Consider the following 57,671-nt stretch of genomic DNA (forward strand, 5'->3'; position numbering starts at 1 on the left):
ACTTCTTGCCCGACATGGGCAGAATGACCCAGTGATTGCCCTTGGAAGATCCAACTACCTCTTCGTGGGCTCGGACGCTGGAGGCGAGCGGGCCGCGGCGATCTACAGTCTGGTGGAGTCGGCCAAGCTGAACGGGCTCGATCCTCAGGCATACCTGCGCGACGTGCTCGCACGCATTGCCGACCATCCGATCAACCGCATCGACGAGTTGCTGCCATGGAACATGGGCGGGCAACACGTTGAGCAACGACTGGCGGCCTGAACCACGCAAGCAGGCTGCGACGAAGGAAGAGGCAGTGAACTCGCAAGGCACCGACCAGCGGATGATGGAAGCCCTCGAGGGTGCGAGCAGCCTGCAGCTCTACCAACTCAAGGCATTGATCGAGGGCATGCTGGCCGACCCGCGTCGGGGCATTGCCGCACGTGCGAACCTCCATCTTGGCCAGCCTGTGCAGTTCGTCGACTTCCGCGACGGCCAGATGCGTCGCGGCAAGATCATCGCCATGAGGGATACGCAGGCGACGGTGCTGGAAGAAGGCACCAAGCGAACTTGGAAGATCCCATGCCTGGCGATGCAGGGCTATCACGGTGCAGAACGTCGCGACGAGCAAGCTCCCTATGAGCCACCGCCGGAACCTGCCAGCGCGACAACACACGCCCGCGAGTTCCAACGTGGAGACACCGTCACGTTCAACGACCGTGATGGTCGCAACATCACCGGCGTGATCGTGCGCATCAACCAGCGCACGGCTACCCTCGGCACCGGCGATGGCGGCACCTGGCGCGTCCCGTTCCATGCGCTGCGCCAAGTGCTCGACGTCTGACATCGTCGACTTCGTCAACCAGTCGACGTCAAGAGGGCCTTGAGGCCGCGCTTACCGTACTCCCATACCGCGCATGCTTCATTTGTCGACATACTGTCCAGATTTATCGGATCGCCACCGCGAGCCCCGACCAGGCCCAGTGCCCGAACTGACGAAGCGAAGGTTGCCCCAAACCTCGCCCGCTCCCTGGCCACCCGGGCGGCCATCGCGCGAAGGTGCGGCCGACATACGAGGCCTACCGTACACAACGGTTTGTTTACCGCCGCAGCGCCCCGTGCGACGGACCCATATTCGTAGGCGACGGCGCCGATCAACCCATCGTTCGGGCCTCAACGTTCAGGCGGTGAAAGGTTGTTCATTTGATCCACGTCAAAGCCATCACGTACGTGCCGCCGCAACATCGTGACGCTCACAATCATCACAGCCATGAAATCGCTGAAGACCCTAACGCTTCATTTCTGCAGTCCAGGCGGGTGCCCTGAACGCGCCATGAAGGAATTTGCATGCAGGTAATCCAATGTGCGCAGGCCGCCGGTGTCAGCCCTGACACAGTGCGCCACTACGCGCGCCTCGGTCTGATCAAGGCTGAACGCAGGACAGAAAGCGGATACCAGCAGTTCTCGCCAAGCACCGTGGCGCGCGTTCGCTTCATCCGCAGCGCAGTTGGCTTGGGGTTCAGGTTGAGCGACATTGCCGAGCTACTCGGCATGAGCGAGCAAGGGCAATTGCCTTGCCCCAAGGCACGCACAATCCTCGCCGATCGGCTGAATGAGAAGCAGCATCAGGTCGAGCACGAGATGGCGCTGTTCCGTCGCATGAAGCAGGCTCTGAAGGCCTGGGCGGCGATGCCGGATGGCGTCCCGGAAGGTCACCACGTTTGCGGCCTCATAGAGGGCTTGCCTTGGAACGCCGATCACGAGGCCGACGGCAAGCGCCGTCGATCGTTGAAATGATGACAGATGCCTCTGGGGGCCAAGCGCGCGGCCGCGCCGCAATAGACGGCCCTCCTTTTCCAACTTGATGTACAGGAGCCTTACCGTGAACGCCCCTATCCTTCTCTCGCTCCATACGTCATCACCTTCGTGCGCGTTGGCCTGCGCCTGGTCTTCTAGAACGGGACGCCAACCAAGGGAACATGATGCAGCGATGGACCCATTCTCCGGGCACACCGCGGACTCGGGCTTGCTTGCCTTCGGCCTCTTGTCGTGGACGCTGCCTCTTGTGCCGACCATCGATTCGCCAGGCTCAGACGCGCCTGCGCCGACGCTGGCCGCACGACCCATACGGCCGCGTGCATCGGCCGCGCCTAGACAAGGTGTACGCAACAGTGCAGCGGACGCTGAGTTTTAACGCTTACCTCAACGGAGTCCCACGATGAACACCATCGATCTCGAAGTCCAGGGCATGAGCTGCGGCTCGTGCGTCAACCATGTCACGCAGGCGCTGAAGCCGATCCCCGGCGTAACCGACGTCGCCGTCGATCTGCAGTCAGGCCATGTCCGCGTGAGCGGCTCGCTCGACGCCGGAGCGGAACGGCTGGTTTCGGCGCTCAGCGACGCGGGCTATCCGGCCAAGCTGTCGGGTGCGAGCGCGTTGACGCCCATAGGCAACGGACCGAGTACCCATCCGAAGGGCAGTCGGGGCGGCTGCTGCGGCAGCTGCAGCTGAGCTGCGCTCGATCATGAGCTCCGACGCCGCGTCCGGCCAAGCAACGCACGAAGTGGTGGCCCTCGGCAAGCCGTCCGATCGAGAACCCGCCCATGGACGCCGATGACAAAAGTTCGCGCGGCTGAACCTGCTGCGGCACCTGCTGGCACGTCTGCACTGTCCCGACAAGAACGTCGAGCGCAACATCGCCCTTGACTGACCGACCGGCGGCGAACAACTACCCGCTCTTGCGCGAACACGCAGTCCCACCCCAGTCGACCAGGAATATTGCCCTTGGAATACCCCGACCTGTCCGCTGCCACCTCGGTTACCGCCCCCCTCGAATCTTGGCCCCGCTATTGGGCCGACGCCCTCTGGCGATCGCTCGCGACCATGGACCTGCTGCGCCAACGCGGCGACAACATGCTCGATCATGAAGCCGCCGGCATGCCACCGCTGCTGCACTTCGATGCCGAGCCGGTGGCAAACGCGCGGGACTTCGCTTCACCCTGCAACTACCGCCTACTTCGAATCACTCGGTGCGGAACGGACCGGCTGGAACGTCATGTGCGTCGAGGCTCCGCGCCGGTGATCGTGGTCGATCCACGGGCGGGCCATGGCCCCGGCATAGGGGGTTTCCGGCGCGACTCCGAGGTCGGCATGGCCCTGCTGGAAGGGCACCCGGTCTATTTTGTCGTCTTCGACCCCGAGCCGGTCGAGGGCCAGACCTTGGGATCGGTCGTCGAGGCACTGGCGCGTTTCATCGATATCGTTGCCGAACGCCATCGCGCGCGCGCTCCGATCATCTATGGGAATTGCCAGGGCGGCTGGGCCGTCGCTCTGGCACTGTCGCACTGCAACCGCGAGGCGGGTCTGGCTGTATTGAACGGGTCGCCCCTGTCTTACTGGGCGGGTGAGGCCGACGTCAACCCGATGCGCCTGATGGGTGGTTTGGTTGGCGGTGTCTGGCCGGCACATCTGGCGGCGGATCTGGGCCACGGCCACTTCGATGGAGCGTGGCTGGTCCAGAACTTCGAGGCTCTGCGGCCCGAAGGGGTCTGGAAAAAGTACGACCAGGTGTTCGCGGAGCCGCAGCGCGAGAAGGTGCGCTTTCTGGAATTCGAACGCTGGTGGAACGGCTTCTACAAGCTGGGGCGCGAAGAGATCCTGAGCATCATTCGTGACCTGTTCATCGGCAACCGTGTCGAGCAAGGCGTCGTGGTGGTCGACGGCCACTGCCGTGCCGACTTGTCGCAGATTCGGACGCCGCTCGTCATCTTCTGTTCCTATGGCGACAACATCACGCCGCCGAGCCAAGCCCTCGCGTGGCTGAAGACGGTTTTCGGCTCGACCGAAGGCTTGGTCAGCGCCGGACAGCGCATCGTCTATCTTCTGCACGAGCATGTCGGCCATCTCGGCATCTTCGTGTCGGCCGACGTGGCACGCCGCGAGCACCGCGCCATCCTGCATCACGCTTCGGTCATCCAGGCATTGCCGCCGGGCCTCTACGAGATGAAGCTCGAGTCCGCCGCTCGGACCGAAGACGCCGACCGCGCGACCTTCGAGCCCCGACGCATCGAGGACTTGCCCTTCGAGCCCCGTCCGGCTGCGTTCGAACGCGTCGCCGAAGCGTCGCGCCAGCTGGACGCCCTTTACACCCAGTGGCTGTCACCCTTCGTGCAGCAGCTTGGCAGTCCCGCCACGGCACGCTGGCTGGAGGCTTGGCATCCGATGCGCACCAGCCGCCTGATGTGGTCCGAGCGCGTCGCACCGGGCGCTGCGTTGTTTCCCATCCTGGCATGGGCAGCTCAGACGCTGGGCCTCAGCGATGAAGAACGCGCCTTCAATCCCTGGTATCGGGCGGAACGCAGCGCGGCCGAAGGCGCCGGTAAATCCATCGAGTCCTGGCGTCACTTGCGTGATCGCATCGCAGAGATGGCATTCCAAAGCCTCTACGGGACGTGAGGGCCGCCGCCAGACGGCGCGCGGACCGCTGCCGACTCACGGTCAAAGTTCTGCACGACCAAGGCATCTCGCAGCCCCCATCCCGTCCTCTCTCCGGCTCGATGAACTCGATGGCACTGATCGACAGGCCACAAGCCCTTGTCGCTACAGGCTGCTTGGCATTTGTTTACCGTCCGGGTTGCAGGTCAGTCTCCCTGATGACGAAAGCTGACGATGCTCGGGCCGCATCCTCACCTGGCTGCGCCCGTCGAGATGAACCGAGGCCGAGCCCGGTGCCGGCATGCTCAGACCTTGATCCATATCAACCGCTCGGCAATGCTGTCGAATAAGCTGTGCTGAAGGATTCATGGTGAATCCTCCGAAACTCGGCGTGGGGACTGCAACATGGCGACATGGCGAAGCAAACTGGCAAGGAGCGCATGGACTGCGTTCCTGCTGCTGTTCGCTGTACGGGCCATCGCGGGCACGGCCCTGTGCGAGATCTATGGCGAGCACAGAGCGCCGCCCGTCTCGCCGGATGCGACCCAGGCTCGCGTCCATGCGCCGCAGGAGGCCCATGAGGCACACAAGCACGCCCTGCGAACCGAGCAGCCGTCGAACGACAGCAAAGCACATGTCTGCGAAGAGCTGGCTTCCCTGACCGGCGGGCCAGCTTTCCTCTCGGCCATCAAGTGGTCGCTGACGGTCGATGCGATCCCTTGGTCGCATGCACCGGCGCGGAACTGGGAGCCAGTCATCGCGATGGTGAGCGCTGCGCCGCCGCAGTTGGCGCACCCACCACCGTCGCGCGCCCCGCTGGACATTTCGCCTCGCCTGCGCATTTGACGAACCCCCGTGTCGGGAGTGGGCACAGTTTGATCGTGCGCGCGGATTTGACCTGCGCCCACGTCGCGTGCCCAGGATGGCCCGCACTTCCCACACCTGCGTCCAGCGAGAGTGCTAGCGCTTGACCTGTGTGCCGCACCCAGGTTGCACATTCAGCTTGGCCTCCCTCCGCACGAGCCACCGGGACAACCGAACCACGCGCAGCCACCACACGAGCAACTGCCCGAGCCAGGCCGATTCCTCCAAGAGGGCCCGGCCCAGACCGAACACCAAAGGCCGAATCATGGACAACCATTCTTTCCCTGCCGATCCGACCACCGGCCCCCGTTCGCAGCGCGGGGCCGCCCTGACCTGGGTTTTCTTCGGCTTCCTTGCGGTGGCCGGCTTCTTCCTTTTCATCGAGCACCGTGCACACCTGATGGGAGCCCTGCCGTTTCTCCTGCTGGCGCTGTGCCCGTTGATGCATTTCTTCCATGGCAGGCACGATGGCCACGGCGGCCATCCGGGGCACGGCCCGACGGGATCTGGCAGCGCCGATCCCGTTGACGAAACCGGCCTTCAAGGCAGCCCCGGTGCCACGCCCACCCCTCCGTCCGCCCCGCACCAGCCGCACCAGCACTGAGCCAACCGCAAAGGACTTTCCATGACGCAAGACAACGCACCGGCCTACGGACTGTGGTCCCTGGTGGTCATCAATTCCCTCGTCTTCATCATCTTCGCATTCAGCTTCGCCAAGCCGCAGTCCGGTCGCGACTGGCGCTCGTTCGGCGCCTTCTCCAGCTTCCTGGTGGCGCTGTTCGCCGAGATGTACGGCTACCCCCTGACCATCTACCTGCTGTCGGGATGGCTGGGAACGAAGTTTCCTGGCGTGGATTTCCTCTCGCACGACGCCGGCCACCTGCTGGAGGTGATGTTCGGCTGGCGCGCCAATCCGCACTTCGGACCGTTCCACGCGCTCAGCGCCGTCTTCATCGGCGGCGGCTTTTGGCTGCTCTCCGCCGCATGGTCCGTGCTGTATGCGAGCCAGCGTGCCGGCACGCTGGCGAAGACCGGTGCCTATGCCCGGGTTCGGCACCCGCAGTACGTGGCGTTCGTGCTCATCATGTTCGGCTTCCTGCTGCAGTGGCCGACCGTCCTGACCCTCGTGATGTTCCCGATCCTGTGCGCGATGTACGTCCGCTTGTCCTTCACGGAAGAGCGCGACTCAGCCAAGACCTTCGGAGCTGAATGGGAGCGCTATGCGAGTCAGACGCCGCGGTTCTTTCCCAAATTTGGCGCGCCAGGGGCGACGCAGCCTCATGCGTGACGATCGCGCCGACTCCCCCGCGAAACAGCAAGGACCATGACGTGACACCGGCTGACCCCGCATTCCGCTGCGCGTGGCTGCGATGGGCAGTGGCCTTCTTGCTGCCCTGGGCGTTGCCGTTCATGGCCCAGCCGGCCCTGCACCGCCCGATGTTGTGGGCTAGCAAGCTGATGGCACGCTTCGGCTTAACCGCACCGCTGTCCGTACCCAAGTACCGGAGCTCACCCGGCCTCTTCGAACTGGCTCGGCGTACGGGCTTCGATGTCGAAGGCTTCGTCTTCTGTTTAGCAATCGGCGTACCCGGGGTAGCCTGCTATCGCGCGCTGGTGCAGGTGCCTCTCCGGCGATCACCGCGCGCAGTCATCACCGCGGCATCGCCGGCAGCTGCTCCCGCTCGCGCGTCCGATCATCGCGTTGACCGGAATGGCGGTGTTGTCTTGGAAGTCGCCGGTATCCATGTAGCGAAAAGGAGTCAGCCGCCCCTGCTTGTCCACGACACCGGTCGAGAGCGTCAAACGCGGCAAGTACCACCCCAAGGACCAGACCATGAAGCTCGATTTCCTGGGTGCCGCCGGCACCGTCACCGGCTCGAAGACCCTCGTCACGCACGAAGGGAAGCAATTGCTTGTCGACTGCGGCCTGTTCCAGGGCTACAAGAACCTGCGCGCCATGAACTGGGAGCCGTTCCCGTTCGACCCGACGAAGCTCGATGCCGTCGTGTTGACGCACGCACACCTCGATCACGCCGGAGCACTGCCGCTGCTCGTCAAGCGGGGCTTTCGCGGGCCGGTCTTCGCGACACCGTCGACGATCGACGTGTGTCGGGTCCTGTTGCCCGACAGTGCGCGAATCCAGGAAGAGGATGCGGAGTACGCCAATCGCCACAAGCTCTCCAAGCACCAGCCGGCCCTGCCGTTGTACTCAGAGGAGGACGCGCAGCGCGCGTTGCGCCGTCTCGAGCCGCTGCCGCTCGAGCAGCGAGAGGAAGTGATGGGAGGCATGCAACTGCGCCTGCGGCAGGCTGGCCACATCCTCGGCGCAAGTTCGGTCGAGCTGACTGCGGGCGGCACGACAGTTCTGTTCTCGGGTGACCTGGGCCGCCCCGACGATCTCATCATGCGGGCCCCGCTGCCGATAGCGCGCGCCGATCATGTGGTGATCGAGTCGACCTACGGCGACCGGCTGCACGATACGCAGGACGTCGAGGCCGCCTTCGGCGAGGTGATCAAGCGTACGGCGGCACGCGGCGGCATCGTGGTGGTCCCGGCCTTTGCGGTGGGGCGAGCCCAGGCGCTGCTCTACGCGATCTACCGTCTGAAGACCCGTGCCGCCATCCCCGACCTTCCGGTCTTCCTGAACAGCCCGATGGCGATCGACATGACCGAGATCTATCACCGGCATCGCGCGGAGCACCGTCTGTCGGTGGAGGAATGCCGCGGCATGTGCCAGGTCGCGAAGATGACGCGCACGGTCGAGGAGTCGCGTGCGCTGAATACGCTGCGGTACCCGGCGGTCATCGTGTCGGCCAGTGGCATGGCCACCGGCGGCCGTGTGCTGCACCACCTGAAAGCCCTGGGTCCGGATCGCCGCAACACCATCGTGTTCGCCGGCTACCAGGCGGACGGCACGCGAGGCGCCCGCCTGCTTGCCGGCGAGCGCAGCATCCGCATCCACGGCGAAGATGTGACCATCAATGCCGAGGTGATGTCGCTGCCCGGCATGTCGGCGCACGCCGATGCAGAGCAGCTCGTGCAGTGGCTGGCGACCGCGCCTCAGCCGCCGCGCGGCATCTACCTCAACCACGGCGAGCCGGGTCCGGCCGACGCATTGCGGCAACGCATCGAGCGTGAGCTCGGCTGGCCCGCGACCGTGCCCCGGCTGGGCCAAAGCGTGGAGGTTGCATGATGAAAGCATCGGGCTTGCGCCTGCGGCTGCTGGGCATCGACACGCTGCAGGAGCATGTGATTTACATGCGACGCGACTGTCATGTCTGCAGGGCCGAAGGTTTCGAGGCCCAGACGCGTGTAGAGGTGGCCCTGCGAGAGCACCGCATCATCGCGACGCTCAACGTGGTCGACACCGAATTGCTGGCGCCGGGCGAGGCCAGCCTGTCGACCCGCGCATGGCAGGCTCTTGGCGCCGCGGCGAACGATACCGTCAAGGTGGCGCACGCGCCGACGCTCGACTCGCTGAGCGCGATGCGCTCGAAGATCTACGGCCACCGGCTCGACACCATGGCACTCGACGCCATCGTCGGTGACGTGGCTGCAGGCCGCTACTCCGACATGCACATCGCTGCGTTCCTGAGCGCCTGCGCCGGCGGGCGCATGGACTTGCAGGAAACCATCGACCTGACAAGCGCCATGGTCAAGGCCGGCGACCGTATCGACTGGGGGCGTACGCCGATCGCCGACAAACATTGTGTGGGCGGCCTGCCTGGCAACCGCACGACGCCGATTGTGGTCGCGATTGCGGCGGCGGCCGGGCTGACGATGCCCAAGACCTCGTCGCGCGCGATCACCTCGCCAGCGGGGACGGCCGACGTGATGGAGACGCTGACGCGCGTCGACCTCAGTCTGACCGCGATGCGACGTGTAGTGGATCGCGAGGGCGGCTGCTTTGTCTGGGGCGGGGCGCTGACCCTGAGCCCGGCCGACGACATCCTGATCCGCGTCGAGCGCCCGCTCGACCTTGACAGCGACGCCCAGCTCGTCGCCTCCGTGCTGTCGAAGAAGATCGCCGCCGGAGCGACGCACGCCGTGATCGACATCCCGGTCGGTCGGACCGCCAAGGTGCGCAGCGAGGAGGACGCGAATCGGCTGCAGACCTTGCTAGAGCAAGTTGCTGTAGCCCACGGGCTGCAACTGCGCGTGTTACGTACGCGCGGCGCCCAGCCGGTCGGGCGAGGTGTAGGCCCAGCGCTCGAAGCGCATGACGTTCTGGCCGTGCTGCGCGGCGCAGCGGCGGCGCCGGTGGACCTGCGCATGCGCGCACTGGTTCTGGCCGGCGAATTGCTCGAGTTCTGCGGCCACAGCACTCCCGGCACGGGCGAGTCCGAGGCCTGCCGCCTGCTGGACAGTGGCGCGGCTTGGGACAAGTTCCAGGCCATCTGCGAAGCGCAAGGCGGGCTGCGCGAGCCCGGCGTCGCTCCACTGCGCGAGCCGATCGTGGCCGAACGCAACGGTTACGTGTCGGGCATCGACAGCCGTCGGCTCGCGCGGGTCGCCAAGCTCGCCGGCGCGCCCAGTGCGCCGACCGCCGGCCTCGTGCTGCACGTGCGGCTGGGGGACCATGTCGAGCGCGGCATGCCGTTGTTCACGCTGCATGCGCAGGCGCCTGGTGAGCTGGCCTATGCCCGCAGCTACCTTGATTCCCATCCCGTCGTCACGCTAAGCGATGAGGTGACGCCATGAAGCCCGTCGTGATCGCGATGCCCGGCAACGAGCAGCTCGCCGATGAACTGGCCGCTCACCTTTCGCTGGAACGCGGCGCCGCCACGGTAAGGCGCTTTCCTGACGGCGAGTCTTATGTGCGCGTCGAGTCATCGGTCGAAGGCCGCGACACCTTCATCGCCTGCACGCTCGACCGACCCGATGACAAGCTGGTGCCGCTGCTCTTGCTGGCGGCAGCGGTCCGTGAGGCGGGCGCGTGGTCGGTGGGCTTCGTGGCGCCGTACCTGGCCTACATGCGGCAAGACCGTCGGTTCCATCCGGGCGAGACGATCAGTGCCCAGCATGTCGGAGCTTGGATCTCGCACTATGTCGACTGGATGGTGACCGTCGATCCGCACCTGCACAGGATACCGGACCTGTCTCAGGTCTACAGCGTCCCGTCACGTGTCGTCCATGCCGCGTACAGTGTGGCGCAGTGGGTACGGGCGCAGGTGCGCAATCCCCTCTTGATCGGCCCCGATGAGGAAAGCGCCCAGTGGGTCAGCGATGTGGCACAGCAGTCCGACGCACCCTTCGTCGTGCTGACCAAGACGCGCCGCGGCGACCGCGATGTCCAAGTGTCGGTACCGGACGTCGAGCGTTGGCGGTCGCACACGCCCGTGCTGGTGGACGACGTCGTCTCGACCGCCCGCACCATGATCGAAACGATCGACCACCTGCGCCGAGCCGGGCTCGCCGCGCCCGTGTGCGTGGCGGTCCACGCGGTATTCGCTCAGACGGCGTTCGAGGAACTGCGCGTGGCCGGCGCGGGCGACATCGTCAGCTGCGACACGATCCGCCACGCGTCCAATCGCATCTCGCTCGCTGCGGCCATTGCCGCTGGGGTCCGCGTGTTTCTACCCGATGCCCACGGATGAACCCGGAGATTGCTATGTCATCCGTCCGCTCCAAACTCGCTGGTCTCTTCGCAACGGTCCTGCTCGCACTGGGGGCCTTCCTTACCCTGGCGCAATCGCGCCTGGAGCGCGACGGCGTGCTGCTTCACTGGGCACTTGTCGCGCTGGCGTTGCTGTCGTTCGGCGCGGCGTACGACCTCTACGCCAGATGGATTCATCTCGAGGTGGTGCCTGTTCGCCGTGCCGATGAGTGCGGTCATCTACCTCCACTTTGCATGGCGCGGCGCCGGACGCTCCTTTCCGCCCTATCCGCCCAGCGCCACCGTGTCCGTTCGGTTGGCCAGGCCCACTTGTCTAACCTGATTCATGGGAGAGAACATCGATGAACACAACCGACGCGGCCAAGGCCTACATCATCGGCGGAGGCATCGCCTCGCTGTCCGCGGCCGTCCTGCTGATCCGCGATGGAGGATTCTGCGGTGCCAACATCCGCATCCTGGAAGAGTTGGAGGTGGCAGGCGGCGCCCTCGACGGCTCGGGCGACCCGGTCAACGGATACGTCACCCGTGGCGGCCGCATGTGGACCGAAGAGGCCTACGGTTGCCTATGGGACGTGCTCGAATCGATCCCCGCGCGTGCCAATCCGGCGAGGTCTGTCAAGGACGACGTCTGGGCGTTCAACAAGGCATGGCATTCAGATTCGCATGCGCGCCTCATCGACAAGGATCACAAGATCCTCGATGCCACCGATCTGGGCTTCAACCTGCAGGATCGCCTTGAGATCATGCGCTTGCTCGCGATGCCGGAGCGAATCATCGGGACCAAGCGCATCGAAGATTGCTTCTCGTCGCATTTCTTCGCGACCAACTTCTGGGCGATGTGGCGCACCACCTTCGCCTTCCAGAACTGGCACAGTGCCATCGAACTCAAGCGCTACATGCTGCGGTTTATGCAGGAGTTTCCAAGGATCCATACTCTGGCGGGCGTGCGGCGAAGCGCATTGAACCAGTACGACTCGCTGGTCCGTCCGATCGAGAAGTGGCTGACCGATCAGGGGGTGCAGTTCGAGTACGGCACCAAGGTGATCGATGTTGACCTCGCCGAGAGCGACGGCCAGCGAATCACGGCGATCCATTGCACGCGCCACGGCAAAGAGGTCTCGTACGCGGTTGGGCTGCGGGACTATGCGTTCATCACGATCGGCTCGATGACCGCCGATTCGCGACTGGGAGACGACGATCACGCACCCCAACTCGTGCGCGACAAGATCGACGGTGCTTGGAGGCTGTGGGAGACGATGGCACGTAAGGCGCCAGGTCTTGGTCGACCCTACGCCTTCAGCGGCAACATCGACGAAAGCAAGTGGGAGTCCTTCACGCTGACGATGCGCTCGCCGGCCCTCGTTCGGCGGATCGAGGAATTCAGCGGCAACAAGCCCGGCACCGGTGGCCTGATGACCTTCAAGGACTCCAGCTGGCTGATGTCTATCGTGGTGCCGCATCCGCCCCACTTCGCCGGCCAGCCTGACGACGTGTTCACGCTCTGGGGTTACGGGCTCTTCATCGATAACAAAGGGGACTACATCGACAAGTCGATGGCCCAGGCGACCGGCCGCGAAATCCTGACTGAGTTGATGCACCAGTTGGGGTTCGAGGACATTCTCGACGAAGTGCGTCGCAGCACGACCGTCATCCCGGTGATGATGCCCTACATCACCAGCGAGTTCTCGCGACGCGATGTCACTGATCGGCCGCCGGTGATCCCACACGGTGCGAAGAACTATGCGCTGCTGGGTCAATACGTCGAGATTCCCGAAGACGTGGTCTTCACGGTCGAGTATTCGGTGCGTACGGCGATGCACGGTGTCTACGGACTCCTCGGCCTGAAACGAGACATCCCGCCCATCTACCACGCCATCGCCGACCCCAAGGTGGCCCTTGATGCCCTGAAGACGCTGATGGGATGAATGTCCGGTCGGAGCAGCAGTTGCTTTGCCTTTTGAGAATGAAACCCTCATGAACACAACAATGAGCTTCGAGGTCGGCGGCATGGTGTCGTCGATGTCGGCCCATGGGGTCGAAAAGCAGTTGTCGCGCCAGCCCGGCGTGACGGCAGCGCAGGTCAACTACGTGGCCGGCTCTGCTAGCGTGACCTTCGACCCGGGCAAGACCACGCCAGAGGCCATTCGCGCCACCATCGAAGCATGCGGATACCACTGCGGCGGTGAGGCCACGCCTCGACATGTTTGCGTGCCGCGCGCTGCGGCTGGTAGACGTCACGAGTACGCCCGCGAGCATGCAGGGCATGCGGCCCCAAGCGCGAAGCCCGCCACAGCTGGGCACCCGATGGACCACGGCACGATGGATGCCATGGCTCGCGAGATGGGACACGGCCCCGGCATGGACGCGCGCGGCATGGCGCGCGACATGCGAAACCGCTTCTGGATTTGCCTCGCGTTCACGGTGCCCATCTTTCTCTATGCCCCGATGGGCGTGGACTTCATCAAGCTGAGTCCCCCGTTCGGCCTCGACCTGAAACTGTGGCTGTTCATGCTCGCCACAGGTGCGGTGATCTATCCGGCATGGCCCTTTTTTGTCGCCGCGACGCGCGCGCTTCGCAACGGCGTGCTCAACATGGCGGTTCTGGTCGTCCTGAGCGTCGGCACCGGATACCTGTTCAGCGTCGGAGCCACCTTCCTCTTCGAAGGGGCGCAGTTCTATGAGGCGGTGTCGGTTCTGCTGGTGTTCATCCTGCTCGGACACTGGCTCGAAATGCGGGCGCGTGCCGGTGCTTCAGAGGCGATACGCGCTTTGATGGACCTGGCGCCGCCGAAAGCCACCGTCGTACGCAACGGTGTCGAGACCACGGTCGCGACGGCCGACGTGCTGCTGGGTGACATCGTGCTCATCCGCCCCGGCGACAAGATTCCCGTTGACGGCGAGGTGCTGGAAGGCGGGTCACAGGTGGACGAATCGATGCTCACCGGCGAGTCGATGCCGGTCAAGAAGGCGGTCGGCGACAGCGTGATCGGCGCCACCATCAACAAGAGCGGCAGCTTCCGCTACCGCGCCACCAAGGTCGGCGCCGACACCGCTTTGGCGCAGATCGTCAAACTTGTACAGGAGGCGCAGAACTCCAAGGCGCCGGCGCAGCTGCTTGCCGACAAGGCGTCGCAGTGGTTGGTGCTGGTCGCTTTCCTGATTGGACTCGCGACCTTCGGCGTGTGGTACTTCGTGCTCGGCCAGCCCGTGCTGCTGGCCCTCACGCTGACCATCACGGTGTTCGTGATCGCGTGTCCCGACGCGCTCGGACTGGCCACGCCGATGGCGGTGATGGTCGGCACGGGCCTGGGGGCGATGAACGGCATCCTGTTCAAGAACGCCGCAGCGCTCGAAGACGCCACCAAGCTCGATGTCGTGATCTTCGACAAGACCGGCACGCTGACGCTCGGCGAGCCCGACGTGGTCGACCTCGTCGCGGCACGTGGCACGAGCGTCGATGCGCTGCTGACCATCGCCGGCTCGGTGGAGAAGCTCTCCGAGCATCCTCTGGCCTTGGCTGTGCTCCAACGTGCCGGACACCTGCCACTCGAAGAGGTGAGCGCATTCACCAACATCGATGGCATGGGAACCGAAGCCGTCGTTCGCGGCGAAAGAGCGCTCCTCGGCAATCGGCTGTTGATGGACGCGAATGCCATCGACCTCAATGGCCTGGAGGCTCAATCTCGCAACCTCCAAGGCCAGGGACGCACGGTGGTCCACGTGGCCCATGGTGGCCGGCTGATCGGTCTGATCGCTATCGCCGACGCGGCGCGCCCTTCTTCGGCAGAGACCGTCAAGGCGCTCCACGGCAAAGGGGTGCAGGTGGCCATGCTGACGGGCGACAACCAGGCCACTGCCGATCGAATCGCCAAGGAACTCGGTATCGACATCGTCCTTGCGGATGTGCTGCCCGGCGACAAGGCCGCCAAGGTCAAGGAACTACAGGCGCAGGGCAAGAAGGTCGGCATGGTCGGCGACGGCATCAATGATGCCCCAGCGCTGACGCAGGCCGATGTTGGTTTCGCGATCGGTGCGGGCACCGACGTAGCGATGGAAAGCGCCGATGTGGTGCTGATGAAGAGCGACCCGTTCGATGTGGTCGGCGCCATCGAGCTCTCGCGCGCAACGCTGCGCAAGATGCACCAGAACCTGTGGTGGGCGGTGGCCTACAACGTGGTGGCGTTCCCTCTAGCCGCCGGCGTGTTCTATCCGTTCACCATCAGTCCGGAAGTGGCCGCCATCGCGATGTCGGGGAGCTCCGCGCTCGTGGCCATCAATGCGCTGATGCTCAAACGCACGCGGCTGACCGGCATCCGCCGGGTCCGGGCGACTCCAGGAACAACGGGCGACGCCAGGCAGACCGCTCCGGCTGCGGTCTGAAGGCGGCGCGGGCATGGTCAAGACAGCAGCCCTCAATGCGCCGGCATCGCCCGACGCAACTGTGGCGGCGGGCCGGGCGATGTTGCTGCTCGGAGCGATGATATTCGTCGTCGCGCTCGGCTACAGCGCCGGCTTGCCGTTGCTGCAGCTGTTTCTGGGGCTGTACCTCGGCGGGGCGACGCCGTCCGCGCTCGCGTGGCACGTCGGCATGCTGGGCGGCGTCTACACCTTCGCGCTGTTCCTCTTCGCGCCGTTGTGGGGTCGACTCTCGGACCGGCATGGCCGCTCCGCCGTACTGGCCGCGGGCTTCGCAGCATTCCTGATCGGCGGCGCTGCAGCCGCGTTGGCACCGAACCTGATGGTCGTGTATGCGGCTCGCTTCCTGGCCGGTGCAGGTGCCGCCTCAATTGTCCCGACAGCACAGGCGTTCGTCGACGACATCAGCACGCCGGAGGTGCGCAGCCGCCGCTTTGTGCTGCTCGGCAGCGCGTCGTTCATCGGCTTTCTCGCCGGCCCGGCCTTCGGAACCTGGATCGCCGGGCCAGTGATGGGCATGCCGGTCGGGCGCATGCTTGACATGGTCAACTGGCCCGCGTTTGCCATCGTATTGGGCGGGCTCCCATTGCTGGTGCTCATCCCGTGGGGCCTGGGCCGCAAGCGCGCGGCGCCTGAGCGCGACGTGCCACCTCAGTTGTCGCCAGACCGCCGGAGGTTCGTTCGCGCCTCGATGGGCATGGCACTGCTGGTCTCGTTTGCGGTTGGTACCTTTGAAGTCGGCTTCACTCTGTTCGGCGGGCAGACGCTGGGCCTAGCCAGCGGCACGATGGCCGTTATGTTCGTCACCTGCAGCCTGGCCATGCTGGCAGCGCAGTCCACGTTGCTGCTGCAAGGCGTGCGCCGCCGCATCAACCAACGCTGGGTCGCGGTCGCGTTCAGCACCTCGGCGCTCGCGTTGACCTTCGCCTTTGCGGTGCCGGACGCCGCGGCGCTCGGCCTGCTGATCGTCGTGGTGTCCACTGGGGTCGGCATGGTCGGACCGGTACTGTCCTACGAGCTGCTCGAGCGCCATGCAGCCGCGCTTGGGGAACTGCTTGGCCGGCAGGCAGCGGCCGGCAACCTCGGGCAGGCGCTGGGTTCGGTGAGCGCAGGGTCGCTGTTCGCGTGGCAGCCGGCAGCGCCGTTCTGGGCGGCAGCGCTGGTCCTGGTGTTGGGGGCCGCCGTCGCGCTTGCATCATGGGGGCCGGCACGCGACGGCGAGATCGCCGCCCGTCTGCCAATGCGGGGCCACGATGATGGCTGACGCAGCGCGCAACCGAGACCTCACGGGTGCGAGGATCCCTGTCAGGACACCCGCTGCCGGGGTTCGTGGCATGAGACCGCGCAGCAGCGCTCCTCGCGGGCGCGAACTTCACAGTGGCGTTGGGCTATGGTGCGAACTTTTCTATGCTGCCCTCGTTGATGGCGCGTCTCGGCGCGGATTCGAGCCCGGGCTCGGAGAGGCTGCACACCGGGGGCCCGACGGCGGCCTACATGCTGGCGCAGTTCGGCGGCGCATTGCTTGGCGGGCGCGCCGCCGATCGCCACGGGGCGCACCCGCTCCTCGTCGCAAGGCTGCTGGTCTACGCGATCTCGATCTCCATCGTAGCGGCGGCGACCGGACTGGCGATCGCGATCGCTGGCATGCAGCGTGGTGCTGAGCGCCGTGCAGGCGGCTTGAAAAGCAAGTCCCAATCCGTCCGCGCAAAAGGGTCAATTCCATTCCTACGCATTACAACCATCATCTCAAGACGGCATTTTGGCGCCGGAAAGTAGCCAATAGCGATCACGATAGTCCTCGGACTCATCGGGCGTCGCCGCAGCAGGTGCCGGCGACTTCAACAAGTGGCGACCCTGCTGCAGCTTGGCCTCGCGCGTGCGGTTGGTCAGCATGCCGAAGTGCCGGATACCCTGGAACCCCGGCGGTAGCACGTGCAGCAGGAAGCGCCGCACGAACTCGTCGGCCTGCGGTCGCAAGTGCAGGACGATCAGCTCAGGTGCTGTGGGGCTTCGCGTGACCGAGCCAGCGGATCACGCCCTTGTCTTGCGGAATGCGGCGCAACCCGAGACGCATTGGCTTAAGCTAACACCCCGCCCGCCGGGGCGTTTTTCGCGTAGCCACGCAAGCCAAGCAAGTGCCTGAAGGCAAGCCTCCCCTACGTCAGTACTCCTCTCGATCGTCAGCGCAAGTTCCGATGCGTCGGGCCGCTCCAGCGTGCGCAGTTGGTTAGTAAGCAGAGATGCGGACATGAAGTGGCGCTTGCGGGCGCCGATGCGTCTGCGCAGCACGGCCTGGTCCGGTGCGACGAGGACGAACGCGGCCTTGGCAGAGGCCTCGCGCAGGCGGTCGCGATATGCGTGCTTCAGCGCCGAGCATGCGATGACGCTGCGCTCACCAGCCGCCGCGCGTTCGGCGATCCAGCCTGCGACGCGGTCCAGCCAGGGCGCGCAGTCGTCGTCGGTGAGCGGCTTGCCGGCGCGCATCTTCTTGATGTTGGCGGCGGGGTGCAGGTCGTCGCCGTCCTTGAAGTCGCAGTCCAGCTGCTCCGCCAGCGCCTTGCCGAGCGTGCTCTTGCCAGAGGCCGACACACCAAAGACGATGACGATCAAAGGCTCGCCCGATTGCACCGCCTTGCCATCGCAATTGGCCAGTTCCCACACGCCACCGGCAGCGGAGGTGATGGCATGCGCGCTGTTGATCAGCCCGATGTGCGAAAACGCCTGCGGGAAGTTGCCGAGCTGCCGCCGCGTCGTCGGATCGTATTCCTCCGCATACAGTCCGACGTCGCTGCCGAGTGAGAGCAGGTGCTTGAACAAGGCCTTGGCCTTGCGCAGCTTGCCCATGGCGACGTAGACGTTCGACAACCAGAAGCTGCAAGCGAGGAACGCACCTTCGCCGCCCGCCAGCCCATCGACGCCCTCCTCGGTGCGGTAGCGGTACACGAGGCCGTTGAAGATCAGCTCGCGCTCGATCCGCGCGATGGTGCCTTCGACGCGCGAGTCGTGGATGGGCAGGAAGCCGACCAGCGGCATCAAGAGCAGCGCCGCATCGACTGCGTCGGCGCCATAGTACTGCACGAAGGAGTTGCTGGCTTTGTCGTAGCCGTGCGCCAGCACGTCAGCATGGATCTGTTCTCGCACCTTGCGCCATTCGTCGATCGGGCCTTCGAGCGTGTACTCCTGCGCGCTCGCGATCATGCGGTCGAAGGCGAGCCAGCACATGATCTTCGAATGGACGAAGTGCCGCAGCTCGCCGCGCACTTCCCAGATGCTACAGTCGGGCTCACGCCACAAGACCGCGAGCTGCTTGGCGATGGCGCGTTCCAGCGGCCAGACCTTGTCCATGTCGGCCAGGCCGGCCTTGCGCGCAGCGTGGAAGGCCGCGATGACCGAGCCATAGATGTCGAGCTGTCGCTGCGCCTGTGCGCCGTTGCCCACGCGCACCGGCCGGCTGTCTTCATAGCCGGGCAGCCATTCAAGCTCGACCTCCGTCAGGGTACGTTCGCCGTGCAGGCCGTACATCACCTGCAGCTCTTCGGGCGATCCGCCGACGGCGCGCATCAGCCACCAGCGCCAGTCGCTGGCCTCCTCGATGTAGCCAGAGCCGATCAGCGCATAGAGCGTGAGCGCGGCGTCGCGCAGCCAGCAATAGCGGTAGTCCCAGTTGCGCTGGCCGCCCGGATGCTCGGGCAGCGAGGTGGTCGGCGCGGCGACGATGCCGCCGCTGGGTTCGTAGGTGAGCGCCTTCAGCGTCAGCAGCGAGCGCGTGACATCGTCGCGGAACTCTCCATCGTAGCCGCAGCGGTCGGTCCACGCGCACCACTCGGCCGTCGTGCGGGCCAGCAAGGAATAGGCGTCGCGCGTGATCGGTGGTTCCAAGTGCGAGGGGAACCATTCGAGGCAGAAGGCGATGGCCTGGCCAGCCGTGACCGAGAATTCGGCAGAGCTCGCGAGGTTCTCGTTGATCAGCGGCACGCCGGAGGTGACACGCACGGCATCGGGGCCGGCCACCGCGTAGATCGCGCCTTCGCGCCGCCGGACCCACGGGCACCATTCACCATAGTTGAAGCGGATGCGCAGCTCGGTGTGCAGCGCCACCGTGCCGCGCACGCCGCGGACGATGCGCACCAGCTCGTGCGTGCCGTCCTGCGTCGGCTTGGGCATGAAGTCGGTGACGATGGCCGAACCCTTGGCGGTGCGGATCGTGGTTTCGAGCACCATGGTACCTGGCAGGTAGCGCCGCGTCACGCGAGCCTTGCGGTTCGCGGCGTGCATCGACCAGCAGCCGTTGCTCTCGTCGCCGAGCAGGCTCGCGAACATCGCGCCCGAATCGAAGCGCGGCAGGCACAGCCATTCGATGTCGCCGTGGCGATGCACGAGCGCGGCGCTGTGGGTCGAGCCGATCAGCGCGTAGTCTTCGATGCGCCGGGTCGGTTTCGGCTTCGGCTTCATTGCGCGGCGGCTCGCATGTTCGCGATGGCCGCTGCATAGTCGGGCGTGCCGAAGATGGCGATGCCCGCGACGATGACGTCGGCGCCGGCCTCGACCGTGCGACGCACGGTCTCGGCGTCCTGCCCGCCGTCGACCTCGATGTGCGGTGCAAGCCCGCGGTTGTCGGCGCGCAGCGCGGCGATCTTCGGCAGCATCTCGGGCAGGAAAGCCCGGCCGCCGAAGCCGGGATTCACCGTCATCACCAGCACGATGTCGACCAGGTGCAGCACATGCTCGATCCAGGCGATCGGCGTCGCCGGGTCGATCACCACGCCGGGTCGGCAGCCCAGTTCGCGCACGCGACTGAGCACGCGGTGCAGATGCACGGTCGAGCCCGGCTCGGCCTGCACGAGCCGGTGGTCGGCGCAGGCATTGCGATAGCGTTCGAGCGAACGCTCGACCACCATCAGGTGCACGTTGAGCGGCTTCCTCGTGCAGCGCCGGATGGCCTTGACCACTGCGGGGCCGAAGGAGATCTCGGGCACGAAGCGGCCGTCCATGATGTCGACGTGGATCCAGTCGGAGCCGGCGCGGTCCACGTCCTGTACCTCTTCGCCGAGCCGCGCGAAATCGGCCGCGAGCACGGAGGCGGCGATCTTCATGGGTGCTCTCCGATGAGGCGGTCGATCGCTTGCGCGACGCCGGCTTCCTCGTTCGATGCGGTGGTCCAGTCTGCACCTGCACGCACGGCCTCGGGCGCCTGGCCCAACGCGATCGAGAGGCCGGCGCGCGCGAACATCGGCAGGTCGTTGGGCATGTCGCCGATGACTGCGACTTCCGCCAGCGGCACGCGCATGGCCGCGGCGACCGCGGCGACTGCGGCGACCCCATCGCCCTTGTTGGCCTTGAGCGCGGTGGCGTCGAGAAAGTAGGGCTGCGACAGCGCGCCGGTGGCCTCGCCCTGCGTCGCCTGCTGCATGGCGGCTTCGAGCCGCATCAGCAAGGCCGCGTCGTCGCTGACGCCGACGATCTTGTCGGCCACATCGCACAGGTTCTCGAGGTCGCTGCGGATCGTGGGCTCCAGCGCGGCCGACAGCTTCTCGCGCGGCACGTGCGGGTTGCGGTCGTCGCGCGCGTGCCAGCGCTCGTGGGCGAACAGCCAGACGTCGACCTCGGCCTCGTCGAGGATCGAGAGGATGCGCCGCGTCACCTCGGGCGCGAGCCGCTCGGGCTCACCGATGACGGCGCCGTGGGCGTCGCGATCCGCCTCGTCGTCTGCGACGTCGATGGCACGCTGGTGCGGCATGGCAAGACCTTGCCCGATGCCAACGTCGAAGCGGCGAAGCGGTTGAAGGCCGCCGGCATCGCGATGACGCTGATCAGCGCGCGGCCGATGAGCGGCATCCGCTGGCTCGCCGACGCGCTCGAACTCGAAGAGCGTGCCGCCGTTGAAGGCGCCGAAGGGGCCGTTCATTTGCGCGGCAGCTCCAGGTGGCCGCCGAAGCCGAAGCGCATCGCCGACAGCAGCTTGTCGCCGAAGGTGCTGTCGACGCGGCTGCGGTAGCGCGCGAAGAGCGCCGACGAGAGCACGTAGGCCGGCACGGCCTCTTCCATCGCGGCGTCGATGGTCCACTGGCCCTCGCCGCTGTCGGCGACCTTGCCCGAGTAGTTGTCGAGGCCGTGGTCCTGCGCCAGCGCGGAAGCCGTGAGGTCGAGCAGCCATGAAGAAACGACGCTGCCGCGGCGCCAGACTTCGGCCACGTCGGGTAGGTTGATGTCGAAGCGCTGGTCTCCGGGCAGCTTCCCGGACGCCTTGTTCTTCAGGATGTCGAAGCCCTCGGCGTAGGCCTGCATCAGGCCGTATTCGATGCCGTTGTGGACCATCTTGACGAAATGCCCAGCGCCCGCGGGGCCGGCATGGATGTAGCCGCGTTCGGCGCGGTCGTCTTTCGGGTCGCGGCCGGGCGTGCGCGGGACGCCGCCGTAGCCGGGGGCGAGGGTCTCGAAGACCGGATCGAGCCGATCGACTGTCGCCTTCTCGCCGCCAATCATCATGCAGTAGCCGCGCTCCAGGCCCCAGACGCCGCCGGAAGTGCCGATGTCGACGTAGTGCAGATCCTTCATGCGGCACGACGCGGCGCGGCGGATGTCGTCCTTGTAGAAGGTGTTGCCGCCGTCGATGACGATGTCGCCGGGCGCGCACAGGCCAATCAGCGCGTCGATGGTCGATTCGGTCGGCGCGCCGGCCGGCAGCATCGACCAGAAGATGCGCGGCTTGTCGAGCTTGTCTGCCATGTCTTGCAGCGACGCGGCGGTCGTGGCGCCCTCGCTGCCGAGCGTCGCGACCGCCTTCTCGTCGTGGTCGAAGGCGACGATGCCATGGCCGCCACGCATCAGGCGCCGCGCGATGTTGCTGCCCATCCGGCCGAGGCCGATCATTCCAATCTGCATGATGTCTCCGGTTTCAGGTGCGGTTGCCGCCGGTGAACGCTACCCGCTTTTTCTCGACGGCGGCAAGCAGCTTGTCGGCGGCATCGGCGAATTGCCGTACGCCATCTTCGACCAGTTCGGCCGTGACCGCTTGCAGATCGAGGCCCAGGCGCTCGGTCTCAGACAGGATGTGGCGCGCGTCCTCGATGTCCTCGGCGAGGCTGGGGGTCACGACGCCGTGTGCGCGGAACGCATCCATGGTCTTGGGCGGCATGGTGTTCACGGTGTCGGGGCCGATCAGCGTGTCAACGTAGAGCGTCGGCGGATAGCTCAGGTCCTTGGTGCCGGTCGATGCGCACAGCAGCCGCTGCGGCATCGCGCCCCTGGCGGCCAGCGCCTGCCAACGCGGACTCGCGATCTGCTCGCGGTACAAGGCATAGGCCATCTTGGCGTTCGCGATGGCGACCCTGCCGCGCAGCGCCTTCAGCGCGGCGCTATCGGGGTCGCGATCCTTGATGCGCTGGTCGATCGCCTTGTCGATCTGCGCGTCGATGCGGCTCACGAAGAAGCTCGCGACGCCGGCGATGCGGTCGATGGACCTGCCGGTCTCGACGCGTTCCTCGAGCCCGGCGACGAAGGCTTCGGCGACGGCCCTGTAGGCATCCTGCGAGAACAGCAGCGTGACGTTGATGTTGAGCCCGTCTTCGATCAGTTGCCGGATGGCCGGCACGCCGGCCTCGGTGCCGGGCACCTTGACCATCAGGTTCGGCCGGTCGACTGCCGCCCAGAGCCTGCGCGCTTCCTCGATCGTGTCCAGCGTGTTCGTCGCCAGGTAGGGCGAGACCTCGAGGCTGGCGTAGCCGTCCCGGCAGAGCAGCCGGCCGTAGACAGGGCGCAGGTCATCGGCGGCATGCTGGATGTCCCGGATTGCCTGTGCCTCGTAGGCAGCGACCGCGCCGGCGCCGGTTCCGGCTTCGGCCAGCCAGGCCTTGAAGCCCGCGTCGTAGGCATCGCCGTGGCCCATGGCTTTCTCGAAGATCGAGGGGTTCGAGGTGACGCCGGTCAGCGCGTCTTCCTCGATGAGCTTGCGCAGGCCGCCTTCGGCCAGGAACTTGCGATCAACGAAATCGAGCCAGACCGCCTGGCCTGCCTCGTGGAGTTGCTGCAGGGGGTTCTTCATGATGTGTGTGCCTCCATGAGTTGGCGCGCCACCTTCAGCACGTTGCCCTGCGTGAAGCCGAACTTTTGCTGCAGCTTGGCGAGCGGCGCCGAAGCGCCAAAGGTGGACATGGTGATCGTGGCGCCGCCGGCGCCGACGTAGCGGTCCCAGCCGAGCGAGCCGGCCTGTTCGATGGCGAGCCGTGTCTTCACGTGCGGCGGCAAGACCTGTTCTCGGTACGCACGCCCCTGCTTCTCGAACAGGTACCAGCTCGGCATCGAGACGACGCGCACGCCGTCTGCGGCCAGCTGCTCGTGCACCGCGACGGCGAGCGAGACCTCGCTGCCGGTCGCGATCAGGATAATCTCGGGGTCGACGCCCTCCTTCGCGTCGGCCAGAATGTAAGCACCTTCTTGCAGGCCGTCGGCCGAGGCGTACTTGCTGCGGTCAATCGTCGGCAGCGCCTGGCGCGAGAGGATGAGCGCGGTCGGCTCGCGCGTATGGCTGAGCGCCACCTTCCAGGCCACCGTCGATTCGTTGGCGTCGCCGGGCCGGATCGTGTCGAGCCCGGGGATGGCACGAAGGGTCGCGAGGTGTTCGATCGGCTGGTGCGTCGGTCCGTCTTCGCCGACGCCGATCGAATCGTGTGTGAAGACGAAGACCACCGGCACTTCCATGATCGACGCCAGCCGGATCGACGTGCGCATGTAATCGGCAAAAACCAGAAAGGTCGCGGTGTACGGGCGCAGGTAGCTTAGCGCCATGCCGTTGGCGATGGAACCCATGGCATGCTCGCGGACGCCGAAGTGCATGTTGCGGCCCGCGTGATTGCAGGCTTCGAAGGCCCCTGCGCCCTCGAAGGTCAGATTGGTCTTGGTCGAGGGCGAGAGGTCGGCCGCACCGCCGATGAGCATCGGCACGCGCGGCGCGATCGCGTTCAGCACCTTGCCGCCCGCATCGCGCGAGGCGATGCCTTTCGCATCGGCCGGGAAGCTGGGCACATCCGCATCCCAGCCTTCGGCCAGCCTGCCCTGGCGCAGCAGATCGAACTCGGCTGCTTCCTTCGGGAAGGCCTGGCGGTAGCGCTCGAAGGCGGACTCCCAAGCTTCGCGCGCCGCCTTGCCGCGCTGCGCAATCGTGGCGTTGAAGGCTTCGGCGAAGCGTCGGGCACGAGGAACTGCGCGTCCTCGGGCCAGCCGTAGCCCTTCTTGGTCGCACGCACGTTGTCGGCGCCCAATGCCTCGCCATGAGCCTTCTCGCTGCCGGCGCGCGGACTGCCCCAGCCGATGACCGAGCGCACGACGATGAAGGTCGGCCGGTCGCGCGTGTTGCGGAAATTGGCCAACGCCTCTGCGATGGCCTGCGTGTCATTGGCGTCGTCCACATGCAGCACGTTCCAGCCGTAGGCTTCGAAGCGCTTGCCGACATCTTCGGTGAACGCGATTTGAGTCGAGCCTTCGATGCTGATGCGGTTGCTGTCGTAGATCCAGCAGAGCCTCGACAGCGCCAGATGGCCGGCGATTGAAGCGGCTTCGCCGGAGACACCCTCCATCATGTCGCCGTCGCCGCACAGCACGTAGACGTCATGGTCGAAGAGCGTGAAGCCGTCGCGGTTGAAGCGCGCCGCCAGCGCGCGCTGCGCGATGGCCATGCCCACCGAATTTCCGCAGCCCTGGCCCAGCGGACCGGTAGTGGTCTCGACGCCGGTGGTCATGCGGTACTCGGGATGGCCCGGCGTCTTCGAGCCGAGCTGCCGGAACTGCCGGATGTCGTCGAGGCTGACCGCCGGCGCGCCGTCCAGGTGCAACTCGTCGATACGGCGCATCAACCCGAGCTCGCCCTGGCTGACCGGCTCGCGGTGGTAGTACACCGTGCCGCGACTGAATGCCCAGCAACTGGGCCTACCGCTTGATCGGCAGCTTGGCATCACGGTCGATCATCGCTTTGCGCTCAGCAATCCCGCCTTGGTGAGCGCGCCCTCTAAAAAATCGTTCTCCAGAGCCAACTGTCCGATCTTGGCGTGCAACGCCTTCAGGTCCACCGGCGGCGACTCCGGCGCCACCGCGCCGCCAAACACGCCCGCGGCGCGCTCCATCAACTGCCTTCGCCACTCCGTCACCTGGTTAGGGTGCACGTCGTGCTTCTGTGCGATCTCGGCAATCGTCTTGCCATCGGCCAAGGCCTCGATCGCCACCTTGGCTTTGAATGCCGCTGAGTGGTTACGGCGTGGTCTTCTGCTCATCTGCTCTGCTCCTGTCGTCTCGGGCTCTATCCTCGCCCAACGGAGCAGCCGTTCCACTTCAGGCCGTGTTCAGATTTGCGCGGCCGGCTCTGACTTCGCGCCCAGCGCCGTTCAACACGCTCTGAAGCGGTCATAGATCAGCGCATCCCTGAGTAAGGGTGTTCAGCAGGTTTGTACGCCGCGCCCGCCGCAGGGTCGCCTGTGACGGCAGCCCCGGCTGCAGCGACGCCTAGACATATGGACGAAGGCAAGGTGGAAAGCACCAAGGATTCGGTGACCTTGCTGCTTCGCGCTCAGTGGTTGGGGTGGTCCTTCTCAAGGCGCTTGTCCGCGGCGTCGTTGACCTTGCCATGGGACATGGCTTTGTGTGTGCGTTCCGCAGCGGCTTCAGCTTTGGGACTTCCGCTTTTCTGAGCCTCTGGCTGCTTTGCTCTATTGTCGATGCCATGGGGCTTAGCCTTGTGCTTGTTTTCGGCTGCCGCCTCGGCTTTGGGGTTGCCAGACATCTGCGCTTCCGGCTGCGTGGCACCCGGATTCTGAGCAAATGCAGCCGGACCGGCGAGTACGGCCGCAAGAGCTGCCGCAAGTGTGATGTGATTCAATTTCATGACAATCTCCAAAAGGAATGTTTCCGGATAAAAGTGGTTACAGGTCGGTTAGCGTCGGGCCTTGGTCCTTATCCGGCTCGATTACCAACGCTGAACAAAGGATAGGAGTATGCGGTCTTCGATGGTTTGATCTAAATCAAGCCAAAGAGACACGACTGGAAGCTGCTCCGTCCATTGCTATTCTGCCATGGATCACAAGGAGCAGTTTCGCCTCCGAGCCTTGCCACCGAACTTCCTCTTGAAGTCTGCAAGTGCGCACGACAACAGCGAGTTCAGAAGCGCACGATCCAGCTCGGCGGCACGGTCGAGCTCGACCCAGCCAATACGGGAGGTCGAGTGTTCAATTTTCATTTCAGGATCGACGAAGCGAAGCTCGGACCAGCCTTGGGAGCTCGCCCGCGCTGCTCAGGCTGTCGCACCATCATTGCGGCTGCGGCCGCTTTGAAGCACGCTGCGCAGCGCGCTTCAAAGCATGTGCTCGGGGATCAGTACACCCAGAATGCCACGCCAAAGCCGCAGCCCCAAGTCTGTCATGGGTTCAACATCGTGCGTCACGATCTTCCCACGCTCCTCAGCACTCCACTCGAGCGCTGCTTCGCCGCCAGCTTCGCTTCGGTCGACCTTGAAGGCATGATGAGGATCGGATCCTTCGTCGAACAACGCCGCCAATTCGCCCGCCAGCTCGACACTGTCGACAGTGATCCAAGCCTCCGTGTTATGTAATCGTGAGCGTGGATCCTGATTCAGCGAGCCAACGAGGGCGCGCACACGATCCTGCACGATAACTTTCGCGTGAAGGCTGGCGGCCGACGCACGCCCCCAACGATGCGGCAAGCGGTGCCGGACATCCGGCCGTGGACGCATTTCGAACAACTCCACCCCCTTGCGCAGCAGTGCCATCCGATGACGCGCGTAACCTGCGTGCGCTGCCGGCGAATCTGTGGAGGCCAGCGAGTTGGTCAAGACGGCTACGCGTACGCCGCGCTCGCGCATCTCCTCCAAGTGGCGCAGTCCATCCTCGCTCGGCACAAAATATGGCGACATGATCAGCAGTTCGGCCGCGGTGCGAGAGCCACCTTCACGGTCGTCAATCGAACCGTGCTCTATTCCGGAAGCCACGCCAATCTTTCCTTGGTCGGGCTGGTCGTAGGTCAATTGGGCACGCCCCCATGAGAGCTGAACGCTCGCGGATCGCAGGGCGTCAAGCAGGCTGTCTTGCGCCAGCCAGTCGCAAGGCGCAAGACCGTGGCAATTCGCGGCGCGCGTGCGCAATGACTGCCGCACGCGCACGCCTTCGGCGGCATCCGGGCGTTCGGCAAACGCCTCCATGGGAATGGCGGCCGCGCTGTTCCAGTAGGCATCGAAGGCGTGCGATAACTCTTTCACGATCGGCCCGGCGGCCAGCAGGTCCACATCAGCAAAGTTGGACGCAACGTTCGCGTCGAAGTACTCGTCTCCTAGGTTGCGGCTGCCGACCACCGCGGCCGCGTTGTCCGCCGCCCAGAGCTTGTTGTGCATGCGGCGATTCAGCCGCTCTCCATCGAAGACGAATTCGCCCAGACGTGCGAGGCTCGAGGTGCCGCCCGAAAAGAAGGGGTTGAACAGGCGCACCTGGATCGCGGGGTGTGCGGCGATCGCGCGGCGCGCGAAGAAGCGCGCCCGCGCATTGATGTCGTCAAGCAGAATCCTCACCCGGACGCCCCGGTCGGCGGCGGCGACGATGCGAAGCAGCAGCAGGTCGGTCGTCAGGTCATCGCCTACGCTGTAGTACTGCAGGTCGAGCGTGCGTTCAGCCGCGTCAGCCAAAGCAGTTCGGGCGACAAAAGCGGTATGACCCGACGTCACGACCTGGAAACCGGACAAGGCGGGATGTTGGGCGGCTTGTTCCGCGAATGCCCGGCCGAGCGTGGTTTGCTCGCCGTTGCCGATTGCATAAGACGGCACTCGAGGCACGTCCTGCCCCACGCTGGCGCAACCGCCAGCCATCGACAGCAACAGCCACACGGCAGCCTGGTGGGTGACGGACGACCATCTCGGACTGCGGATCGGAAAACGAAAGTACATTGCACCAGTTACAAAAGCGAGGGCCGATCGGCCGGGCGGTTCCGGGCGCCCACAAGTTCGACGTCGCGGCGGCAGGTACTTGTCAGGGCCGTGCGTGCATCGAGGCCAAGCTCACTTGGCGAGTTGAATCTCGGTCACAGCGATGGCGCCGCCAATCTTTTCGGCTTTGAACTTCACTTTGTCGCCGAGTTTCACCATGTGGAGCATGGCCGGATCCTTGACTTGAAACAGCATTGTCATGCAGGGCATGTCGAGGTTCTTGAATTGCCATGCTTGGGGGTAATCTTCCTGTTTTCCTTGGCTATTCTTGCCCCGTGCTCCCCTGGGCCTGCACGTTGGCAGCAAGGGCTGCCGCAAACGCCGCAAGGGCCGAGACGGCAAAATTGTTGACTGTTTTCACGGCGTGACTTCTTCGTTCAGTAACGTTGGTAGGTGCTGGCGCTGCCGTTCTTGGCCACGAGCACCACTTCATAGGCGTCTTTGCGCGGGCCATAGGCGAGCCCGTCCATGCCGCGCGAGCCGATGGGCATCGCCTGTACGGCCAGTCCAATGGCGACCGGCCTCTCGTTGAGCAAGCGTCGAATCTCCCGCGCCGGCACATGGCCTTCGATCGCATAGCCGGCGATGCTGGCACTGTGGCACGCGCCATACCGCGGTGGCATCTCGAGGCGTTGTCGAGCATCCGTGTTGCCCGCGTCATGGGTGCGCATCTTGAAGCCGTTGGACTCGAGGTGGGCAACCCAGTCCTCGCAACACCCGCACGTCGGGCTCTTCCATACTTCGACAAACCCGCCGTTCGTCTGGGATCTCGCCCACGCGGCCGGTAGCGCAAAAAGGGGCAGCAGAACCAGCAACTGCCGGCGCCTGCGCTCAGCGTGCAAGGCCGGTACGCGCCTCGGAACCTCAATGCCATCAATGAAGGGTTCAGGATTCTTCTTCATCACTTGTCGTGCTCTTTGAGTTCACTTAGTTCCTATCGCGCTTGATGCGTGCGCGCTGACCCGCCACGTCGGTATCGACTGTGGTCGAGGGCTGTGACTGGGTATGGCCCCGAGCGTCGGCATCATGACGCTGCCACGGCCAGCGGCCTTCTATCTCGACCTGCAAGGCCATGCTCAGTACAGTGCGAATTAGGACGATGATCGCCAGCACGGCAACGTTTTCGAGGGTCGGCGCAACGACAACAGTACGGATGATGTCACCGGCCACCAGAAATTCCAGGCCGAGCACGATCGCGCCGCCGAAGTCCTGCCGGAAGCGCCGGACACCCATCGCTTTTGTACCTGAAGCCCCTGCGGCCAGCCGCCCTGCAGCGATCAGGACACCTCCCGCAATTACCAAAACACCAGTAGCATCGAATCCCAGCCCCACCCACTCCATCACTTCGCGAAAGGTATTCATGGCATCAGGCGCAAGGCGCATTTTTCCGACGGAGACGGCCTATTTCTTGCTTGTTCAGACGCCGTCCCATGGTGCAATCGTTTACTAGGAGCCAAAATGAAGTCAACAGTCCTGGCTGCGGCCATATTTTCCCTCAGCACTATCCTCGCGACCGACGCGCTCGCTCAACGCCACGACGATCCAGGCCGCCAGCACGGGGTCGTCCGCACCTCCGGCATCGGCGTGATCACGAGCATCGATGCGCAGGGAAAGAAAATTACTCTGGAACACGAAACCATCGACAAACTCAAGATGCCGTCAGCAACGCATGAATTCAAACTCAAGAACAACCAGACTTTGGGCAAATTCAAGGAGGGCGACAAGGTCGCCTTCGAACTAGAAAAAACCGGATCGAATCTTACGGTCGTCCGACTTCGTCAGCGGAATTGACCTGGCCGCCCCAGGCCGACGCAACGGGGCATGGAGCCAAGTTAGAAGGCGGGCGGCGGGCCTGCGAAAGTTAGAGAGTGAATTCGTCGTGGCTTGGCCGATGGCGAAAGACATGATGAAGATCGCATGATGGCTTACCTGCCCGACTCGTCGAGCTAGTGGATTTCGGGAGATGGCTCTTCGAAGACACGAGCTTATGGGACAAGATTTGCCGAAGAGCAGCCTGGTTGTCTTGCCGCGTGAGGCTGAGCACACGATGTTCCGAAACGGCCAAAGAAGCACAAGCTCAGCGAGCAGACCATCTACGCCTAGCGCACTTTGGTGATCTCGCGCCGACCGAGGCCAAGCGCCTTCGCACTCTTGAGACCGAGATCGCGCGGCTGACGACGCTGCTGGCAGTGCGATCCAGACATCGAGGGGCGAAAGGAGATCAACAAAACATGGCGACCTCGCAAGCGACGCGAGCAGAGCGCGGTCGCTTGCGAACGTGGGCCGTCCGAGCGACGCGCGTGCGGGCCGCTCGGCGTGCGCGCTCGTGCCTGAGCTTGGAGCTAAGGCTGCCGGTCAAAAAACAGTCCGGTGCTGAAGGCTCTGTCGGAGCTGTCCTGCCATATGGCTGCCGGCGCCACCCGCATTCTCCAGCGACGCCGGGGCCGTGATTGCGGCGTTCCTCATCAGCCGTGGATACAACCGGAACGCAAGGATTATTCAGGTGTGCTGAGCGGCGAAGGAAGCTACAGCCCTTCAACATCGCTGTCGATTGATATTTGTCAATGTTCCTTCCAGCGCTTGTACGACAGTTGGCGCATCGTTCATTTTTTTTCGGCGATTGAAGGATCCGCCACCCCTTCGGCCGCACGTTCAATCAAGAACTTCAAAGGAAATCATGATGACTAAGCGAATCGCGTTGCTACGAGGACTTGCCATGGCCGCATCTGCCGGAACCTTATTGATTGCGGCCGGATGTGCTTCGCGCCCGCCGGAAGATTCGGCGCTTAGGCCAGCCCGGTCGGAGAGGACGGTCAGCGAACTGGATCATGGAGCCATCGCAGCCGAGTACGAGCGGCAAGCGGCCATCGATGCAGCCACGGCCAAGCGGCATTTTGGCTATGCGATCACGTACCGCAGGAACAGAACTCCTGCAAGCGGTGTAGAAGTACACGAGACATTGGCTCGGCACTGCGAGAACCTAGCCCGAACCTACGAGCAAGCAGCCAATGAGAATCTCCATATTGCCGGGATCCATCGGCAACTTGCGAGGACGGCGAACTGACGGAGGACGGTGGGGACCTCAGCGGATTGGACTGAGTTCTAGCGGCGGTCGTCAGCGAATAGGTGTATCGTTATTGTGCAACAAGTTTGAGTCAGCTGGATCGAGGTGATCGAAGGACCGAGTCCGGGGTTGTCCTTCAGTGGGCATGCGACTCGTTGCCGTCAAGCGGAGCCGAGGATCATGAGCGCAGCGGTAAGTTGGCCCGCGCGAAGGCAACCGGCGACTGCGACACGGCGGCTGTCGAGCGGTTACTGGTGCCGATGGTACGCGGCGTTGTAATCCCAACCCCGCTGCAGGTACGTGCCACCGCCTGGGCCGAGGTCAAGATCGGCAAGTGACAAGATCGACGCTGCCACGCTTACCAGACCCCCAGACCCCCATGCAGGGACTTCCTGCCCGAGGTTTGTATACCGACCAAGAAGGTGCAGTGGGAGCGCCGTTGCATCGCCGGGCGTCGAGGCTGAACGGGCGCGCCGCGAAGCGTTCCCACATTCCGCGAAGTCAATTTGCCCATTTGCCCTAACTCGACGAGGCGCTGGAACACCCAGCGCTGCCGCGCCACGCCAGCGCTTGACCTGTGTGCCGCACCTAGGTTGATGATAGGGCATCTCGTCTGCCGCCATAGATCTCGATGAGGAAGGGGCGCAATGATGCTTCGAACTTGATCTGTATCAAAGGCCGTGCGTTAGGTGCGCCCCAAGATGCATTCATGACTGATTTCGCCGCTGAACCACCAGGCCGGCTACATGTTTCATCCCTTGTTCCACCAACTCTTCCCGGATACCATGAAGCAACTACTTTATGTCTCATCTGCAATCGCCATCACGATCGCGGCGATTCCCGCGTATGCGCAGCAACCGGCCGCAACAATGCCGACACCGGCGAACTCGGCGACTGTTCCAAGCGGTTGCGGCAAAGCGCCAATGAAGCGTCACAACCACGTTGACGCACAGGGTTTCGGGATCAGCAGCGGTTCGAAGGCTACGGGAGCGCCGTGCGGCCCTGGCAACTCCGCATCCGCTTCCGGTGAAAAGGTCAAGAAAAAGCCGTCGCACAACCACGCGCAGTTTCACAAGAACCAACCCTAAATCGTGCATGCTGCGTCGAATAGCGACGCCTCCACACTCGTAGGGCCGAAAGCCGCCTTGAATTCGAGAGCTAGGCAAGCAGAAGTGGGCTTCACCGTCTAACCGAAAAGGTGCTAAAAATGTCGAGCAAATATTCGAAGACGAGCCTGGTTGCCGCCGCAACGGCGGTCACCATTGCGCTCACCATTTCGTTCCCGCTATGGGCTAGATCACCTACGGCCCAAGCGGCGAATCCAAATGATGATGGGGCGTGGAGCGGCCTGCGTTCACCTAAAGCTTTACCTTCCGGCTTCCGTCTTGCAATGATGGATGACATGGACAAGATGGAGAAAAAGGGTGGGATGGGCGATGGAATGATGAAGGGCAACATGCCTTCGGATGGCCCTATGCCCAGCACCAACTCTTCCGGCAGTATGCAAGACCCTATGGCCGCTCCGTCAAGTTCAGACATGATGGGTCGCATGCGTGGATCCATGCCGGCGCGGCGCGGCATGGGCAATATGGCACCCTCTGCAAGTCTGCCCGGGTTTCCTGGTGCCTCCCACCTGTACCACGTTGGCGCGACCGGTTTCTTTCTCGATCATCCTCAGCACATCACCCTCTCGACAGAGCAGCAGACCGCTCTGAACCGGATCAAGGAAAAAACTCTGCTGGATCGGACGAGCTCGGATCGTCGGCTCGAGGACGCAGAACAGGAGCTCTGGATGCTGACGGCGGCCGATACACCGGACGCCGCCAAGATCGAAGCGAAGGTTCGAGCCATAGAGAAGCTTCGCGGCGATCAACGCGTCGCCTTCATCAGGGCGGTCGGCGAGGCGGCAAAGGTGCTTACCTCTGACCAGCAAAAAGCACTGCTCGGCACCAAGCCAAGTGGGCCATCGCCCGCTACCGGCAAGCCCGCACAGACGCCCGCGATGCCCGCGCCGATGAAGATGGAGTGATGCAGAACTCTTACCGAGGCACACGGGGTTTCAGCGCTTGAGTTCTTTTGAAGCGGATATAAGCTTCTCGACGCGATGTCATCTATTTCTGTCCATCGACTCTTTGCGAGGCGCCTGCCGGGCCGATTGAGCGGCCCGATCAAGCGAATTGCTTGTCTGGCATTGATGGGTTCCCTCCTGATCGGTAACTCGCCCGCTGCCGCTCAGTCAAAAGAGACCGAGCACGAGTCTCATCATCCCGGCGCAGCGCAGCCGTCCAATCCCGATCCATCCCCGTCCGCTGCAAGTGCCGGCGCCCCCATGGCAGGCGCCTCCGCGCCTGCGCAGGCTCCCCCTGCGATGTCGGCCCAGCCGGACGCCAAGCAGGGAATGATGGGGGGCATGCAGAAAATGATGGAAGGGATGATGGGCAGCGAAGGCTGCTGCGGGGGTGGCGCGGGAAAAGAGATCTACCCGTTTCTGATGAGTCTGCCCACGTTGACGCCCGAAAAGCGTGCCGAAGTGCGCCGCCTCTCCGAGGAGCGCATTTACGAAGGCACGATGCTTTTGCAGACGGCCCAGGAACGCCTGTCGACTGCAATCGCAGCGGGCGATCACGACACAGCCGAGAGCGCGCTGCAACAGTCGCGCGACGGCCTCGGGCGTGTGGGCAGCGGCGTCGCCGTGCACAAGCTTCTTCAGGAAGGAACACCGCCTCAGAATGTCGCTTCGCAATGGTTCAAGAGCGAGACGAACCTCGCGTCTCCCATTGCGCGTGAAGATTCACGAAAAGTTCTCGGCGTCTTGCCATTGCATCTCTTTGTGATGGCATTGCTCATCGCGTTCGCGCTGGCGATGGTCGCCATGTACTTCTTCAAGATGCGCCGAACTGCTGCCCTCTTCGGGCGCATCGAGCCTAATCCGGGAGCGCCGCCCCCCGGAACGTCGCCCCCCCTCGGCGGAGCACCCAACCCGTCTTCACCAGCGGGTCCGCCCGCTGGAACGACGACGCCGACTGGAGGGACACCACCAGCTGGCGACGCGCCGCCGACGGGAAAAGCATCCCCGCCTGTAGGCCCACCGTCGCAGCCTTCTGCCCCTGCTTCAGCAGCCAAGCCTGCGGCCGCAACAGCGTTGCCGATCGAAGCTCCACAGGCTAACGTGGCGTCAGTTCCCAATGCGAAGTGGCGAGGCCAACTCCGCATCGGCAGCATCATCACGGAAACACCAAGCGTGAAAACCTTGCGTCTCCAGCCCGTGTCCGGTGATGGCCCCATGCCTTTCATCTTTGCGCCCGGTCAGTTCCTCAATGTTGCGTTCTCGGTGGGTGGGGCGAGGATGAACCGCTCCTACACCATCTCATCCTCCCCGACGCAGCGCGACCATGTCGACCTGACCGTGAAGCGCGAACCACGGGGCGCGGTCTCGCGTCATGTCGACGATGTGCTCAAGGTTGGCGACCAGATCGAAGCAGGAGGTCCCGTCGGAAAGTCCACCTTTACCGGAACCGAAGCGGACAGCGTCGTTCTCATCGCGGGCGGTGTGGGAATCACGCCGATGATGAGCATCGCGCGCTACCTTACGGAGCGGTCGTGGCCCGGAGACATCTTTCTTGTCTACGCGTGCCGGGCCCCAGTTGATTTCATTTTTGCAAGAGATGTCGCTGAGCTTCAGCGTGTCAACAAGAAGCTGCACGTCGCAGTGGCAATGGAGCACCCGGAAGGGACGGAATGGCAAGGGCTACGAGGACGCCTCACGAAGGAATTACTCGCGCAGACTGTCCCTGACATCGCTTCGCGAAGAATCCATCTTTGCGGGCCGCCCGTGATGATGGACGCGGTCAAGGCGATCCTCACTGAGCTGAAGGTGCCACCCGACCAGGTGAAGACCGAAAGTTTTGGTTCAGCCGCGCCCACCCCCGGCGCCGCGGGGACCACCGCCAAATCCACTGCCCCTGCTACCGGCCCGCTGGTGACCTTTTCGAAGAACAACAAGTCCTCCAAAATTCATGTTGATCAGACCGTTCTTGAGCTGTCCGAAGAGCTCGACATCGGGATCGAATTCTCATGCCGCGTCGGCACCTGTGGCATCTGCAAGGTGAAGATGACTTCCGGCGAAGTCGAGATGGCGGTCGAGGACGGGCTTGATCCTGAAGACAAGGCCAACGGCATGATTCTCGCATGCCAGGCAAAGCCCACCGGCCCTGTCACTGTGGAGGCGTAGCCATGAAGTGGCCTGAACGTGAAGGCATCGTCGTCACCGGTGTGCTCAGCGTGTTGCTTCTAGCCTGGCTCGGCTTCTTCCTGCACCGCTCGCCTCGCTTTCCGGGCAGCGGACTCGGAGCGGTATTCGGGATAGCGGGGGCCGTGCTCATGCTCGTCCCGCTCGCCTACCCGATGGCAAAGCGTATTTCCTGGCTCAACGCTCGAATCACACCGCGCGTATCGATGAAGACGTTGCTTACCCTGCACGTCTATGCGGGCCTTCTCGGCCCTTTGCTCGCGATCATCCACACGGGTCACAAGTTCGACAGCTGGCTGGGAACTACGCTGACGGCAACGATGCTGCTCGTCGTCCTCAGCGGGTTTGCAGTTCGCTATCTGCTCACCTTTGTCGCCCATGAAATGAAAGACAAGTTGGCGCTGCTGCAGACCGCCAGAGGAGATCTCGACAATGCCTGGTGGAAGCTCGAAAACTCCCCCGCTGAAATGAGAGTTCTTCCAAGGGCGCCAGTCTTGACGGCAGCGATGGCATCACTCGGGCTCGACGTACGACCCGCTGGCCCCGCTGGCGAGGTGACCCGCATCGCCGAGTCCGTGGCGGACCTGGAGTACTCGGTCCGCATGCACGAGTTCTTCAAACGCTGGTTCGGCCGATCTCTGAAGCTGCACATCGTTCTCTCCGTCATCCTCTATGTGCTGCTCGCGCTGCACATCGGGGCCGGCGTCCAGTACGGGTTAAGGTGGTTTTCATAGCATGAGCAAAGCAAAACTCATCATCGCAGCGCTTACAGCCATCGTCGCGATTGGCGTCAGCGTTGACTGGACCAAGAGCGACTCAAAAACACGCACCTTGTGGCAACAAGCCGTAGCGCCGGGGATGCTGTCGCAGTCGCACACATTTCTCTCAAACAACTGTGCCGCCTGCCACACGCCAGTGAAGGGTGTCGAGCCCAAGCTTTGCATCGCGTGCCACGCCGACAATACGGCGCTGTTGCAACGTCAGCCCACGGTGTTTCATGCGAACGTTCAGGTTTGCATCGGCTGTCATGTGGAGCACCAAGGAACGGCGCGGATGCCAACGACCATGGATCATGCTCTGCTTGCCAGAACTGGACACCGGGATATGAAAGCCGCCGGGCCGGACGTGGGACCGAGTGCCCCTGACGTTGAAGCGGTGGCCAACCTGTTGAATCGGCTGCCGCGCCAAGAGGCGAAGACGCCGCCGCCGGCCGCCCCTTACGCCGAGGTAAAGCAGCCGGATAAGCCTACGTTGCCCCTCAACCATCCGCGTCTCGGTGCCGACGAGTCGATGCTCAATTGCGTCAGCTGCCACGCGACCAAGGATCGTCATCAGGGTTTCTTCGGCACCGATTGCGTGCAATGCCACGCGACGACCCAGTGGACTATCGCCGAATTTCTCCATCCGTCGGCGCGCTCGACCGAGTGCGCACAGTGTCATAAACCGCCGCCGAGCCACAACATGATGCACTTCTCGATGATGTCGGCCCCGCTCGCGAAACAACCGAATGCCAAAGTGAATCAGTGCTTCCTATGTCACCAAACAACCGTTTGGAACGACATCAAGGGCTTGGGTTGGAAAAAAGTCCACTGAACTGAGCCCATGTGGAACCGATGACCATGCACGAAGAGATCGATAAGGGCACGGGCCTCAAGCGCACGGGCGCAAAGGGCCGGTTCAGCCTCAAGGGCCGCAGTGTCGCGGTCAAGTGCAAAGAGGCGCTGGTAAGCACGGCGATGAGATGCGGTGGAGTGCTCGGCACTTGGCAGCGGACATCCCACGATTCCTCCGACGCGCTGGACAACTGGACGAACGTCGTCCAAGGCATAGCTTCCACGCACTGCACGGACCTTCGGCGGTGTTCATGGCGGCCTTGGGGTGTTTGCAGATACCCCCGTAGCCGTTCGTCGGGTTCGGTGGTCGCCAAGGAGGGGTAGTGCATCCGGTTACGTCAGAGACCTCGGCCAACAACAAGCCATCCGTTCGGTAGCGTACAGACAATGAAAGGGACTGCGCCTACAAGTAAATGCTCGGTGGACCTCGTCCAAGTAATGGGGTTCCTTCTCGAAACATGAACTTATTGAACGCTGAAAGACCACCATGAAAACCGCAATACTTGCTGCCGCAATCGTCTCCTGTGCCGCCTTGTCAGCACCCATCGCATCAGCGCAGGAAAAGCCCGCGCCCGCCAAACCCGCAATGAACATGGACATGGGAAAACCGGCCCAGGAAAAGCCCGCGCCCGCCACGCCAGCGATGAGCATGGACATGGAAAAACAAGGGCCCCAGATGCAGGCGAACATGGAAAAAATGCAGCAGCAGATGGAAAAAATCGGGACCACTACCGATCCGAAGAATCGTCAGAAGCTGATGCAGGAGCACATGCAGACCATGCAGGAAACTATGAAGATGATGCGCGGCATGGGTAGCCCGACGATGAAGGGAGGAGGCGATCCCGGCGGAATGGCGATGGGCGACAAGAAAGCGAGCATGCAAGACGGCGACATGAAGAAGCGCCAGGAAATGACGGATACGCGCATGGACATGATGCAGATGATGATGGAGCAGATGATGAAACGCGATGAGGCCATGAAGCCGATGCCCCACATGTAGTCGAAAAATTTGCGGCGCAGTGCGCAGCAAAGGAGATGAAATCATGTATCAGCGGCGTATTGCATACCTCGGCGAGCTCTCCAGCATGGGCATCCAGGAGTTCGTGAACAAAAAACTGGTTCGCGTCGCTTCGATCGACGCGCCGGCATAGGCGTCGTTTGCGGATCGCTCGACGGAGCGATATCGACTGATCCACTGATCCCATCCTGAAATGAGGAGTTGCACATGGAACGCAAGATGCAAGCCGCCATTGTCGAGCAGTTCGGAAAACCCTTGGTGCTTCGGGAATGGGACATCCCCTCTCCCGGGGCGGGCCAGATCCTGGTCAAGACCGAGGCCTGTGGCGTGTGCCACACCGATCTCCACGCCGCGCGCGGCGACTGGCCGGTGAAGCCCACACTCCCGTTCATTCCTGGCCATGAGGGCATCGGGCTCGTCGCAGCCGTCGGATCCGGCGTGAACAGCGTGAGGGAGGGCGACCGCGTCGGCGTGCCGTGGCTCTACTCGGCCTGTGGTCACTGCGAGTATTGCCTGGCGGCCTGGGAGACCGTGTGTGCCCAGGCACAGTTCGGCGGCTACACCAAGAACGGCGGTTTTGCCGAGTACATTCTCGCCGACCCGAACTACGTCGCTCATGTGCCTTCCGGCCTTGCGGCGAAGGATGCCGCACCGATCATCTGCGCCGGCATCACCACCTACAAGGGGATCAAGGAGACCGCAGCGAAGCCTGGCGAATGGATCGCCATCTCCGGCGTCGGCGGCCTCGGTCATCTGGCGATCCAGTATGCCAAGGTCATGGGACTCCACGTCTGCGCGGTTGACATCGATGACGGCAAGCTCGCCCACGCCAAGCTCCTCGGCGCCGATGTCATGATCAATGCCAAAGCGGGCGACCCGGCAGCCGCGGTGAAGAAGGAGACCGGCGGCGGAGCTCATGGGGTTCTGATCACGGCGCCCTCGCTCGCCGCATTCAAGCAGGGCGTCGGCATGACCCGCAAGCGCGGCACCTGCGTCCTGGTAGGGCTTCCGCCGGGCGAATTTCCGGTTCCGCTCTTCGACGTGGTGGCGAACTGCATTACCGTGCGCGGTTCATTCGTAGGTACGCGCCGCGATATGGCCGAAGCGCTCGCATTTGCCGCCGAGGGCAAGGTCAAGGCCGATATTGAGCTGCAGCCTCTGTCGGAGATCAACCGAATCTTCGAGAGGCTGGAGCATGGCGATGTACCGTCACGCGTGGTCCTCGAATTCGCAAGCGGCTGACACGAACAATCGCTTGCGTCGTGGGGGAAGTGCGATCCGCAGCCTTTCTGTGACCGACAGCGGACAGACGCACGCGAGCCGTCACGGTCGCCCGCAAAACCGACGGTGTTGCGGAGGTCGTCGACCAAGCAGGGGTTCGGTCCCGGCCACGGGTGCGAAATGATGGGCAGGGAAATTGGATCGCGTGAAAGCAAAGAGCCGTCCAATGAAGGAAAGCGCCAGTAGGTTCCAGGTTCACAGGAAACGGAATGAAACATGAATCTCAGCTCGCCACTTGAATTATTTGATATGAACCGGGAGCCGCGGGTGGCGCGCCGCCGCCTCATCGAGACGGTGTTCGCGGTCACTGCGGGTGGAGGTCTCCAGCTGCTAGCTTCGGTCGACGCGCTTGCCGCAGAGCCGAAGCCAGGACCGCAGACAGCGGCGGGAACGCCTTCCGTTTCACAGCAAAGCAGCAAGGAGTCACCTATGCAAGACGCCATCAAAGCGTGCCTCGACTGTCACAGCATGTGCCTGCGAATGGCGATGGGCTACTGCCTCGAGCGGGGCGGGCGCCACGTGGAGCAGAAACACCTTCGCCTGATGCTCAACTGTGCCGAGCTCTGTCAGACGTCGGCCAACTTCATGCTGAGCGATTCGCCATTGCACGGCCGCGTCTGCCTGATCTGCGCCGAAGCATGCGAGGCATGCGCCAAGAGCTGCGAGCAGGTGGGAGATATGCGCGAGTGTGTCGAGGAATGCCAGCGCTGCGCCAAGAGCTGCAGGACGATGACATGAATCCGCGCCGGCGCTTCCTAAGGGCCAGCGCGGCTGCGGGAGCAGGGACGGCGCTCCACGCGTTGTCCCCAAGTTACACCTGGGCCGCTGCGGATCGCACATTGCCTCTACAGGAAAGCTCCGGCACGGTGTCCAACCTCGTGATCGCCAAAGGCAGGCTCGATATCGATGGGCACAGCGCCACGCCAACCGTGGTCAACGGTTTGCTGCCCGGTCCCGTGTTGCGTTTTCGCGAGGGCGAGACCGCGACCATCCGGGTGACCAACCAGTTGGAGGAGACGAGCTCGATCCACTGGCACGGGCTTCTTGTCCCGCCGGATATGGATGGCGTCCCGGGGGTGAGCTTCCCCGGCATTCGACCCGGCGAGACCTTCACCTATCAATACAAGTTGCGCCAGAGCGGCACGTACTGGTATCACAGCCATTCAGGCAATCAGGAGCAGGCGGGCCTGTACGGCCCGTTCATCATCGACCCCGCCACACGCGACCCGTTCGCATACGACAGCGAATGCGTCGTGATGCTGTCCGACTGGACCTTCGAGGATCCAGCGCGCGTGCTGGCGAAGATGAAAAAGTTCGGTTCGTACTACAACTACAACCGGCGCACGATGGCCGATGTTTTTCGCGATGCATCCCGCAATGGCTGGCGCGCCACGATTGCGGACCGCATGGAATGGGCAAAGATGCGGATGGATCCGACCGACATCGCGGACGTGACCGGTTCCACCTACACGTACTTGCTCAACGGGCAGGCGGCAAATCAAAACTGGACCGCGCTCTTCAAGCCAGGCGAGCGCATCCGCATGCGCTTCATCAACGCGGGTGCGATGACGCATTTCGATGTTCGTATTCCGGGCTTGGAGATGACGCTCGTGCAGGCGGATGGTCAGAACGTCGAACCGGTCGCGGTTGAGGAGTTCAGGATCGCTCCGGCCGAAAGTTACGACGTGATCGTGCAGCCGCGTGCCGCAGAGGCGTACACCATTTTCGCCGAGGCGATGGATCGCAGTGGTTACGCAGCCGGCACGCTTGCGCTTCGCTCCGGGCTGCGCGCACCAATCCCCGAGCGCCGCGTGCGTCCCCTTCGGACCATGGCCGACATGGGCATGTCCGGCGATGCGATGGGAGCTATGTCCATGCCCGCTAGCGGCGGCAGGCCCGCGTCGGACGCGATGCCCGGCATGGCAATGCCAGCGGACGCCGCGCCTGCGAAGCCCAAGATGGACGCGATGCCCGGCATGGCGATGCCAGCGGACACCGCGCCTGCGAAGCCCAAGATGGACGCGATGCCCGGCATGGCGATGCCAGCGGGCACCGCGCCGGCAAAGGCCACGACAAAGCAGGCCGAGCCGCACGGGCCAGACCGCCACGGACCGGGCAATTCCACGATCGCCGAAATGCCCGCCAGCCGGGTGAACGATCCAGGCACCGGACTCGGAGATGCTGGTCGGCGAGTGCTCGTCTACAGCGATTTGCGGCGGTTGTCGACGGGAGGACGGGAAGGTGTGCCCGAGCGCGAGATCGAGTTGCACCTTACCGGCAATATGGAGCGGCAGATATGGGGATTCGATGGAAAAAAATACTCCGAGGCCGAAGAGCCGATCCCGTTCGACTACGGCGAGCGGCTTCGCGTCACCTTTGTGAACGATACGATGATGGATCACCCGATGCACCTGCATGGAATGTGGATGGTGCTGGAGAACGGCGCGGGCGCGAAGCGGCCGTTGAAGCACACCATCAATGTGAAAGCCGGTGAACGTCTCTCGTTTGATGTCGAGCCCGACGAGCTCGGCAAGTGGGCCTTCCATTGCCATCTGCTCTTTCATATGGAACTCGGCATGCTGCGTGTGGTCTCGGTCGTCGATCCGAAAGCGAAGGGGCGAACATGAAGCGCTCGTCGAACACCAAACGCGCGCTACGCCATGCGGGCGTCTTGCTGTCGTGCACGATGTTGCCGCTCGCCGAGGCCCAGACACTTCCCCCGCCCATCGAGGACAGCCCGATCCGCAGTTACTTCTTGTTCGACCAATTCGAGCACACTACGGCGCGTTTCGCCGGCGGCGGCAAAGGCAGCGATGCGCTGCGCTTCAATACGCTGGGGTGGATCGGCGGAGACTACAACCGGCTTTGGATCTACACCGAAGGCACGAAGCCCTACAACGGCAAGATGGAGGATTTGGATGTACAGCTGCTCTACGGTCGCCTGGTTGCCCCCTTCTGGGATCTGCAAGCGGGGGTGCGCTACTTCAAGCCAAGATCGGATGGCCCATCGAGAACCTACGCAGTCTTCGGAGTGCAGGGGCTCGCACCTTATCGGTTCGGGGTTCAGGCGGCGGCCTTCGTCAGTGAACGCGGCGAGGTATCCGGTCGGGCTGAACTCGAGTATGAACTCCTGCTGACCCAGCGCTGGATCTTGCAGCCTCGCTTCGCAACCAATATCGCAGTTCAGGAAGTGAGAGAAATGGGCATCGGGCGCGGCGTGAACGACGTTGAACTCGGGCTGCGCCTGCGCTATGAGATCAAGCGCGAGTTTGCCCCTTATATCGGTGTGTCCTGGCAGAAACGCTTCGGCGGCGCGGCGAAGTTCGCACGGGAACGGGGTGAAGACGTGAGCGGATGGCGCGTGGTCGCGGGCGTTCGGGTGTGGTTCTAGAACACCATCGGACTTGACAGCAAGCAAGGAAAGTTGATCGAGGAAGATAGGCTCGAATCCCATGTCAGTCTTGCATTCAGCCCGCGCCGATTTGGTTGATTGCAACCGGATGAGGTGCGCATGAGGCGCGACGCAGAAAAGGACCGAGTAACGCGCCGCGCATTCCGCCGAAGCTCCAGTTTGGTTGTTTGTTTGCTTGGCTCACTTATGAATAGCGTTAATCGGAATGCGCCGTTACGGATTGCAGGCGGCCAGGACACGCTGGTACCGCAAGTGCAGTTGCTGTCGAACGGCAGCTACCACGTGATGCTCACGAGCGCCGGAGGCGGCTACAGTCGCTGGAAGAACCTCGCGGTCACGCGCTGGCGCGAAGACGCTACCTGTGACAACTGGGGCGCCTTTTGCTACATCGGCGATGTTACCAACGGGGATGTCTGGTCGACCACCCATCAGCCGACACTGCGGCGAGCGGACACCTACGAGGTGGCGTTCGCGCCGGGGCATGCGGTCTTCGACCGCAGCGACCACGCCGTCCGGACGCAGACCGAGATCGCCGTCGCGCCGGAAGATGACGTCGAATTGCGCCGGGTCCGCGTCACCAACGGCTCTTCAATACGCACGGTGCTCGAAATCACGAGTTACGCCGAGATCGTGCTCGCACCGCCTGCCGCCGACGCGGCACATCCGGCGTTCAGCAAACTGTTCGTTGAAAGCGAAATCCTGCGCGAGCGCCAGGCGATCCTGTGCACCCGCCGTCCGCGCGCTCCCGACGAGCCGACGCCGTGGATGTTTCACCTTCTGACCGCGCCCGAGCCGGCACGGGGAGAAGTTTCTTACGAGACGGACCGCATGCGTTTCATCGGTCGTGGCCGCAGCACGGCCGATCCGCAGGCGTTGGATGACGACATGGCATTGTCGGGGAGCGCGGGCGCCGTGCTCGATGCGGTGGTCGCGATCCGCTGTCGCATCGCGCTCTATCCCGGCCAAGCGGCCAGCGTCGATTTGATCACCGGCATCGGCCCGACGCGTGAGAAGTGCCTTGGACTGGTCGCGAAATATCAGCATCGGCAGATGGCGGATCGCGTGCTCGCCGCGGCGCCGGCGCAGGGCCAGGCGGTGCTGAGCCGGCTGCATGCCAGCGAAACCGATGCGCGACTCTATGCGCGCTTAGCCGGTTCCGTCATCTACGCCAACGCTTCGCTGCGCGCCCCGCCGAGCATTCTCGGCCAGAACCGTGAGGGCCAGTCCGCCCTGTGGGGCTACGCGATTTCCGGCGATCTGCCGATCGTGCTGCTGCGCATCTCAGACCCAGCGAACATCGATCTGGCGCGCCAACTCGCACAGGCCCACGCGTACTGGCGCCTGCACGGATTGGCTGTGGATCTCGTGATCCTCTGCGAGGGGGAAGCTAGTGACCAGCCCGCCCTGCACGAACAAATCACGAAGCTGATCGCTGCTGGCGGCGACGCCGGCCGCATTGATCAGCCCGGCGGGTTCTTCGTGCGCCCCGCCGACAAGATGCCCGAAGGGGACTGCGTTCTTCTGCGAACGGTTGCCCGCGTCGTCATCAGCGACGCCGACGGGCCGCTGGCGCAGCAGCTCGAACGGCGCTGCGCAACGCCGATTTCGAGCCCCCCGTCGGCCACCGCGCGTCGCGGTGCCCGCGCAACCCGGGCACCCACCAAGCTGCCGGACGAGCCAGCTGAGCGCGACCTGCTCTTCTACAACGGGATGGGCGGCTTCACTCCGGATGGACGCGAGTACGTCATCACAACCCGGCCCGGACAGATGACGCCTGCGCCGTGGGTGAACGTGCTGGCGAATCCGTCGTTCGGCACCCTGGTCTCGGAGAGCGGCAGCGCCACTACCTGGAGCGAGAACGCGCACGAATTCCGTCGCACGCCGTGGTCGAACGACCCGGTCGGCGATGCAAACACCGAGGCGTATTACATCCGCGACGAGGCCAGCGGCCACTACTGGTCGCCCACGCTGTTGCCGAGGGGCGGCGCAGCGCCGTATGTGACACGGCACGGCTTCGGCTACAGCGTGTTCGAGCACGACGAGAACAGCATCGACTCCGAACTCGTCGTCTACGTGGCAAAGGATGAGCCGGTCAAGTTCGCGGTGTTGACGCTGCGCAATCGGTCGGGCCGCGCACGCTGGCTTTCCGTCACCGGCTACCTGGAATGGGTGCTCGGCGACGAGGCCACAAAAACGCGACTGCACGTGAGCACCGAAGCTGATGTGGGCAGCGGCGCACTGTTCGCGCGCAATCCTTACAACACGCAATTCGCCGGGCGCGCCGCCTTTTTCGTGGCCGACGATGTAGCGGGCTGGAGCTTTTGCGGCGATCGCGCAGAATTCCTCGGACGCAATGGAACGCTACGCGATCCCGCCGCGATGTCGCAAGTGCAGCTTTCCGGCACCGTCGGTGCCGCGCTCGATCCGTGCGCTGCGATCCGGATCCCATTCGAGTTGGCCGATGGGCAGACGCGCGAGATCGCTTTCCGCCTCGGCGCCGGAGCCAGCATCGAGGAGGCACGTCGACTCGTGCAGCGCTGGCAGGGGTCGTCGGCGGCGCATGAAGCACTCGCTGCTGTGAAGAAGCACTGGCAACACACGCTCGGCGCGGTGCAGGTTGAAACGCCGAACCGCTCTCTCGACATACTGACCAACGGTTGGCTCGTGTACCAGATCCTCGCGTGCCGGATGTGGGCGCGCACCGCGTTCTACCAATCGAGCGGCGCGTTCGGTTTCCGCGATCAACTGCAGGACGCGATGGCACTTGTCCACGCCACCCCGGAGCTGGTGCGCGAGCACCTGCTGCATTGCGCGTCGCGCCAGTTTCCCGAAGGCGATGTCCAGCACTGGTGGCACCCACCTTCGGGAAGCGGCGTGCGCACGCGTTGTTCGGACGACTACCTGTGGCTGCCCCTGGCGACGTGTCGCTACGTCGGGGCCACCGGCGACGCGCTAGTGCTCGATGAGCCGGTCCATTTCCTGGACGGCCGAGCCCTCAAGGACGAGGAAGAGTCGGCCTACGATCTTCCCAGGCGGTCCGACCAAGTGGCTAGCCTGTACGACCACTGCGTGCGCGCGGTCGAGCACGGTCTGCGTTGTGGAACTCACGGCTTGCCGCTGATGGGTTCGGGCGACTGGAACGAAGGCATGAACCTCGTCGGCGCCGGCGGCAAGGGCGAGAGCGTCTGGCTCGGCTTCTTTCTGTATGCCGTGCTGGCGCAATTCGGCGAACTCGCGCGGGGCCGCGGCGATGCGCCGTTCGCCGAACGCTGCGGGGGCGAATCGATCCGGCTGCGCGACGCCATCGAACAACACGCTTGGGATGGCGCCTGGTACCGCCGCGCCTGGTTCGACGACGGCTCGCCGCTGGGTACCGCGGAAAGCGCCGAATGCCGGATCGATTCGATCGCGCAGAGCTGGGCGGTGTTGTCCGGAGCGGGCAATGCGCAGCGCGCTCGCGAGGCCATGAATGCTGTCGATACGCAACTCGTCCGCCGGGACGCCGCGCTGATCCGATTGCTCGATCCGCCTTTCGACCACTCCGAACCCAGCCCGGGCTACATACAAGGGTACGTGCGAGGGGTGCGCGAAAATGGCGGGCAGTACACACACGCTGCGGTCTGGGCAGCGATGGCATTCGCGGCACTCGGCGATGCCAAGCGCGCGTGGGAACTGTTCAGCCTGCTCGATCCAGTCAATCACACGAATTCGCCCGATTCGATCGCGGTCTACAAGACGGAGCCTTACGTGCTGGCAGGCGACGTCTATGCGCTCGCGCCGCACACCGGCCGCGGCGGCTGGGCGTGGTACACGGGCTCGGCCGGCTGGATGTACCGGTTCATCCTGGAGTCCCTGCTGGGCTTGAGGCTCGACGCCGACAAACTGCATGTTTCCCCGTGCCTGCCCGCCGACTGGAATTCATTCCAGGTCCATTACCGTTATCGGCAGACCATCTACCACATCACAGTGCTGCAAACGTCCGCTGCGAATGGCGAGCCGAGGCTGACGGTCGATGGCGTTCTGCTGCCCGGCCAAGCCATCCCTCTGGTTGACGATCGCCGGGAACACTTGGTCGAGGTGCGAATACCACCTGCACAAGGTTGACGCCGCTCGAACACCCGCGGCCCGAAGGACTGGACTGAAAGACTGGAGCATCGCAATGCAGATCGGCATGATCGGACTCGGACGCATGGGAGCCAACATGACACGCCGGCTGATGCGCGCAGGCCATGACTGCGTCGTTTACGCCGCGCACCCCGCCAGCGTCGAGCGGCTCACCGCGCAGGGCGCCACCGGCTCGGCGTCGCTGCAGCAGTTGGTCACGATGCTGTCGCGGCCGCGGGCGATCTGGTTGATGGTGCCGGCGGCGGTCGTCGACCAGACGATTGGCGATCTCTTGCCGCTTCTCGACGCCGGCGACATCGTCGTCGACGGCGGCAATTCCTATTACCGTGACGACATTCGGCGCGGCGCCGAGTTGCGGGCATCCGGCATCCACTACCTCGATGTCGGAACAAGCGGCGGCGTCGCCGGCCTCGATCGCGGTTACTGCCTGATGATCGGCGGCGAGGACGCGGTCGTGCAGCACCTGGCGCCGGTGTTCGCGACACTGGCCCCCGGCGTCGGTGCCGCCGCACCGACGCCGGGCCGCAGCCGCAACGGCAGCAGCGCGGAACAGGGCTATCTGCACTGCGGTCCGCACGGCGCCGGCCACTTTGTCAAGATGGTGCACAACGGCATCGAGTACGGGGTCATGGCGGCATACGCCGAAGGGCTGAGCATCCTGCGCAACGCCAATGTCGGCAAGCGCGCAGGCGCCGTCGATGCAGAGACGACGCCGCTGCGCAACCCCGAGCTGTACCAGTACGAAATGGACTTGCCCGAGATCGCCGAGGTCTGGCGGCGCGGCAGCGTGATCGGCTCGTGGCTGCTCGACTTGACCGCCACCGCGCTCGCCGCCGATCCTGTGCTCGCGGGCTTCCACGGCCGCGTCTCCGATTCCGGCGAAGGACGCTGGACGATCCAGGCAGCCATCGACGAAGCGGTGCCGGCGCCGGTGCTGAGCGCCGCGCTGTATGCCCGTTTCAGTTCGCGCGGAGAATCGGACTTCGCCAACCGCGTGCTGTCGGCGATGCGGCGACAATTCGGCGGCCATGTCGAAAAGGCCGCCGGCGAACCGAAGGCGGAGGCTTAGGTGAAAAGGCCGCCACGCTCTCTTCGTTCGCTGCCCCCGAGAGGTCGCTCAATGCCCTTCGGGCGGCCGTGCGGGCACTGAAATGCACGACGACCCTGCCCGAGCCATTGCGCCGTCCGACGCGCTGGTGCTGTTCGGCGTCACCGGAGACCTGGCCTACAAGAAGATTTTTCCGGCGCTCTACGCGACGTGCAAGCGCTGCGCGCTGAAGGTGCCGGTGATCGGCGTCGCCTCGTCGGCTTGGAGCATCGAGCAACTGCGCGCACGGGCAAAGGAAAGCGTCGAGAGCACCGCTGTCGCGGACGACCCGATCGCGCTCGACCGGTTGCTGTCCGTGCTGCACTACGTGGGCGGCGATTACAACGATGCCGGCACGTTCGAAGCGCTCAAGCAGGCCCTCGGCGGAGCAAGGCGCCCGGCGCACTACCTCGCCATTCCGCCAGCGCTGTTTCCGACCGTCATCAGGGGACTTGGCACGGCGGGCCTGGCCGCGCAGGCGCGTGTCATCGTCGAGAAGCCGTTCGGCCGCGACCTCGCGTCGGCGCGCGAGCTCAACCGCGTCGCGCTCGAAGTGTTTGCCGACAACGCGATCTTCCGCATCGATCACTTTCTCGGCAAGGAAGCGGTCATGAACATCCTCTACTTCCGCTTCGCCAATTCGTTCCTCGAACCGATCTGGAACCGCAACTGCGTGGCGAGCGTGCAGATCACGCTGGCCGAAGAGTTCGGCGTGCAGGGCCGCGGTGCCTTCTACGAGAGCGCTGGCTGCCTGCGCGACGTGGTGCAAAACCACCTGTTCCAGATCGTCGCGCTGCTCGCGATGGAACCGCCGGCGCGGCGCGGCTTTGCGGCCGTGCATGCCGGGAAGGCCAATGTCTTCCAAGCGATGCGGCCGCTGCACCCAGCCGATATCGTGCGTGGCCAGTACACCGGCTATCGCAAAGAGCCGCGGGTCGCGAAGGACTCGGATGTCGAGACCTACGCCGCGCTGCGGCTGCACATCGACTCCTGGCGCTGGGAAGGCGTGCCGTGGTACCTGCGCTCGGGGAAGTGTCTGCCCGAGACGGCGTGCGAGGTGCTGGTGCGGCTCAAGCCGCCGCCGCAGCGGTTGTTCGCGGACTCGGTGGCGACGAGCGCGGACGCCAACTATCTGCGCTTCCACCTTTCGCCGCGTTCGACCATCGCGCTGGCCGCCCGCGTCAAGCGCGCCGGCAAGGGGTTTGTCGGCGACCAGCAGGAGCTTTGTCTGGTGGAAGAGGAAGCCAGTGAAGAGGCCCCTTACGAGAGGCTGCTCGGCGATGCGATGGCCGGCGACAACGCGCTGTTCGCCCGCGAAGACGCGGTCGAGGCGGCCTGGACTGTTGTCGAGCCGGTGCTCGCCGAGCATCCCCGCGCCACCTCCTACCCGCCCGGCAGTTGGGGTCCGCCCGAGGCGGACCGCCTGATCGCGGCCGATGGTGGCTGGCGCAACCCCGAAGCGGCGAGGTGACGCGATGCCGCTGCCCATCGAAGACTACGCGCTGATTGGCGACTGCCATACCGCCGCTCTGGTCGGCCGCGACGGCTCAATCGACTGGCTGTGTATACCGCGTTTCGATTCGGGAGCCTGTTTCCCGGCCTTGCTGGGCGGCCCCGACCATGGGCGCTGGCTGATCGCGCCGTGTCAGGGCGTGCGCACGGTGCGGCGCCGCTACCGCGACGGCACGCTGATCCTGGAAACAGAGTTCGAGACCGACGAGGGCGCGGTGCGCGTCATCGACAGCATGCCGCTGTCGAACGAGCGCTGGGACATCGTACGCATTGTCGAGGGCCTGAGCGGGCGCGTGCGCATGCGCACCGAACTCGTAATTCGCTTCGACTATGGTTCGATCGTGCCGTGGGTGCACAAGGCGCACGGCACGGTGCTCGCGACCGCCGGGCCGGACACGCTGGAACTGCACACCCCGGTGCGCACGCATGGCGAGCAGATGAAGACCGTGGCCCGGTTCGAAGTCGGCGCCGGCGAACGCGTCCCGTTCGTGCTCAACTACCGCCCTTCGCACGAACCGATGCAGCCAGCGATCGACCCCGAGCAGACCTTGCTGGAGACGCAGCGCGAATGGCTCGAATGGTCGCAGCGCGGCAGCTATCAGGGTCGCTGGCGCTCCGAGGTGCTGCGCTCGCTGATCACGCTGAAGGCGCTGACCTACACGCCCACCGGCGGCATCGTCGCCGCGCCCACCACCTCGCTGCCCGAACAGGCCGGCGGCGTGCGCAATTGGGACTACCGCTACTGCTGGCTGCGCGACGCGACCTTCACGCTCAACGCGCTGCTGCTCGCTGGCTACACCGGCGAGGCGGTCGCCTGGCGCGAGTGGCTGCTGCGCGCCGTTGCCGGCAGCCCGGCGGACCTGCAGATGCTCTACAGCGTGACCGGCGAGCGCCGTCTCGACGAAGTCGAACTCGGCTGGCTGCCCGGCTATGGTGGCGCCGCGCCGGTGCGCGTCGGCAACGCGGCGGCCAGGCAGTTCCAGCTCGACGTCTACGGCGAAGTGATGGACACGCTGCACCTGGCGCGTGCCGCCGGCCTCGCCACCGAGCCGCATGTCTGGCGGATCCAGCGGGCGCTGCTCGACTTTCTCGACACGCACTGGCGCGAGCCCGACGAAGGCATCTGGGAAATTCGCGGGCCACGGCGGCACTTCACGCATTCGAAGGTGATGGCCTGGGTCGCGTTCGACCGCGCCGTCAAGGCGGTCGAACATTTCGGGCTGGACGGGCCGATCGATGCGTGGCGACGCACGCGCGACGCGATCCACGCGCAGGTCTGCGACGCCGGCTTCGATGCCCGGCGCAACAGCTTCGTGCAGTACTACGGCGCATCCGCCCTCGACGCCAGCTTGCTACTGATCCCGCTGGTCGGTTTCCTGCCGCCCGACGATGCGCGGGTACGTGCGACGGTGGACGCCATCCAGCGCGAACTGATGGCCGGCGGCCTGGTGCTGCGCTACGCGACTGCCACCGGTGTCGACAACCTGCCGCCCGGCGAAGGCGCCTTCCTGCCATGCTCGTTCTGGCTCGCCGACAGCTTGGCGCTGACCGGCCGGCGCGACGAAGCCGAGGCGCTGTTCGAACGGCTGCTCACGTTGCGCAACGACGTCGGCCTGCTGTCGGAAGAATTCGACCCGCACACCGGCCGGATGCTGGGCAACTTTCCGCAGGCGCTGACCCACATGGCGCTGGTCAACACCGCCCGGCTGCTGTCGCTGCCGCAGCACCGGATCAAGCACTCGTGCATGCGAGGCGAGCGACCTGCGGCGGTCGCGCAGACGTCATGAAGCCGGCAGCGCGGCGAGCGCCTATGAAAGTCCTGGTGGTCGATATCGGCGGCTCCCATGTGAAGTGCCTTGCGAGCGGCGAGCGGAGCCCGCGCAAGTTCGCGTCGGGGCCGTTGCTCACGACCGACCTGATGGTCGAGGGGGTTCTGAAGCTGCCCGAGGATCGGCACTTCGCCCCCCCGCCAGCGCTGCGCGCGGAAAGCGAGGAAGCCATGAGCGCGCCCTGCGACCTGGTGTTTCTGTTCGACGTCGACAACACCCTACTCGACAACGACCGCGTGGTCAGCGACCTCAGGCACCACTTGGAACAAGCGTTCGGCAGCGCGAGTGCGGATCGCTATTGGACGATCTTCGAGCAGTTGCGCAGCGAGCTCGGCTACGCCGATTACCTGGGTGCATTGCAGCGCTACCGCGTGCGCGAACTGAGCGATGCGATGAACGACCCGCGGCTGCTGCAGATGTCGACGTTTCTCATCGACTACCCATTCGCCGACCGGCTGTTTACAGGCGCGCTGCGCGCCATCGAGCACCTGCGGCGCTTCGGCCCGACGGTGATTCTGTCGGACGGCGATGTGGTGTTCCAGCCGCGCAAGGTTCAGCGCTCGGGGCTCTGGCAAGCCGTCGACGGCCGCGTGCTGATCTACATCCACAAGGAGCTGATGCTCGACGCGGTGCAGCGGCACTATCCGGCGCGCCACTACGTGATGGTGGACGACAAACTGCGCATCCTCGCCGCGATGAAACAGACCCTGGGCCAGCGGCTGACGACGGTATTCCCGCGCCAGGGACACTACGCCTTCGACCCGCACAGCATCGCAAGCTATCCCCCAGCCGACATCACGCTGGACCGCATCGGCGATCTGGCGGACGTCGATGTACCGGCCTTGCTGGGGCAGCGCCCGGCCGGCGTCTCACTGCAGGAGAACTCATGAACGCGACACGACAGCTACACGACCTGGGCCAAAGCCTCTGGCTCGACACCATCACGCGCGGGCTGCTGACCAGCGGCACGCTGGCACGCTACATCGCCGACTTCGCGGTGACCGGGCTCACCTCGAACCCGACGATCTTCGAGCAGGCGATCGGCAAGTCCGACTTCTACGATGAGGCGATCCGCCGCAAGGCGGGCGAAGGCGAGTCGGGCGAAGGCTTGTTCTTCGAACTCGCCCTCGAAGACCTGACGCGCGCGGCCGACCTGTTCCGGCCGGTGCACGACGCGACCGGCGGCGTTGACGGCTGGGTGTCGCTCGAGCTATCGCCGCTACTCGCCTACGACACCGCGGGCAGCATCCAGGCGGCGTCGCGGCTGCACGCGCGGGCCGGGCGGCCGAACCTGTTCATCAAGATTCCGGGCACGCCGCAAGGCATTCCGGCGATCGAGGAATCGATCTTCGCCGGCGTACCGATCAATGTCACGCTGCTGTTCTCGCGCGCGCAATACGCAGCCGCAGCGGAAGCCTACATGCGCGGCATCGAGCACCGCATCGCGGCCGGTCGCGATCCGAAGATCGGCTCGGTTGCATCGCTGTTCGTCAGCCGCTGGGACGCGGCGGTGAACGACACGATCCCGGCGCACCTGCGCAGCCGCCTCGGCATTGCCGTCGCGATGCAGACCTATCGGGCCTACCGCGAACTGCTTGCGTCGCCGCGCTGGCAAAAACTGGCGGCAGCCGGGGCGCAAGCACAGCGACTGCTGTGGGGCAGCACTGGCACCAAGGATCCGGCGGCGAGGGACACCCTCTACCTAGAGGCGTTGGCCGCGCCCGACACGATCAACACGATTCCGGAGAAGACGCTGCTCGCCTTCGCCGACCACGGCGAGGTGAAGCAGTCCTTGCCGGCGGACGGCGGCGATGCCGTAGCGGTGCTCGCCGAATGCCGGCGCGCAGGCATCGACGACGCTGCCCTGGCGGCGCGGCTGCAGCGCGAAGGGGCCGATGCCTTCAGCAAGTCCTGGCACCAACTGCTGCAACGCATTGCCGCCAAGACCGATGCGCTCACCCAAGCCAGTGCACCATGAGCCGCACCGGCATCACAGACGCAGGCGGTGCTGCCCTGCGCCCAGTACCTGAAGTGCTTACCGGCCTACCTGCAGCAGGTGCCGTGGAGAGCAACGACTGCGCGCGCATCGTCTACACGGCGCGGCCGGCGCCGATCGCATTGCCGGAGTGACGCCATGAACGACGCGACGCGACTCGACCAGTTGTGCATCGACACGCTGCGCACGCTTTCCATCGACGCGGTGCAGAAGGCGAACTCCGGCCACCCGGGCACGCCGATGGGGGCGGCGCCGACCGCCTATTGCCTGTGGCAGCGCTTTCTGCGCTACGACCCGAACGACCCCGATTGGCCGAACCGCGACCGCTTCGTGCTGTCGGTCGGTCACGCCTCGGCGCTGCTCTACAGCCTGTTGTACCTGTGCGGCGTGAAGGCGAAGGGCGCGGGCTACGAACAGTCGGGCGGACTCGCGGTGACGCTGGCCGACCTGCAGAGCTTTCGCCAGGCCGGCAGCCGCTGCACCGGCCATCCGGAGTACGGCTGGACCTCGGGTGTCGAGACCACCACCGGCCCGCTCGGCCAGGGTGCGGCGACCAGCGTCGGCATGGCGATCGCGCAGCGTTGGCTCGCCGCCACCTACAACCGCCCCGGCCACGATCTGTTCGATCACAACGTGTACGCACTGTGCGGCGACGGCGACATGATGGAAGGCATCAGCAGCGAAGCCGCGTCGCTCGCCGGCCATTTGAAGCTGGCCAACCTATGCTGGATTTACGACGACAACCACATCAGCATCGAAGGTTCGACGTCGATCACTTTCACTGAGAACGTAGGAGCCCGTTTCGAGGCCTGCGGCTGGCAGGTCATTCGTGTCGCCGACGCGAACGACCTCGAACTGCTGACGCGCAGCCTGCAGGCCTTTGTCGAAACGCAGGATCGGCCGACGCTCGTGATCGTGCAAAGCCATATCGGTTACGGCGCGCCGCACAAGCACGACACCAAGGAGGCGCACGGCGAGCCGCTCGGCGTCGACGAAGTGCGCCTGGCCAAGCAGTTCTACGGCTTCGATCCGGACGTGCAGTTCGCCGTGCCCGACGGCGTACAGGCGCACTTCAGCGCGCAATTCGGCCAACGCGGTACGAGCGGGCACGAGGCATGGAACGCACACTTTGCCGCCTACCGGGCGCAGTACCCCGACCTCGCCGCGCAGATCGATCGCATGCAGCGGCGCGAGCTGCCCGACGGCTGGGACAGCGCGCTGCCGAGCTTCGCCGCCGACGCGAAGGGCCTCGCCACGCGCGAAGCGGCGGGCAAGGTGCTGAGAGCGATCGCCGAACGGATGCCGTGGCTGCTCGGCGGGGCGGCCGACCTGTCACCGTCGACGAAGACGCATCTGAGCTTCGACTTCGCCGGTGAATTCGAGCCGCCCTCTGGCGGCAGCGATGAGGGTGGCGACTACCGCGGGCGCAACCTGCACTTCGGGGTTCGCGAGCATGCGATGTGCGCCATCGCGAGCGGCATGGCGTTGTCGAAACTGCGGTCGTACGCGTCGAGCTTTCTGATCTTCAGCGACTACTCCCGCGGCGCGATCCGGCTCAGCGCGATGATGGGTATTCCCGTCATCTACATCTGGACCCACGATTCGATCAGCATGGGTGAGGACGGGCCGACGCACCAGCCGATCGAGCAACTCGCCTCGTTCCGCGCGATGCCCGGCATGGTGCTGTTGCGCCCGGCCGACGCAAACGAAGTGGTCGAGGCCTGGAAGGTGATCATGGGCATCACCGACCGGCCGGCGAGCCTGGTGCTGTCGCGCCAGGCGCTGCCGACGCTCGACCGGAGCCGGTATGCGAGCGCCGGCGGCGTCGCGCGTGGCGCTTACGTGCTCGCCGACGCGGCCGACGGCAAGGCCGACGTGCTGCTGCTGGCGACCGGCAGTGAAGTTGCGCTCTGCATCGCCGCCTACGAGCAACTCAAGAGCGAAGGGATCGCGGCCCGTGTCGTCAGCATGCCGTCGTGGGACCTGTTCGAGAGTCAGAGCCCTCAGTATCGCGACAGCGTCCTCCCGCGCGCTGTGACGGCGCGAGTCTCGATCGAAGCGGCGTCACCGTTCGGTTGGGAGCGCTATGTCGGCCGCGGCGGCACGATCATAGGCATGCGTTCGTTCGGGTTGTCGGCGCCGGGCAAGGTCGCCGAAACGCATTTCGGTTTTGATGCCGCGCACGTCGCCGCCGCTGCCCGGCAACTGTTGGCGCAGCAGGCGCCGACGGCGTAACAGCACCATGCCAACCCAAATCAGCCCTCTCGCCGGCAGGCGGATATCGCCGTCGTCGCTCATCGACGTGTCTAAGCTCGTCACCGCGTACCACTCGGACGTGCCCGACCCTGCGGCCGCAGCGCAGCGCGTCGCATTCGGCACCTCGGGGCACCGCGGCTCGGCGTTCGACCGCTCGTTCAACGAATGGCACGTGGTGGCCATCACGCAGGCGATCTGCGAGTACCGCAAAGCCAACGACATCGACGGGCCGCTGTTTCTCGGCACCGACACGCATGCACTGTCGCAGCCGGCGTGCGCGAGCGCGCTCGAAGTGCTGGCGGCTCATGGCGTCGTCGTCATGCTGGCGACCAACGACGAGTACACGCCGACGCCGGCGATCTCGCACGCGATCCTTGCCCACAACCGCGGGCGCCGCGCAGGGCTCGCCGACGGCATCGTTGTCACGCCCTCGCACAACCCGCCGCGTGATGGCGGTTTCAAGTACAACCCGCCCCACGGCGGCCCGGCCGGCCCGGACATCACCAGCTGGATCGAAGCGGCGGCCAACGGTTTTCTCGAACATCGACTCGAAGGTGTGAAGCGCATGTCGCACGCCAAGGCCCTGCAGGCCGTGACCACGCAGCGCCACGATTTTCTGAATGCCTATGTTGGCGACCTCGGCAACGTGATTGACATGGACGCGATCCGCGACGCGAAGATCCGCATGGGGGTCGACCCACTGGGCGGCGCCGGAGTGCACTACTGGGCCGCGATAGCCGAACGCTACCGCCTCGATCTGACGGTTGTCAGCGACGTCGTCGACCCGACGTTCCGCTTCATGCCGCTCGACTGGGACGGACAGATCCGAATGGACCCATCCTCAAAATACGCGATGCAGCGCCTGATTGGCATCGAGAATGGCTTCGACATCGCCTTCGCCTGTGATACCGATCACGACCGCCACGGCATCGTCACCGCAGGGAGTGGTTTGCTGCCACCGAACCACTACCTATCGGTCGCCATCGACTACCTGTTTGCCCATCGCCCGCAGTGGCCAGCGCTGGCGGCGGTCGGCAAGAGCGTCGTCAGCACGCAGCTGATCGACCGGGTGACGGCCCGACTCGGCCGCAAACTCTACGAGGTGCCGGTCGGCTTCAAGTGGTTCGTTGCGGGTCTGCAAGACGGCTCGATCGGCTTTGGAGGCGAAGAAAGTGCCGGTGCAGCGTTCCTGCGCCGCGACGGGCGGGTCTGGACCACGGACAAGGACGGCATGATCGCAGCGTTCCTCTCGGCCGAGACCTTCGCGCGCAGGGGCCGCGACCCCGGTGCGCTGTATGCCGATCTGGCGAACGAATTCGGCAACCCGGTAGCGGAGAGGGTCGAGGCACCTGCGACGGCACCACAGAGGAAGCAGTTGGCCGCGCTTTCGCCGCAGCACATCACGTCGACCGAACTGGCCGGGGAAAAGATCGAGAGCATCCTCAGCAAGGCACCCGGCAATGGCGCGCCGATCGGCGGCATCAAGGTTATCACTGAAAGCGGCTGGTTCGCTGCGCGGCCTTCAGGTACCGAAGACATCTACAAGATCTATGCCGAGAGTATCAAAGGCTCCGAGCACCTGCAGCGCATCCTGGATGAGGCGCAAACAATCGTCGACGCGGCGATTTCGCCTGCGTCTTCATCTTCGGGCGCGACTCCCGCTTCTGCTCCGGCTTCCTCTGGCGGAGGCCCGGGGTGAGCGTGCCGTCGCCGCTTCCAGAGGGAGCAGGCGCAAAACCTGGCGCACTCTCCGCGGAAGACGCGACGAGGCTCTCCGACGACGAAATGCTGGATCGTCTGCAGCGTGCCGCCTTCGACTATTTCCTGAAGACTTCGAACCCGCAGAACGGCTTGGTTGCCGACACGACGCGCGACGGCTCGCCGGCTAGCATCGCGGTGGTCGGGTTCGCGCTGTCGGCGTATCCGGTCGCGGTCGAGCGCGGC

General features: G+C 64.6%; 52 protein-coding genes and 3 pseudogenes (1 of these 55 running past the window's edge). 40 read left to right on the forward strand and 15 right to left on the reverse strand.

Annotated elements, in window-relative coordinates:
* The 5 genes from APY03_RS16340 to APY03_RS16360 form a co-directional block, all read left to right on the forward strand.
* Positions 1-262, forward strand: a 262-nt coding sequence (locus tag APY03_RS16340; RefSeq protein ID WP_198161255.1) for a transposase domain-containing protein, incomplete at its 5' end; no start/stop codon positions are given.
* Positions 263-296: 34 nt separating this feature from the next.
* The gene (locus APY03_RS16345; protein WP_068678288.1) at positions 297-824 is read left to right on the forward strand and encodes a hypothetical protein; all 528 of its coding nucleotides are present in this window, start codon (positions 297-299) and stop codon (positions 822-824) included.
* A gap of 503 nt (positions 825-1,327) precedes the next feature.
* On the forward strand, positions 1,328-1,777 hold the full coding sequence (locus tag APY03_RS16350) for a MerR family transcriptional regulator (RefSeq protein ID WP_068678243.1): 450 nt from the start codon (positions 1,328-1,330) through the stop codon (positions 1,775-1,777).
* 421 nt (positions 1,778-2,198) lie between these two features.
* Positions 2,199-2,492 carry a heavy-metal-associated domain-containing protein gene (locus APY03_RS16355; protein WP_068678244.1) on the forward strand — a complete coding sequence of 98 codons (294 nt, stop codon included), beginning with the start codon at positions 2,199-2,201 and terminating at the stop codon, positions 2,490-2,492.
* Positions 2,493-2,765: 273 nt separating this feature from the next.
* Positions 2,766-4,436, forward strand: a complete 1,671-nt coding sequence (locus APY03_RS16360; protein WP_232081421.1) for a DUF3141 domain-containing protein — start codon at positions 2,766-2,768, stop codon at positions 4,434-4,436.
* A gap of 144 nt (positions 4,437-4,580) precedes the next feature.
* Here APY03_RS16360 and APY03_RS43870 read toward each other — a convergent pair whose 3' ends face one another.
* Positions 4,581-4,784, reverse strand: coding sequence for a hypothetical protein (locus APY03_RS43870; RefSeq protein WP_232324296.1), 204 nt, complete (start codon positions 4,782-4,784; stop codon positions 4,581-4,583).
* 36 nt (positions 4,785-4,820) lie between these two features.
* Between APY03_RS43870 and APY03_RS16365 the strand changes: the two genes are divergently transcribed.
* The 11 genes from APY03_RS16365 to APY03_RS16420 all read left to right on the forward strand — a co-directional run bounded on the left by APY03_RS16365 (position 4,821) and on the right by APY03_RS16420 (position 17,088).
* Positions 4,821-5,261 (forward strand): hypothetical protein, encoded by a 441-nt coding sequence (locus tag APY03_RS16365; protein WP_068678245.1) that lies wholly within the window; start codon positions 4,821-4,823, stop codon positions 5,259-5,261.
* A gap of 283 nt (positions 5,262-5,544) precedes the next feature.
* Positions 5,545-5,883 (forward strand): DUF2933 domain-containing protein, encoded by a 339-nt coding sequence (locus tag APY03_RS16370; RefSeq protein ID WP_068678246.1) that lies wholly within the window; start codon positions 5,545-5,547, stop codon positions 5,881-5,883.
* 21 nt (positions 5,884-5,904) lie between these two features.
* Entirely contained in the window at positions 5,905-6,567 is a 663-nt protein-coding gene (locus APY03_RS16375; protein ID WP_068678247.1) for a methyltransferase family protein, read from the forward strand.
* 546 nt (positions 6,568-7,113) lie between these two features.
* Positions 7,114-8,472 (forward strand): MBL fold metallo-hydrolase, encoded by a 1,359-nt coding sequence (locus APY03_RS16385; protein WP_068678249.1) that lies wholly within the window; start codon positions 7,114-7,116, stop codon positions 8,470-8,472.
* A complete protein-coding gene (locus APY03_RS16390; protein ID WP_102906067.1) occupies positions 8,469-9,980 on the forward strand; it encodes a thymidine phosphorylase family protein in 1,512 nt (503 codons plus the stop codon). Before APY03_RS16385 ends, APY03_RS16390 begins: the two co-directional genes overlap by 4 nt.
* A complete protein-coding gene (locus APY03_RS16395; RefSeq protein WP_068678251.1) occupies positions 9,977-10,876 on the forward strand; it encodes a ribose-phosphate pyrophosphokinase in 900 nt (299 codons plus the stop codon). The genes APY03_RS16390 and APY03_RS16395 overlap by 4 nt, the downstream gene beginning before the upstream one ends.
* 14 nt (positions 10,877-10,890) lie before the next feature.
* Positions 10,891-11,241: a hypothetical protein gene (locus APY03_RS41545; RefSeq protein WP_146039443.1), complete on the forward strand. Its 351-nt coding sequence runs from the start codon at positions 10,891-10,893 to the stop codon at positions 11,239-11,241.
* Positions 11,238-12,821, forward strand: coding sequence for an oleate hydratase (locus tag APY03_RS16405; protein ID WP_068678253.1), 1,584 nt, complete (start codon positions 11,238-11,240; stop codon positions 12,819-12,821). The genes APY03_RS41545 and APY03_RS16405 overlap by 4 nt, the downstream gene beginning before the upstream one ends.
* Positions 12,822-12,870: 49 nt before the next feature.
* Positions 12,871-15,276: a heavy metal translocating P-type ATPase gene (locus APY03_RS16410; protein WP_068678254.1), complete on the forward strand. Its 2,406-nt coding sequence runs from the start codon at positions 12,871-12,873 to the stop codon at positions 15,274-15,276.
* 13 nt (positions 15,277-15,289) lie between these two features.
* Complete coding sequence (locus APY03_RS16415) at positions 15,290-16,576, forward strand: MFS transporter (protein WP_068678255.1); 1,287 nt, start codon at positions 15,290-15,292, stop codon at positions 16,574-16,576.
* Positions 16,577-16,806: 230 nt separating this feature from the next.
* A complete protein-coding gene (locus APY03_RS16420; RefSeq protein WP_146039442.1) occupies positions 16,807-17,088 on the forward strand; it encodes a hypothetical protein in 282 nt (93 codons plus the stop codon).
* Here the strand turns inward: APY03_RS16420 and APY03_RS43875 are convergent.
* From APY03_RS43875 to APY03_RS16435, 5 genes and pseudogenes are all read right to left on the reverse strand, one after another.
* Positions 17,059-17,289: a transposase gene (locus APY03_RS43875; RefSeq protein WP_232081422.1), complete on the reverse strand. Its 231-nt coding sequence runs from the start codon at positions 17,287-17,289 to the stop codon at positions 17,059-17,061. The genes APY03_RS16420 and APY03_RS43875 overlap by 30 nt on opposite strands.
* A gap of 54 nt (positions 17,290-17,343) precedes the next feature.
* Entirely contained in the window at positions 17,344-17,940 is a 597-nt protein-coding gene (locus APY03_RS45655; protein WP_443082824.1) for a gluconokinase, read from the reverse strand.
* A pseudogene (locus tag APY03_RS16425) lies at positions 17,929-19,764 on the reverse strand (glycoside hydrolase family 15 protein); the annotation flags it as partial. The pseudogene APY03_RS16425 and the gene APY03_RS45655, both read right to left, overlap by 12 nt.
* The gene (rpe, locus tag APY03_RS16430; RefSeq protein WP_068678257.1) at positions 19,761-20,405 is read right to left on the reverse strand and encodes a ribulose-phosphate 3-epimerase; all 645 of its coding nucleotides are present in this window, start codon (positions 20,403-20,405) and stop codon (positions 19,761-19,763) included. The gene rpe and the pseudogene APY03_RS16425, both read right to left, overlap by 4 nt.
* Positions 20,402-21,049, reverse strand: coding sequence for an HAD hydrolase family protein (locus APY03_RS16435; RefSeq protein ID WP_083944410.1), 648 nt, complete (start codon positions 21,047-21,049; stop codon positions 20,402-20,404). The genes rpe and APY03_RS16435 overlap by 4 nt, the downstream gene beginning before the upstream one ends.
* On the opposite strand from APY03_RS16435, the gene APY03_RS45660 reads away from it, so the two are divergent.
* Positions 21,041-21,307, forward strand: coding sequence for an HAD hydrolase family protein (locus tag APY03_RS45660; protein ID WP_232081437.1), 267 nt, complete (start codon positions 21,041-21,043; stop codon positions 21,305-21,307). The two genes, APY03_RS16435 and APY03_RS45660, sit on opposite strands and share 9 nt — an antisense overlap.
* Here APY03_RS45660 and gnd (APY03_RS16440) read toward each other — a convergent pair.
* The 9 genes and pseudogenes from gnd (APY03_RS16440) to APY03_RS40275 form a co-directional block, all read right to left on the reverse strand.
* Positions 21,214-22,194 carry a phosphogluconate dehydrogenase (NAD(+)-dependent, decarboxylating) gene (gene gnd / locus APY03_RS16440; protein WP_068678259.1) on the reverse strand — a complete coding sequence of 327 codons (981 nt, stop codon included), beginning with the start codon at positions 22,192-22,194 and terminating at the stop codon, positions 21,214-21,216. The two genes, APY03_RS45660 and gnd (APY03_RS16440), sit on opposite strands and share 94 nt — an antisense overlap.
* Before the next feature lie 13 nt (positions 22,195-22,207).
* Complete coding sequence (tal, locus tag APY03_RS16445) at positions 22,208-23,353, reverse strand: transaldolase (RefSeq protein ID WP_068678260.1); 1,146 nt, start codon at positions 23,351-23,353, stop codon at positions 22,208-22,210.
* Positions 23,350-25,127, reverse strand: a pseudogene (gene tkt / locus APY03_RS16450) (transketolase); the annotation flags it as partial. The gene tal (APY03_RS16445) and the pseudogene tkt (APY03_RS16450), both read right to left, overlap by 4 nt.
* Positions 25,128-25,574, reverse strand: a pseudogene (locus tag APY03_RS16455) (transposase); the annotation flags it as partial. It lies immediately after the preceding pseudogene.
* 293 nt (positions 25,575-25,867) lie between these two features.
* The gene (locus APY03_RS16460) at positions 25,868-26,182 is read right to left on the reverse strand and encodes a hypothetical protein (RefSeq protein ID WP_146039441.1); all 315 of its coding nucleotides are present in this window, start codon (positions 26,180-26,182) and stop codon (positions 25,868-25,870) included.
* Between the two features lie 465 nt (positions 26,183-26,647).
* Positions 26,648-28,246, reverse strand: coding sequence for a phospholipase D family protein (locus tag APY03_RS16465; protein ID WP_068678263.1), 1,599 nt, complete (start codon positions 28,244-28,246; stop codon positions 26,648-26,650).
* 111 nt (positions 28,247-28,357) lie between these two features.
* On the reverse strand, positions 28,358-28,486 hold the full coding sequence (locus tag APY03_RS16470) for a copper-binding protein (RefSeq protein WP_232324297.1): 129 nt from the start codon (positions 28,484-28,486) through the stop codon (positions 28,358-28,360).
* 176 nt (positions 28,487-28,662) lie between these two features.
* The gene (locus APY03_RS16475; protein WP_083944411.1) at positions 28,663-29,187 is read right to left on the reverse strand and encodes a DUF411 domain-containing protein; all 525 of its coding nucleotides are present in this window, start codon (positions 29,185-29,187) and stop codon (positions 28,663-28,665) included.
* A gap of 25 nt (positions 29,188-29,212) precedes the next feature.
* On the reverse strand, positions 29,213-29,647 hold the full coding sequence (locus APY03_RS40275; protein ID WP_083944419.1) for a DUF1622 domain-containing protein: 435 nt from the start codon (positions 29,645-29,647) through the stop codon (positions 29,213-29,215).
* A gap of 96 nt (positions 29,648-29,743) precedes the next feature.
* On the opposite strand from APY03_RS40275, the gene APY03_RS16485 reads away from it, so the two are divergent.
* The 23 genes from APY03_RS16485 to APY03_RS16575 form a co-directional block, all read left to right on the forward strand.
* On the forward strand, positions 29,744-30,076 hold the full coding sequence (locus APY03_RS16485) for a copper-binding protein (RefSeq protein ID WP_068678264.1): 333 nt from the start codon (positions 29,744-29,746) through the stop codon (positions 30,074-30,076).
* Between the two features lie 579 nt (positions 30,077-30,655).
* Positions 30,656-30,973: a hypothetical protein gene (locus APY03_RS41555; protein ID WP_146039440.1), complete on the forward strand. Its 318-nt coding sequence runs from the start codon at positions 30,656-30,658 to the stop codon at positions 30,971-30,973.
* Positions 30,966-31,349, forward strand: coding sequence for a hypothetical protein (locus tag APY03_RS41560; protein ID WP_146039439.1), 384 nt, complete (start codon positions 30,966-30,968; stop codon positions 31,347-31,349). Before APY03_RS41555 ends, APY03_RS41560 begins: the two co-directional genes overlap by 8 nt.
* Before the next feature lie 785 nt (positions 31,350-32,134).
* On the forward strand, positions 32,135-32,437 hold the full coding sequence (locus tag APY03_RS41565) for a hypothetical protein (protein WP_146039438.1): 303 nt from the start codon (positions 32,135-32,137) through the stop codon (positions 32,435-32,437).
* Between the two features lie 119 nt (positions 32,438-32,556).
* Complete coding sequence (locus APY03_RS16490) at positions 32,557-33,378, forward strand: Spy/CpxP family protein refolding chaperone (RefSeq protein ID WP_083944412.1); 822 nt, start codon at positions 32,557-32,559, stop codon at positions 33,376-33,378.
* A 126-nt stretch (positions 33,379-33,504) separates the two neighbouring features.
* Positions 33,505-35,580 carry a 2Fe-2S iron-sulfur cluster-binding protein gene (locus APY03_RS45365; protein WP_146039437.1) on the forward strand — a complete coding sequence of 692 codons (2,076 nt, stop codon included), beginning with the start codon at positions 33,505-33,507 and terminating at the stop codon, positions 35,578-35,580.
* Positions 35,581-35,582: 2 nt separating this feature from the next.
* Positions 35,583-36,332: a hypothetical protein gene (locus APY03_RS16500; protein WP_068678266.1), complete on the forward strand. Its 750-nt coding sequence runs from the start codon at positions 35,583-35,585 to the stop codon at positions 36,330-36,332.
* A 1-nt stretch (position 36,333) separates the two neighbouring features.
* Positions 36,334-37,191: a cytochrome c3 family protein gene (locus APY03_RS16505; protein WP_068678267.1), complete on the forward strand. Its 858-nt coding sequence runs from the start codon at positions 36,334-36,336 to the stop codon at positions 37,189-37,191.
* A 507-nt stretch (positions 37,192-37,698) separates the two neighbouring features.
* Entirely contained in the window at positions 37,699-38,211 is a 513-nt protein-coding gene (locus APY03_RS16510; RefSeq protein ID WP_068678268.1) for a hypothetical protein, read from the forward strand.
* Positions 38,212-38,436: 225 nt separating this feature from the next.
* The gene (gene adhP / locus APY03_RS16515; protein WP_068678269.1) at positions 38,437-39,471 is read left to right on the forward strand and encodes an alcohol dehydrogenase AdhP; all 1,035 of its coding nucleotides are present in this window, start codon (positions 38,437-38,439) and stop codon (positions 39,469-39,471) included.
* A gap of 255 nt (positions 39,472-39,726) precedes the next feature.
* Complete coding sequence (locus APY03_RS43890) at positions 39,727-40,248, forward strand: four-helix bundle copper-binding protein (protein ID WP_232324298.1); 522 nt, start codon at positions 39,727-39,729, stop codon at positions 40,246-40,248.
* Entirely contained in the window at positions 40,245-42,137 is a 1,893-nt protein-coding gene (locus APY03_RS16525; RefSeq protein ID WP_068678293.1) for a copper resistance system multicopper oxidase, read from the forward strand. Before APY03_RS43890 ends, APY03_RS16525 begins: the two co-directional genes overlap by 4 nt.
* A complete protein-coding gene (locus APY03_RS16530) occupies positions 42,134-42,901 on the forward strand; it encodes a copper resistance protein B (protein WP_068678270.1) in 768 nt (255 codons plus the stop codon). Before APY03_RS16525 ends, APY03_RS16530 begins: the two co-directional genes overlap by 4 nt.
* A 207-nt stretch (positions 42,902-43,108) precedes the next feature.
* On the forward strand, positions 43,109-47,026 hold the full coding sequence (locus APY03_RS16535) for a GH36-type glycosyl hydrolase domain-containing protein (RefSeq protein WP_232324299.1): 3,918 nt from the start codon (positions 43,109-43,111) through the stop codon (positions 47,024-47,026).
* A gap of 55 nt (positions 47,027-47,081) precedes the next feature.
* Complete coding sequence (gnd, locus tag APY03_RS16540; protein WP_068678272.1) at positions 47,082-48,116, forward strand: phosphogluconate dehydrogenase (NAD(+)-dependent, decarboxylating); 1,035 nt, start codon at positions 47,082-47,084, stop codon at positions 48,114-48,116.
* An 82-nt stretch (positions 48,117-48,198) separates the two neighbouring features.
* The gene (gene zwf / locus APY03_RS16545) at positions 48,199-49,605 is read left to right on the forward strand and encodes a glucose-6-phosphate dehydrogenase (protein WP_068678273.1); all 1,407 of its coding nucleotides are present in this window, start codon (positions 48,199-48,201) and stop codon (positions 49,603-49,605) included.
* A 4-nt stretch (positions 49,606-49,609) separates the two neighbouring features.
* The gene (locus APY03_RS16550) at positions 49,610-51,433 is read left to right on the forward strand and encodes a glycoside hydrolase family 15 protein (protein WP_068678274.1); all 1,824 of its coding nucleotides are present in this window, start codon (positions 49,610-49,612) and stop codon (positions 51,431-51,433) included.
* A 212-nt stretch (positions 51,434-51,645) separates the two neighbouring features.
* Entirely contained in the window at positions 51,646-52,365 is a 720-nt protein-coding gene (locus tag APY03_RS16555) for an HAD family hydrolase (protein ID WP_068678294.1), read from the forward strand.
* A complete protein-coding gene (gene tal / locus APY03_RS16560) occupies positions 52,362-53,453 on the forward strand; it encodes a transaldolase (protein WP_068678275.1) in 1,092 nt (363 codons plus the stop codon). Before APY03_RS16555 ends, tal (APY03_RS16560) begins: the two co-directional genes overlap by 4 nt.
* Positions 53,450-53,605, forward strand: a complete 156-nt coding sequence (locus tag APY03_RS41570) for a hypothetical protein (protein WP_157103413.1) — start codon at positions 53,450-53,452, stop codon at positions 53,603-53,605. The genes tal (APY03_RS16560) and APY03_RS41570 overlap by 4 nt, the downstream gene beginning before the upstream one ends.
* Positions 53,606-53,609: 4 nt before the next feature.
* Entirely contained in the window at positions 53,610-55,706 is a 2,097-nt protein-coding gene (gene tkt, locus APY03_RS16565; RefSeq protein ID WP_068678276.1) for a transketolase, read from the forward strand.
* A 7-nt stretch (positions 55,707-55,713) separates the two neighbouring features.
* Positions 55,714-57,426: a phosphoglucomutase (alpha-D-glucose-1,6-bisphosphate-dependent) gene (pgm, locus tag APY03_RS16570; protein ID WP_068678295.1), complete on the forward strand. Its 1,713-nt coding sequence runs from the start codon at positions 55,714-55,716 to the stop codon at positions 57,424-57,426.
* An 86-nt stretch (positions 57,427-57,512) separates the two neighbouring features.
* Positions 57,513-57,671, forward strand: the 5' end (the start) of a protein-coding gene (locus APY03_RS16575) for a glucoamylase family protein (RefSeq protein ID WP_232324300.1). It continues 1,095 nt past the right edge of the window; only the first 159 of its 1,254 coding nucleotides appear in the window; the start codon lies at positions 57,513-57,515; the stop codon falls past the right edge of the window.

It is taken from the genome of Variovorax sp. WDL1, assembly GCF_001541225.1.
Classification (GTDB): Bacteria; Pseudomonadota; Gammaproteobacteria; order Burkholderiales; family Burkholderiaceae_C; genus Variovorax.

Coding starts and splice junctions, on each gene's coding strand:
- APY03_RS16405 (WP_068678253.1), top strand. CDS start 11,238: ATGAACACAACCGACGCGGCCAAGGCCTACATCATCGGCGGAGGCATC.
- APY03_RS16500 (WP_068678266.1), top strand. CDS start 35,583: ATGAAGTGGCCTGAACGTGAAGGCATCGTCGTCACCGGTGTGCTCAGC.
- APY03_RS16375 (WP_068678247.1), top strand. CDS start 5,905: ATGACGCAAGACAACGCACCGGCCTACGGACTGTGGTCCCTGGTGGTC.
- APY03_RS16420 (WP_146039442.1), top strand. CDS start 16,807: ATGCTGGCGCAGTTCGGCGGCGCATTGCTTGGCGGGCGCGCCGCCGAT.
- APY03_RS16350 (WP_068678243.1), top strand. CDS start 1,328: ATGCAGGTAATCCAATGTGCGCAGGCCGCCGGTGTCAGCCCTGACACA.
- APY03_RS41545 (WP_146039443.1), top strand. CDS start 10,891: ATGTCATCCGTCCGCTCCAAACTCGCTGGTCTCTTCGCAACGGTCCTG.
- APY03_RS16390 (WP_102906067.1), top strand. CDS start 8,469: ATGATGAAAGCATCGGGCTTGCGCCTGCGGCTGCTGGGCATCGACACG.
- APY03_RS16370 (WP_068678246.1), top strand. CDS start 5,545: ATGGACAACCATTCTTTCCCTGCCGATCCGACCACCGGCCCCCGTTCG.
- zwf (WP_068678273.1), top strand. CDS start 48,199: ATGCACGACGACCCTGCCCGAGCCATTGCGCCGTCCGACGCGCTGGTG.
- APY03_RS41570 (WP_157103413.1), top strand. CDS start 53,450: ATGAGCCGCACCGGCATCACAGACGCAGGCGGTGCTGCCCTGCGCCCA.
- APY03_RS16385 (WP_068678249.1), top strand. CDS start 7,114: ATGAAGCTCGATTTCCTGGGTGCCGCCGGCACCGTCACCGGCTCGAAG.
- APY03_RS16415 (WP_068678255.1), top strand. CDS start 15,290: ATGGTCAAGACAGCAGCCCTCAATGCGCCGGCATCGCCCGACGCAACT.
- APY03_RS16550 (WP_068678274.1), top strand. CDS start 49,610: ATGCCGCTGCCCATCGAAGACTACGCGCTGATTGGCGACTGCCATACC.
- APY03_RS16530 (WP_068678270.1), top strand. CDS start 42,134: ATGAAGCGCTCGTCGAACACCAAACGCGCGCTACGCCATGCGGGCGTC.
- APY03_RS16470 (WP_232324297.1), bottom strand. CDS start 28,486: ATGACAATGCTGTTTCAAGTCAAGGATCCGGCCATGCTCCACATGGTG.
- gnd (WP_068678272.1), top strand. CDS start 47,082: ATGCAGATCGGCATGATCGGACTCGGACGCATGGGAGCCAACATGACA.
- gnd (WP_068678259.1), bottom strand. CDS start 22,194: ATGCAGATTGGAATGATCGGCCTCGGCCGGATGGGCAGCAACATCGCG.
- APY03_RS41565 (WP_146039438.1), top strand. CDS start 32,135: ATGAAGCAACTACTTTATGTCTCATCTGCAATCGCCATCACGATCGCG.
- APY03_RS16505 (WP_068678267.1), top strand. CDS start 36,334: ATGAGCAAAGCAAAACTCATCATCGCAGCGCTTACAGCCATCGTCGCG.
- tal (WP_068678260.1), bottom strand. CDS start 23,353: ATGAAGAACCCCCTGCAGCAACTCCACGAGGCAGGCCAGGCGGTCTGG.
- APY03_RS40275 (WP_083944419.1), bottom strand. CDS start 29,647: ATGAATACCTTTCGCGAAGTGATGGAGTGGGTGGGGCTGGGATTCGAT.
- APY03_RS16535 (WP_232324299.1), top strand. CDS start 43,109: ATGAATAGCGTTAATCGGAATGCGCCGTTACGGATTGCAGGCGGCCAG.
- tal (WP_068678275.1), top strand. CDS start 52,362: ATGAACGCGACACGACAGCTACACGACCTGGGCCAAAGCCTCTGGCTC.
- pgm (WP_068678295.1), top strand. CDS start 55,714: ATGCCAACCCAAATCAGCCCTCTCGCCGGCAGGCGGATATCGCCGTCG.
- tkt (WP_068678276.1), top strand. CDS start 53,610: ATGAACGACGCGACGCGACTCGACCAGTTGTGCATCGACACGCTGCGC.
- APY03_RS16465 (WP_068678263.1), bottom strand. CDS start 28,246: ATGTACTTTCGTTTTCCGATCCGCAGTCCGAGATGGTCGTCCGTCACC.
- APY03_RS43890 (WP_232324298.1), top strand. CDS start 39,727: ATGAATCTCAGCTCGCCACTTGAATTATTTGATATGAACCGGGAGCCG.
- APY03_RS16435 (WP_083944410.1), bottom strand. CDS start 21,049: ATGCCGCACCAGCGTGCCATCGACGTCGCAGACGACGAGGCGGATCGC.
- rpe (WP_068678257.1), bottom strand. CDS start 20,405: ATGAAGATCGCCGCCTCCGTGCTCGCGGCCGATTTCGCGCGGCTCGGC.
- APY03_RS16485 (WP_068678264.1), top strand. CDS start 29,744: ATGAAGTCAACAGTCCTGGCTGCGGCCATATTTTCCCTCAGCACTATC.
- APY03_RS16365 (WP_068678245.1), top strand. CDS start 4,821: ATGGCGACATGGCGAAGCAAACTGGCAAGGAGCGCATGGACTGCGTTC.
- APY03_RS16555 (WP_068678294.1), top strand. CDS start 51,646: ATGAGCGCGCCCTGCGACCTGGTGTTTCTGTTCGACGTCGACAACACC.
- APY03_RS43870 (WP_232324296.1), bottom strand. CDS start 4,784: ATGAATCCTTCAGCACAGCTTATTCGACAGCATTGCCGAGCGGTTGAT.
- APY03_RS16510 (WP_068678268.1), top strand. CDS start 37,699: ATGAAAACCGCAATACTTGCTGCCGCAATCGTCTCCTGTGCCGCCTTG.
- adhP (WP_068678269.1), top strand. CDS start 38,437: ATGGAACGCAAGATGCAAGCCGCCATTGTCGAGCAGTTCGGAAAACCC.
- APY03_RS16355 (WP_068678244.1), top strand. CDS start 2,199: ATGAACACCATCGATCTCGAAGTCCAGGGCATGAGCTGCGGCTCGTGC.
- APY03_RS16490 (WP_083944412.1), top strand. CDS start 32,557: ATGTCGAGCAAATATTCGAAGACGAGCCTGGTTGCCGCCGCAACGGCG.
- APY03_RS16525 (WP_068678293.1), top strand. CDS start 40,245: ATGAATCCGCGCCGGCGCTTCCTAAGGGCCAGCGCGGCTGCGGGAGCA.
- APY03_RS16475 (WP_083944411.1), bottom strand. CDS start 29,187: ATGAAGAAGAATCCTGAACCCTTCATTGATGGCATTGAGGTTCCGAGG.
- APY03_RS16460 (WP_146039441.1), bottom strand. CDS start 26,182: ATGAAATTGAATCACATCACACTTGCGGCAGCTCTTGCGGCCGTACTC.
- APY03_RS41560 (WP_146039439.1), top strand. CDS start 30,966: ATGACTAAGCGAATCGCGTTGCTACGAGGACTTGCCATGGCCGCATCT.
- APY03_RS16395 (WP_068678251.1), top strand. CDS start 9,977: ATGAAGCCCGTCGTGATCGCGATGCCCGGCAACGAGCAGCTCGCCGAT.
- APY03_RS16410 (WP_068678254.1), top strand. CDS start 12,871: ATGAACACAACAATGAGCTTCGAGGTCGGCGGCATGGTGTCGTCGATG.